Source organism: Sporichthya polymorpha DSM 43042 (genome assembly GCF_000384115.1).
Taxonomy (GTDB): Bacteria; Actinomycetota; Actinomycetes; order Sporichthyales; family Sporichthyaceae; genus Sporichthya; species Sporichthya polymorpha.
The window spans coordinates 4,840,298-4,897,968 of record NZ_KB913029.1 but is presented as its reverse complement, the minus strand read 5'-3'; the positions used below and the strand labels follow the sequence as shown (position 1 = coordinate 4,897,968).

The 57,671-nt window shown below is 73.5% G+C and carries 32 protein-coding genes, 1 tRNA gene and 1 pseudogene (2 of these 34 running past the window's edge); 23 read left to right on the top strand and 11 right to left on the bottom strand.

Going from position 1 to position 57,671, the window contains the following annotated elements; all coding sequences use genetic code 11:
- The 5 genes from SPOPO_RS31360 to SPOPO_RS0123635 all read right to left on the bottom strand — a co-directional run.
- Window positions 1-4: the start of an ABC transporter ATP-binding protein gene (locus tag SPOPO_RS31360; RefSeq protein WP_342672921.1), read on the bottom strand. Its footprint begins 905 nt before the window's first position; 4 of the gene's 909 nt are visible here — the first part of the coding sequence; its start codon is at window positions 2-4; its stop codon lies off the left edge, out of view.
- Window positions 5-135: 131 nt separating this feature from the next.
- The gene (locus tag SPOPO_RS0123650; RefSeq protein WP_019877629.1) at window positions 136-1,293 is read right to left on the bottom strand and encodes a FecCD family ABC transporter permease; all 1,158 of its coding nucleotides are present in this window, start codon (window positions 1,291-1,293) and stop codon (window positions 136-138) included.
- The gene (locus SPOPO_RS0123645) at window positions 1,290-2,357 is read right to left on the bottom strand and encodes a FecCD family ABC transporter permease (protein WP_156870185.1); all 1,068 of its coding nucleotides are present in this window, start codon (window positions 2,355-2,357) and stop codon (window positions 1,290-1,292) included. The genes SPOPO_RS0123650 and SPOPO_RS0123645 overlap by 4 nt, the downstream gene beginning before the upstream one ends.
- Window positions 2,358-2,452: 95 nt before the next feature.
- A complete protein-coding gene (locus tag SPOPO_RS0123640; RefSeq protein ID WP_019877627.1) occupies window positions 2,453-4,255 on the bottom strand; it encodes an ABC transporter ATP-binding protein in 1,803 nt (600 codons plus the stop codon).
- On the bottom strand, window positions 4,252-6,030 hold the full coding sequence (locus tag SPOPO_RS0123635) for an ABC transporter ATP-binding protein (RefSeq protein ID WP_019877626.1): 1,779 nt from the start codon (window positions 6,028-6,030) through the stop codon (window positions 4,252-4,254). The genes SPOPO_RS0123640 and SPOPO_RS0123635 overlap by 4 nt, the downstream gene beginning before the upstream one ends.
- A 323-nt stretch (window positions 6,031-6,353) precedes the next feature.
- On the opposite strand from SPOPO_RS0123635, the gene SPOPO_RS0123630 reads away from it, so the two are divergent.
- The 10 genes and pseudogenes from SPOPO_RS0123630 to hisF all read left to right on the top strand — a co-directional run bounded on the left by SPOPO_RS0123630 (window position 6,354) and on the right by hisF (window position 33,830).
- Window positions 6,354-7,658 carry a lysine N(6)-hydroxylase/L-ornithine N(5)-oxygenase family protein gene (locus SPOPO_RS0123630; protein WP_019877625.1) on the top strand — a complete coding sequence of 435 codons (1,305 nt, stop codon included), beginning with the start codon at window positions 6,354-6,356 and terminating at the stop codon, window positions 7,656-7,658.
- Between the two features lie 139 nt (window positions 7,659-7,797).
- Window positions 7,798-10,764, top strand: a pseudogene (locus SPOPO_RS36195) (amino acid adenylation domain-containing protein); the annotation flags it as partial.
- A gap of 69 nt (window positions 10,765-10,833) precedes the next feature.
- Window positions 10,834-12,294 (top strand): condensation domain-containing protein, encoded by a 1,461-nt coding sequence (locus SPOPO_RS36190; RefSeq protein WP_425424162.1) that lies wholly within the window; start codon window positions 10,834-10,836, stop codon window positions 12,292-12,294.
- A gap of 20 nt (window positions 12,295-12,314) precedes the next feature.
- A complete protein-coding gene (locus SPOPO_RS31350) occupies window positions 12,315-29,072 on the top strand; it encodes a non-ribosomal peptide synthetase (RefSeq protein ID WP_051098431.1) in 16,758 nt (5,585 codons plus the stop codon).
- Window positions 29,073-29,125: 53 nt separating this feature from the next.
- Complete coding sequence (locus SPOPO_RS0123615) at window positions 29,126-29,335, top strand: MbtH family protein (protein ID WP_019877624.1); 210 nt, start codon at window positions 29,126-29,128, stop codon at window positions 29,333-29,335.
- A gap of 20 nt (window positions 29,336-29,355) precedes the next feature.
- Complete coding sequence (locus SPOPO_RS0123610; protein ID WP_028985053.1) at window positions 29,356-30,303, top strand: formyltransferase family protein; 948 nt, start codon at window positions 29,356-29,358, stop codon at window positions 30,301-30,303.
- Window positions 30,300-31,043 carry a 4'-phosphopantetheinyl transferase family protein gene (locus SPOPO_RS31345; protein WP_019877620.1) on the top strand — a complete coding sequence of 248 codons (744 nt, stop codon included), beginning with the start codon at window positions 30,300-30,302 and terminating at the stop codon, window positions 31,041-31,043. Before SPOPO_RS0123610 ends, SPOPO_RS31345 begins: the two co-directional genes overlap by 4 nt.
- Window positions 31,044-31,095: 52 nt before the next feature.
- Window positions 31,096-32,247, top strand: a complete 1,152-nt coding sequence (locus SPOPO_RS31340) for a L,D-transpeptidase (RefSeq protein WP_019877618.1) — start codon at window positions 31,096-31,098, stop codon at window positions 32,245-32,247.
- Window positions 32,248-32,298: 51 nt separating this feature from the next.
- The gene (gene priA, locus SPOPO_RS0123595) at window positions 32,299-33,030 is read left to right on the top strand and encodes a bifunctional 1-(5-phosphoribosyl)-5-((5-phosphoribosylamino)methylideneamino)imidazole-4-carboxamide isomerase/phosphoribosylanthranilate isomerase PriA (RefSeq protein WP_019877617.1); all 732 of its coding nucleotides are present in this window, start codon (window positions 32,299-32,301) and stop codon (window positions 33,028-33,030) included.
- Between the two features lie 26 nt (window positions 33,031-33,056).
- Window positions 33,057-33,830 carry an imidazole glycerol phosphate synthase subunit HisF gene (hisF, locus tag SPOPO_RS0123590; protein ID WP_019877616.1) on the top strand — a complete coding sequence of 258 codons (774 nt, stop codon included), beginning with the start codon at window positions 33,057-33,059 and terminating at the stop codon, window positions 33,828-33,830.
- 48 nt (window positions 33,831-33,878) lie between these two features.
- Here the strand turns inward: hisF and SPOPO_RS31335 are convergent, their stop codons facing one another.
- Window positions 33,879-35,675, bottom strand: coding sequence for a nucleotide-binding protein (locus SPOPO_RS31335; protein ID WP_019877615.1), 1,797 nt, complete (start codon window positions 35,673-35,675; stop codon window positions 33,879-33,881).
- 362 nt (window positions 35,676-36,037) lie between these two features.
- On the opposite strand from SPOPO_RS31335, the gene hisI reads away from it, so the two are divergent.
- The 11 genes from hisI to pyk all read left to right on the top strand — a co-directional run bounded on the left by hisI (window position 36,038) and on the right by pyk (window position 51,118).
- Window positions 36,038-36,430, top strand: a complete 393-nt coding sequence (gene hisI / locus SPOPO_RS0123580) for a phosphoribosyl-AMP cyclohydrolase (protein WP_019877614.1) — start codon at window positions 36,038-36,040, stop codon at window positions 36,428-36,430.
- Window positions 36,427-37,983, top strand: coding sequence for an anthranilate synthase component I (locus SPOPO_RS0123575; protein WP_019877613.1), 1,557 nt, complete (start codon window positions 36,427-36,429; stop codon window positions 37,981-37,983). Before hisI ends, SPOPO_RS0123575 begins: the two co-directional genes overlap by 4 nt.
- 10 nt (window positions 37,984-37,993) lie before the next feature.
- The gene (locus tag SPOPO_RS31330) at window positions 37,994-38,611 is read left to right on the top strand and encodes a Trp biosynthesis-associated membrane protein (protein ID WP_019877612.1); all 618 of its coding nucleotides are present in this window, start codon (window positions 37,994-37,996) and stop codon (window positions 38,609-38,611) included.
- An 81-nt stretch (window positions 38,612-38,692) separates the two neighbouring features.
- The gene (trpC, locus tag SPOPO_RS0123565; protein WP_019877611.1) at window positions 38,693-39,508 is read left to right on the top strand and encodes an indole-3-glycerol phosphate synthase TrpC; all 816 of its coding nucleotides are present in this window, start codon (window positions 38,693-38,695) and stop codon (window positions 39,506-39,508) included.
- The gene (gene trpB / locus SPOPO_RS0123560; protein WP_028985052.1) at window positions 39,501-40,700 is read left to right on the top strand and encodes a tryptophan synthase subunit beta; all 1,200 of its coding nucleotides are present in this window, start codon (window positions 39,501-39,503) and stop codon (window positions 40,698-40,700) included. The genes trpC and trpB overlap by 8 nt, the downstream gene beginning before the upstream one ends.
- A 30-nt stretch (window positions 40,701-40,730) precedes the next feature.
- The gene (gene trpA / locus SPOPO_RS0123555; RefSeq protein ID WP_028985051.1) at window positions 40,731-41,546 is read left to right on the top strand and encodes a tryptophan synthase subunit alpha; all 816 of its coding nucleotides are present in this window, start codon (window positions 40,731-40,733) and stop codon (window positions 41,544-41,546) included.
- Window positions 41,527-42,447, top strand: a complete 921-nt coding sequence (gene lgt / locus SPOPO_RS31325) for a prolipoprotein diacylglyceryl transferase (protein WP_019877607.1) — start codon at window positions 41,527-41,529, stop codon at window positions 42,445-42,447. The genes trpA and lgt overlap by 20 nt, the downstream gene beginning before the upstream one ends.
- Window positions 42,444-43,286 (top strand): hypothetical protein, encoded by an 843-nt coding sequence (locus SPOPO_RS0123545; protein ID WP_019877606.1) that lies wholly within the window; start codon window positions 42,444-42,446, stop codon window positions 43,284-43,286. Before lgt ends, SPOPO_RS0123545 begins: the two co-directional genes overlap by 4 nt.
- 279 nt (window positions 43,287-43,565) lie before the next feature.
- The gene (gltB, locus tag SPOPO_RS0123540; protein ID WP_019877605.1) at window positions 43,566-48,140 is read left to right on the top strand and encodes a glutamate synthase large subunit; all 4,575 of its coding nucleotides are present in this window, start codon (window positions 43,566-43,568) and stop codon (window positions 48,138-48,140) included.
- A complete protein-coding gene (locus SPOPO_RS0123535) occupies window positions 48,133-49,602 on the top strand; it encodes a glutamate synthase subunit beta (protein ID WP_019877604.1) in 1,470 nt (489 codons plus the stop codon). Before gltB ends, SPOPO_RS0123535 begins: the two co-directional genes overlap by 8 nt.
- A 73-nt stretch (window positions 49,603-49,675) precedes the next feature.
- Window positions 49,676-51,118 carry a pyruvate kinase gene (gene pyk, locus SPOPO_RS0123530; RefSeq protein ID WP_019877603.1) on the top strand — a complete coding sequence of 481 codons (1,443 nt, stop codon included), beginning with the start codon at window positions 49,676-49,678 and terminating at the stop codon, window positions 51,116-51,118.
- Window position 51,119: 1 nt separating this feature from the next.
- On the opposite strand, the gene SPOPO_RS0123525 is transcribed toward pyk, so the two are convergent.
- A tRNA-Leu gene (locus tag SPOPO_RS0123525) sits at window positions 51,120-51,204 on the bottom strand.
- Window positions 51,205-51,598: 394 nt separating this feature from the next.
- On the opposite strand from SPOPO_RS0123525, the gene SPOPO_RS0123520 reads away from it, so the two are divergent.
- Together SPOPO_RS0123520 and SPOPO_RS0123515 are read left to right on the top strand one after the other, a co-directional pair.
- Window positions 51,599-52,228: an ANTAR domain-containing response regulator gene (locus SPOPO_RS0123520; protein ID WP_245541746.1), complete on the top strand. Its 630-nt coding sequence runs from the start codon at window positions 51,599-51,601 to the stop codon at window positions 52,226-52,228.
- Window positions 52,229-52,470: 242 nt separating this feature from the next.
- Entirely contained in the window at window positions 52,471-53,925 is a 1,455-nt protein-coding gene (locus SPOPO_RS0123515; protein WP_019877601.1) for an ABC transporter substrate-binding protein, read from the top strand.
- Window positions 53,926-54,041: 116 nt separating this feature from the next.
- On the opposite strand, the gene SPOPO_RS0123510 is transcribed toward SPOPO_RS0123515, so the two are convergent.
- From SPOPO_RS0123510 to SPOPO_RS0123495, 4 genes are all read right to left on the bottom strand, one after another.
- Complete coding sequence (locus SPOPO_RS0123510; RefSeq protein WP_342672920.1) at window positions 54,042-54,755, bottom strand: ABC transporter ATP-binding protein; 714 nt, start codon at window positions 54,753-54,755, stop codon at window positions 54,042-54,044.
- A gap of 80 nt (window positions 54,756-54,835) precedes the next feature.
- The gene (locus SPOPO_RS0123505) at window positions 54,836-55,918 is read right to left on the bottom strand and encodes an ABC transporter ATP-binding protein (protein ID WP_019877599.1); all 1,083 of its coding nucleotides are present in this window, start codon (window positions 55,916-55,918) and stop codon (window positions 54,836-54,838) included.
- A complete protein-coding gene (locus tag SPOPO_RS0123500; RefSeq protein ID WP_019877598.1) occupies window positions 55,908-56,903 on the bottom strand; it encodes a branched-chain amino acid ABC transporter permease in 996 nt (331 codons plus the stop codon). The genes SPOPO_RS0123505 and SPOPO_RS0123500 overlap by 11 nt, the downstream gene beginning before the upstream one ends.
- Before the next feature lies 1 nt (window position 56,904).
- Window positions 56,905-57,671, bottom strand: the 3' portion of a protein-coding gene (locus SPOPO_RS0123495) for a branched-chain amino acid ABC transporter permease (protein WP_211210951.1). The gene runs 505 nt beyond the window's last position; the window shows 767 of its 1,272 coding nt (coding positions 506-1,272); the start codon falls outside the window, past its right edge; the stop codon is at window positions 56,905-56,907.

Genomic DNA, 57,671 nt, shown 5'->3' with positions numbered 1-57,671 from the left:
CGATCGGGCGGGCGGCGTCGCCGTTCTGCGCCGCGGTGGCCGGTGCGGTGGCCGGTGCCGCGGCCGGCGTCGCCGCGGCGGGGGCACCCCCGGGCGGCGGGGCGGTGGGAAGAGGTCCCACGGGGAGCGTCGAGGTCACAGGCGCACCTTCCGCGTGTTGACGGCCAGCAGGTAGAGCAGGAAAGGCGCCCCGATGGCGGAGGTCACGATCCCGACGGGGAGCTCGAGGTCTCCGAGCATCGTGCGGGCGACGACGTCGGACGCGACCACCAGCGCCGCCCCGAACGTGGCGGACGCGAGCAGCGGTGGTCGCGAGCCGCCGGTGACGCGGATCGCCGCCTGCGGGGCGACGAATGCGACGAAGCCGATCGGGCCGGCGCACGCGGTGGCGACGGCCGCGAGGGCGACCGCGCAGAGCAGCAGTCCGGTCCGGGCGGCGTTGAGCCGGATGCCCAGACCCCGCACGGTGTCGTCGCTGTACTGCAGCGCACCGAGGACGAAGACGAGGATCAGCGCGATCGGGACGAGGATCGCCAGGGCCACCGCCACCGGGCGCACGTGCTCCCAGCCGCGGCCGTTCAGGCTGCCGGTCATCCAGACCTGCGCGCGCGCGGCGTCCTCGACCCGGGCCTTGATCAGCAGGTAGCTGGTGACCGACGCCAGCACCGCGTTGACGCCGATGCCGACGAGCACCAGTCGGTACCCGTCGATGCCTCGTCGATAGGCGAGCAGGTAGATCAACGTCGCGGTCGCGATGCCGCCGGCCAGCGCCGCGAGGGGGAGCCCGAGTTGGGTGCCGACGGTGCCGATGACGCCGCCGGAGCCGCCGAGCAGGATCACGGCGACGGCGGCCGCGCTCGCGCCCTGCGTGATGCCGAGGATGTCGGGCGTCGCGAGGGCGTTGCGCGCGATCGAGGCCGTGATGGCGCCGGAGAGGCCGAGCGCGGCGCCCACGAGCACCGCGGTGAGTGCCCGCGGCAGACGCAGGTCCATGACGATGAACCGCTGCGAGTCGTCGCCGCCACCGGCCAGCACCTGGAGGACGTCGAGGATGGAGATCGGGTAGTCGCCGCGGCCGACGTTGGCGGCCAGCGCGAACAGCGCCAGCACCGCCCCGAGCAGCGCCACGATCAGGAAGCGCGGCCGCCACACGCCCGAGACCAGCGGGCCGAGGCGGAACGGCCGGCGGCCGGGGACCGCGGGGCCGGCCGGGGTCGCGATCGTCTCCAGCGGTTGGCCGCCTTCGGTGCCGCTCGTGGTGGCGGCGACGGGAGTCTGCACGGTGTCGCTCACAGCGCCGCCAACCGACGACGGCGGACGAGCCAGATGAAGAACGGTGCACCGACCAGCGCCATGATGATGCCGACCTGCATCTCCCCGGGCCGCACGACGACGCGCCCGAGAGTGTCGGTGAGCAGCACGAGGGAGCCGCCGAGCAGGGCGGAGCACGGCAGCAGCCAGCGGTAGTCGGGTCCGGTGAAGATGCGCGCGACGTGCGGCACCACCAGCCCGACGAAGCCGATCGGGCCGGCGGCGGCGACGGCCGCGCCGGTGAGCAGGGTGATCGACGCGATGCCGATGGCGCGGGTCGTGAACACCGACTGGCCCAGGCTGCGCGCGACGTCCTCGCCGAGGGAGAGCAGGTTCAGCGCGGGTGCGTTGTACAGCGCGAGGAGCAGCCCGACGATCAGGAAGGGCAGGACCTCCCAGATCACGCGCGTCGGCCGGCCGGTCAGCGCACCGACCTGCCAGAACCGGAACACGTCGAGGGTCTGCCGATCCATCAGGATCAGCGCGGACGTGAAGGACCCGAGCAGGGCGGAGACGGCTGCGCCCGCCAGGGCGAGCGTCACCGGTGTCGCGGCGCCCTGGCCCAGCGAGCCGAGCGAGAACACCACCAACGAGGCGACCAGCGCCCCCGCGAACGCGAACCAGACGAAGCCGAGGGTGTCGGTGACGCCGAAGGAGTAGATCGCCAGGACGACGGCGAACGCGGCTCCGGCCTCGACCCCGAGCAGGCCCGGATCGGCGAGCGGGTTGCGCGTGTGCCCCTGCATGAGCGCCCCGGCGATGCCGAGCGCGGCTCCGACCAGCAGACCGAGGATCGTCCGCGGCACCCGGAGCGAGCGGATGATGACGTCGTTCTCGCTGTCCTCCGGGCTCACCAGCCCGGCCCAGACGTCGCCGATCGGGATCGGCTTCGCGCCGATGGCGATCGAGAGCACGATGCAGACACCGATCACGACGGTCAGGCCGAGCACGATCATCGGCCGGCGCCGCCGCTGCTTGGCCGGCACCGCCGACGCCGACGCCGGGGCCGACGCCGGAGCGTCGGGGCGGTCGTGCGTCACGGTCATGCGGTCGGGACCCATCCTCGGCGGAAACCGAATCGAACTCGTTCGAACCCGATTCTGGTTAGGCAAGGCTAGCCTGCGTCGGATTTTGCCGGGGGCTACCGCGAATCTGAACGTTCCGCCGACCACGCCGACCACAGCCGGGCGTACACGCCGCCCGCGGCGACGAGATCGTCGTGGGTGCCCACCTCGACGACCCGGCCGGCGTCCAGGACGACCACCCGATCGGCCGTGGCGGCCTGCGTCAGCCGGTGCGCGACGACCAGCGCCGTGCGCCCGGCCATCGCCTCGGTCGCGGCCGCCTCCAGCGCCCGGGCGCCCGCGCTGCCGGCCTCGGCGGTGGCCTCGTCCAGGATCGCCACCGGCGGGTCCACCAGCAGCAACCGCGCCAGGGCCAGCTGCTGGGCCTGCGCCACGGTCAGCTCGTGCCCGCCCTCGCCGACCTCGGTGGCCAGGCCCGCGGGGAGCAGATCCACCCACTCGGCCGCACCGACGGTGGTCAGCGCCCGGCGCAGGTCCTCGTCGGTCGCGTCCGGGCGGACCAGGCGCAGGTCGTCGGCCAGCGGGCCGGCGAACACGTGCACCTCCTGGGTCACCAGCGCGACCGTGCGGCGCACGCCGGCGGCGCCCAGGTCCGCCGCGTCGATGCCGTCGAGCCGGATCCGCCCCCGGGTCGGGGTGTGGACGCCCGCGACGAGTTTGGCCAGCGTCGTCTTGCCCGCGCCGCTGGTGCCGACGACCGCCACCCGTTCGCCCGCGGCGACGCTCAGGTCCACGCGGTCGAGGACGTCGTGACCGGGCACGTAGGCGTGCCCGACGCCCTCGACGTCGACGCGGGCGGGGTCGGTGGGCGGCGCGGCCGGGTCGGCCGGTTCGGGCTCGCCCGGGAGATCGAGGACACCCACGAGCCGGGCCAGGCTCGCGGCGGCCGACTGCGCCTCGTCGAGGGAGGCGAGCGCGACGTTGATCGGGTTGAACAGGTTCGCGAAGTACAGCGCGGCGGCACTCGCGGCTCCCACGGTCACGTCGCCGTTCTCGACCAGGACGTAGCCGGTGGCCAGCACCGCGGACAGCCCGACGAGCTCGGCCAGGTTCAGCCGCGCGAAGAAGCGCGTCTGCAGCCGGACGGCCGCGAGCGTCAGGTCGACCGAGTGCCGCGAGCGCGCGGTGACCTTCGCCAGGTGCGCGCGCCGCAGACCGAAGGCGCGCACCGTCGGGGCGCCGGAGATCGAGTCGAGCAGTTCCTGCTGCAGGTCGCCGACCGCCGCGCGCTGTTTCGCGTACAGCGGCGGCGCGTTGCGCAGGTACCAGCGGACGGTGATCACCTGAATCGGCGCCGCCAGGAGAGCGGCGAGCGCGAAGCGCCAGTCGAGCACCGCGAGGCCGACGACGGTCAGCGCGATCGTCAGCGCCGCGCGCGTGAACTCGGGCAGCGCCTGCCGGATGCCCTGGCTGATCACCGAGACGTCGTTGGTGACGCGGGAGGTCAGGTCGCCGGAGCCGGCGGCCTCGACCTGTTCCAGCGGCAGGGCGAGCGCACGCTCGACGAACTGCTCGCGCAGTCCGGCGAGGATCTGCTCGCCGAGGCGGGCGATCAGGACGATGCTCACCATCGCGAGCGCGGCGTAGCCGAACGCGATCGCGACGAGCAGCGTGATCGGGCCGGTCAGCGCCGAGGCCGGCCGGTCCTCGATGACCCGGTCGACGATGTTGCCGAGCACGGGTGCCGTCAGCAGGTAGACGGTCGTCGCGGCGACCGCGGTCAGCAGGGCCGTCACCGCCAGCGTCCGGTGCGGGCGCGCCAGGGTGCGCAGCGCGGCCCAGGTCCGGCGGCCGGGGGCGACCGGCAGGCGCCGGTTGGTCCCGCTCATCCCGGTCCCGCTCATCTCGGTCCCGCTCATCGGAGCACCAACTCCCGGTAGCCGGCCGAGCGGAGGACCAGATCGGCGTGGGTGCCGACCTCGTCGACCCGGCCCGCGCGGACGAGCGCCACGCGGTCGGTCACGGCGAGCAGCGCCGGGCTCGTGGTGAGCAGGACGGTGGTCCGGCCGCGCCGCAGGTCGCGGATCCCGGCGGCGAGGCGCGCCTCGGTCGCGGCGTCGACGGCCGTCGTCGGGTCGTGCAGGACGAGGACGGGGGAGTCGGCCGCCAGGGCGCGGGCCAGAGCGACCCGCTGCCGCTGCCCGCCCGACAGGCCGCGGCCGCGTTCGCCGACCGTGGTCGCGACGCCCTCCGGCAGTGCCTCGGCGACCTCGTCGGCGCCGCCCGCGGTCAGCGCCGCCCGGACCGCGGCGGGGTCGCGATCGGAGGCGCCGGTCCCGCGCCCGTCGAGGACGTTGTCGAGCAGGCTGCCCTCGAACAGGTGTGCGTCGTGGGCGGCGACCAGCAGGGTCCGGCGCAGCGGACCCGGGTCGAGGTCGGTGAGCGGGCGGCCGTCGAGCAGAACGGCGCCCCCGTCGGGATCGGTCTCCCGGGCCAGGCACCGCAGCAGCGCGCGAGCGTCGGCGGGATCGGCCGCGACGCCGACGAGCTCGCCGGAGCCGACCCGCAGGTCCAGCCCCGCCAGGGACCCGCTGCGGACGGCCCGCAGCTCGACCTCGCCGCGCACCGGTCGGTCGGGGCCGGCCGTGCCACCCGCGATCGCGGGCGCCGAGCTGAGCACCTCGGCGATCCGGCGGGAGGAGGCCCGGGCCGCCGCGAGCTCGGACCCGACCCACGCCATCGCCTGCATGGGGCCGATCAGGAACTGCGCGAGGCCGACGGCAGCGACGAGCTCGCCGACGGTGATGTCGTCCTTCGTCGCGAGGTAGCCGCCGAGGAGGGCGACGCCGGCGAGGAACAGGCCGGTCATCGCGATCATCGCGGCCTCGTAGGCGGCGTCGGCCCGGGCGGCCCGCAGCGTCGCCTGCAGCGAGTCCTGGCTGACCCGCCGGTACCGCGCGACCGCGGCGGGTTCGGCGCCGACGCCCTTGAGGACCCGCAGCCCGGCGACCAGATCGGCGGCGACGCCGAACGACGCCGCGGCGCGTTCCTGCTGCTCGGAGCTACGGGCCTCCAACGGCTTGCCGAGCAGGTTGACCAGCCAGAGCATCGGGGGAGCCCCGAGCAGGACGACCAGCCCGAGCGGCACCGACAGCCGCAGCAGGGCCGCGCCGCCGACCAGCAGGCCGGCCAGCGCCGCGATGCCGCCGGGGACCGCGAAGGCGAGGATGCCGACCTTGGCGGTGTCGGAGGTCGCGAGGCCGGCGAGGGCACCCGGGAGCCGCCCCGTCTCGGCCCCGCCGCGGTCGTCGAGGACCCGTTCGGCCAGACGGAGCCGCAGGTCGTGCGCGGCCTGCTCGGACGCGCGCTCCGCGCACCGGGCGCCCAGTCGGTAGCCGAACGAGAGGAACGCGAACACGGCGGCCAGTGCGCCGAGCCAGGCGAGCAGCCGGGACCCGTCCCCCGTGGCGACGGCCTCGTCGATGATCACGCCGATCAGCACGGGGACCAGCGCCTCGCCCGCCTGGTGGCAGATGAACAACGCGCCCGCGGCGCCCACCCAGCGACGCTGGCGGCCCAGCGCGCTCCGGAGGACGGACCGGCCGTCGGTCACCCCGTCGATCACCCCGTCGATCACCCGGTCGGGCTGCTCGTCGTTTCCCGGGTCGGTCGCCCCGTCGTCCTGCTGCTGCACGCGCTACGGCCCTTCGAAAGATCGTGAGGAACATCACTCCCACGCACAAATGTGGAACTTCCCCGTTTGCGCGCGGGCGTCCATGGTCATTAGCTTGCGGGCCGCAGGTAAGGCAAGGCTTACCAAACTCACTTGCCAACCTAGCGGGCTTTACCGGGGCGGCCGCCGCGGAAACCCACGATGCCGAACGAGGAGGCGCGATGCCCGTGCCGGACCCCACCGCGAGACCCGGCGCCCCAAGACCCGGCGCTCCGACCCTAGGACCACCGTCGCCCGGTCGCGGGGACCCGCCACGTCGGACCACCCGCCCGAACGTTCCGACTTTGGAGGACGGAACGTTCGACCTGATCGGGGTGGGGGCCGGCCCGTCCAACCTGGCGCTCGCGATCGCGGTGGAGGAGCGGGCTGCGGAACCGGCCGGGGTCCGGGCGAGATTTCTGGAGCGCTCGGCGCGGTTCGGGTGGCACCGCGACATGCTGCTCGACGACACGACGATGCAGGTCTCGTTCCTCAAGGACCTCGTGACGCTGCGGAACCCGACCAGCGACTTCAGCTTCCTGTCGTTCCTGCACGCCCGGGCCCGCCTCGTCGACTTCATCAATCACAAGACGCTGTTCCCGCTCCGCGAGGAGTTCCACGACTACCTCTCCTGGGTCGCGGCCCGGGTGGCCGACCAGATCCGCTACGACCACGAGGTGCTCGCGGTCCGGCCGGTGCGGTCGGGGCGCGGCGGCCCGGACGGTCGGGGCGCGATCACCGAGCTCGAGGTCCTCGCCCGGCGGGGTGACGCCACCGCGGTGTCGGCGCGGACGCGCAACCTCGTCCTCGGCACGGGGCTGGTCCCGCGGCTGCCGGACGGCGTCACCGCGTCGAACCGGATCTGGCACAACGCGCACATGCTCACCCGGCTGCAGGACCTCGACCCGGTGGCGCCGGGGCGATTCGTCGTTGTGGGCGCCGGACAGAGTGCGGCCGAGGTCACCGCGTACCTGCACGACCGCTACCCGGACACCGAGGTGTGCGCGGTCTTCTCGCGCTTCGGCTACAGCCCGGCCGACGACAGCCCCTTCGCGAACCGGGTCTTCGACCCCGAGGCCGTGGAGGAGTTCTACGCCGCGCCGGCGGACGTCAAGCGGATGATCCTCGACTACCACGGCAACACGAACTACTCGGTCGTGGACCTCGAGCTGATCCAGGACCTCTACCACCGGGCGTACCGCGAGAAGGTGCTCGGTCGGCACCGTCTGCACTGCTTCAACGTCTCGCGGGTCGCGGACGTCGTCGAGGGCCCCGACGGGCTGAGCGTCGACATCGTTTCCATGACGACGGGTCAGAAGACGCAGCTGACGGCTGACGCGATCGTCTTCTGCACGGGGTACGACCCGGTCGACCCGGCGGCCCTGCTCGGGAACCTCGTCGGGCACTGCCGACGTGACCTCGACGGCCGGTACCGCGTGCAACGGGACTACCGCCTGGAGACCTCGCCGGAACTGCAGGTGGGCATCTACCTCCAGGGCGGCACCGAGCACTCGCACGGGCTGACCTCGTCGCTGCTGTCGAACATCGCCATCCGCGCCGGCGAGATCCTCGACTCGGTCTCCCGGCGCACCCGTTCGCTCGTGGGCTGACTGTCCGGCCGGCGACGCCCCGCCGGCCGCGCTCCGTTGCCGCGCTCCGTTGCCGCGATCCGTTCGCACCGATTCGCCCGTCCCCATCCGACCTCGCCGAGGGAGAACCCTGCGCGTGTTTACCCCGGATTCCGACCGCACCTGGCCCGCGATCTTCGCCGCCCGGGTGGCGGAGACCCCGGACGCCGTCGCCGTCGTCGTCGAGGACGTCTGCCTCACCTACGCCGAGCTCGACGCGGCGGCGAACCGGCTCGCGCACCTGCTGCTCGCGGCGGGGGCGGGTCCGGAGCGGATCGTCGCCCTGGCGCTGCCGCGCACGGTGGACCTCGTGGTGGCGCACGTCGCGGTGCTCGCCACCGGTGCGGCCTACCTGCCGCTCGACGCCGACCACCCGGCGGATCGGCTGGAGTACATGCTCACCGACGCGGCCCCGGTCGCGGTGGTGACGACGGCCGCTCTCGCGCCGGAGATCCCGCACACGGGCACGCCGCGCGTGCTGCTCGACGACCCGGCGACGGTGGCGGCGCTCGCGGCGGCACCCACGCGCCAACCCACTCCCGCCGAACGCGGGGGACCCCTGCTGCTCGACTCCGCGGCGTACGTGATCTACACGTCCGGCTCGACGGGCCGGCCGAAGGGCGTCGTCCTCTCGCACCGCGGCGTCGACAAACTGATTGCCACTCAGGTCGAGCGGTTCGGCATCGGACCGGACGACCGGATCCTGCAGTTCGCGTCGCCGAGCTTCGACGTCGCGTTCTGGGACCTCTGCCTCGGGTTGCTCTCCGGCGGGCGGCTGATCGTCGTCCCGGCCGAACGGCGGGTGGCCGGCCCGGAACTGACCGAGTACGCGGCGAAGCACGGCGCGACCTTCATGATCCTGCCGCCGGCGCTGCTCGCCGTCCTCCCGCCGGACTGCTCGCTGCCGCCGGGCGCGACGCTGCTGGCCGGGACCGAGCGGGTCTCGCCCGAACTCGTCGCGCGCTACGGCCCGCACCAGCGCATGTTCAACGCCTACGGCCCGACCGAGGCGACCGTGAACTCGACACTGGGGGAGTCGCACCCGGACCGGATCCGCGGCCCGATCGTTCCGATCGGGGTCCCCGACCCGCAGACCACCGCGCACGTTCTCGACGACCGGCTCGCCCCGGTGCCCGCCGGGGAGCCCGGCGAGCTCTACCTCGGCGGGCCGGGGCTCGCCCGGGGTTACCTGAACCGTCCCGGCCTGACCGCGGGCCGGTTCGTCGCGGACCCGTTCGGGGCGCCCGGCGACCGGCTCTACCGGACCGGCGACCTGGTGCGGGTCAACGACGACGGCGCGCTGGAGTTCCTCGGCCGCACCGACGACCAGGTGAAGATCCGCGGGTACCGCATCGAGCCCGGCGAGATCGAGTCCGTCCTCGTCGCGCACGAGGGCGTCGAGACCGCGGCCGTGCTGGCCCGCGACGTGCCCGGGCCGGACGGGGCGAGCACGCGCCGGCTCGTCGCGTACGTCGTCCCGACGACCGGCGTGCGGAGCTCCGGGCGCGACGTCGAGGCCGAGAGCGCCCAGGTGCAGGCGTGGCAGGACGTGCACCGGCTGCTCTACACCGCCGCCGGCCCCGAGGCGCTCGACGAGGGCTTCGCCGGCTGGAACTCCAGCTACGACGGCACCCCGATCCCGCTGCCGGAGATGCGGGACTGGCGCGCCGAGACCGTCGCGCGGATTCGCGCCCTGCGGCCGCGGCGGGTGCTCGAACTCGGCGTCGGCAGTGGCCTGCTGCTGACCGAGCTCGCGCCGGACTGCGAGGCGTACTGGGGCACCGACCTCTCGCCGGAGGCGGTCGAGAGCCTGCGCGGGCGGGTCGCCGCGGACCCGACGCTGGCCGGGCGCGTCCAGCTGCGCGCCCAGCCCGCCGACGACCTGCACGGTCTGCCGGACGGGTTCTTCGACACCGTCGTGCTCAACTCCGTCGTCCAGTACTTCCCGAGCGCGGACTACCTGCTCGACGTGCTGCGCGGTGCGCTGGACCTGCTCGCGCCCGGCGGCACGGTGTTCGTGGGCGACGTGCGCAACCTGCGACTGCTGCGCGCGCTGCGGGCCGGCATCGAGGTCGGACGCCGGGGGCGGGTCCCGCCCGGCAGCATGAACGGCGTCGACGCCGACGACCTGCGCCGCGCGGTCGACGCCGCGGTCGCGTGGGAGGGCGAGCTGCTGCTCGACCCCGACTTCTTCCCGGCCCTGGCCCGGGCACTGCCGGCCGTCGCGGCCGTCGACCTGCGGGTCAAGGACGCCGACCACCCCAACGAGCTGAGCCGGTACCGCTACGACGTCGTGCTCCGCACCGGGCCCGACGCCGCGGCGCCCACCCGGCCCGAGGTGCCGTGGACCGGGCTCGCCGATCTGACGGTCCGTCTGGATCAGGCACCGGACGGGCTGCGCGTGACCGGCATCCCCAACGCGCGGCTCGGCCCCGACCTGGCCGCGCTCGCCGCCGCGGACGGCGGGAACGTGCCGGCCGGAGTCGAAGCGGGCGGAGACGTGCCGGTCGGAGTCGTGCCGGGCGAGATCGTCGCGGCCGCGCGCGCCCGCGGGTTCGCCGTCGCCCTGACCTGGTCGGCGACCGGTCGTGGCGGGGAGCTGGACGCCGTGCTCACCCGCGGGACCGAGCCGATCGGGGACTACCGACCCGGGCGGACCGGCGTCGAGCCGGCCGCGTGCGCGAACCGGCCGGCGCGGCACCGCGACCCGCACGCGCTGATGGGGGCGCTGCGCACGTACACCGCCGAGCGGCTGCCGGACTACATGGTCCCGTCGGCGTTCGTCGCCCTCGACCGGCTGCCGCTGCTCCCGAGCGGCAAGCTCGACCGGAACGCGCTGCCGCTCCCGGACTTCGCGGCGGTGGCGGGCGACCGGCCCCCGGCGACCGCCCACGAGCGGATCCTCTGCGGGGTCGTGGCCGAGGTGCTGCGCCTGCCGCGCGTCGGCGCCGACGACGACTTCTTCGCGCTCGGCGGCGACAGCATCGTCGCGATTCAGCTCGTCATCCGCGCCCGCGCGGCGGGGCTCCAGCTCACCCCGCGGTCGGTCTTCGAGCACCGCACGGTCGCTGCCCTCGCGCGGATCGCGACCCCGGTCGCCGCGGCCGCTCCGGTCGACCCCGACGCCGGGATCGGCACCTTCGGCCTGACCCCGATCATGCGCTGGCTCGACGAGTGCGCGGCCCTGGGTGCGGACGTCGACGGCTTCAGCCAGACGATGGTCGTCGCCACCCCGGCCGGACTTCCCCGCGACCGGCTCACCGCCGCGCTCCAGGCCCTGCTCGACCGGCACGACGTCCTGCGGGCCCGCATCGTGCGCTCCGGGCCGGACGGCGCCGGGTCGTTCGTGGTCCCGCCGCGCGGTTCGGTGGATGCCGCCTCGCTGCTGACGGTACGTCAGAGCATCGGTCTGTCCCCGGTCGCGCTGGACGAGCTCGCCGCCGCGGAGGGAGCGGCCGCCGCGCGCCGGCTCGACCCCGCGGCCGGCGTCCTGCTCGCCGCGACCTGGTTCGACGCCGGTGCCGACGGCCCCGGCCGCCTCCTGCTCGCAGTGCAGCACTGGGTCATGGACGGCGTCACCTGGCGCGTCCTGCTGCCCGAACTCGCCGCGGCGGCGGCGGGTGAGCCGGCCCCGGACCCGACCACGCCGTTCGGGCGCTGGTCGGACGTGCTCCACGCCGAGGCGATGCGGCCCGAGCGGGTCGCCGAGCTCGAGCGGTGGACGGCCGCCCTCGACGGGGCCGACCCGCAGCTCGGCGCCCGGGCGCTCGACCGGCTGGGCGACCTCGACACCGTCACTCGCCTGACGCTGACCCTGCCGCCGGACGTCACCGAGCCGCTGCTGTCGTCGGTGCCCGCGGTCTTCCACGGCGGCGTCAACGACGTCCTGCTCACCGGGTTCGCGCTCGCCGTCGCCGACTGGCGCGCCGGGCGCGGGACGGCGGACGCCTCCGACGTGCTCATCGCGCTGGAGGGGCACGGGCGTGAGGAACAGGTCGCCGAGGGCACCGGGACGACCGTCGACCTCTCCCGCACCGCGGGGTGGTTCACGACCGTGTTCCCGGTCCGGCTCGACCCCGGCGACGTCGACCGCGCGGACGCGCTCGCCGGCGGTCCGGCCGCGGGCGCGGCGGTGAAACGGGTGAAGGAGCAGCTGCGCGCGATCCCGGACGCCGGCATCGGCTACGGGCTGCTGCGTCACCTCAACCCGGAGACGGAGACGGTGCTCGCGCGCTACGCCGCACCGCAGATCAGCTTCAACTACCTCGGGCGGTTCGCCGTCGGCCGGGACCGGGAGCCGTGGGCCCCGGTCGCGGGCGCGGGCATGCTCGCCGGCGGCGCCGACGAGGCGATGCCCGTCGTGCCCTACGCGCTCGAGGTCAACGCGTTCACGGCGGACACCGCCGCGGGACCGGAGCTCGGCGTCAGCTGGGCGTTCCCCACCGCGCTGTTCGACCCGGCCGACGTGCGGGTCCTCGCCGAAGGCTGGTTCACGGCCCTGCGGGGCCTCGCGCGCCACGCCGAAGGACCCGGCGCGGGCGGGCACACGCCCTCGGACCTGTCGCTGGTGTCACTGAGTCAGGAAGAGATCGAGGAGTTCGAGGCGGAATGGCTGTGACCGGGGCTGTGACAGGGGCTGTGCCGGGTACCTCAGGTTCCGGACTCGCGGACATCCTGCCGCTGACCCCGCTGCAGGAGGGCCTGTTCTTCCACCGCCTCGCGGACGCGGGCGGGCTCGACCTGTACACGAGCCAGCTGACGCTCGATCTCGCCGGCCCGCTGGAGCCGGCGCGCCTGCGCGCCGCGGGCCAGGCCCTGCTCGACCGGCACCCGAATCTGCGGGCCGCGTTCCGCCAGCGCAAGGACGGCGCCCCGGTCGCCCTCATCCCGCGCTCCGTCGAGCTGCCCTGGCGCGAACTCGACCTCTCGGGCGACGACCCCGACAAGCGCGAGCACGAACTGGCGCGCTTCGCGGACGAGGAGCAGGGCGCGCCCTTCGACCCGGGCGTCCCGCCGCTGGTGCGCTTCGCCCTCGTGCGCCTCGACGCCGATCGTCACACGCTCGTGGTGACACACCATCACATCCTGCTCGACGGCTGGTCGATGCCGCTTCTCGTGCAGGAGCTCTGCGACCTCTACGCGGCCGGTGGGGACGCCGGCGCCCTCCCGGCGCCCGTGCCCTTCCGCGCCCACCTCGAATGGCTCGCCGGTCAGGACCGCACCGCTGCGGTGGAGGAGTGGCGGACGGTCCTGGCCGGCGTCCCGGGACCGACGCTCGTGCGCCCCGAGGGCCGGGGGCGGCCCGCCGACCGGTCGCCGCTCACCGTCACCCGTCGCCTCGACGCGGCGACGACCGCGCGCCTGACGGCGGTCGCCCGCGAGCACGGGGCGACCGTCAGCACCGTGATCCAGTTGGTGTGGGGGCTCACGGTCGCGACGCTGACCGGGCGCACCGACGTCGTGTTCGGCACCACGGTCGCGGGGCGTTCGCCGGAGGTCGAGGGCGTCGAACGGATCCTCGGCCTGTGCATCAACACCGTTCCGGTACGGGTCTCTCTCGACCCGGCGGGATCGCTGGGCGAGAACCTGACGGCGCTGCAGCGGACGCAGACCGCGCTGCTCGACCATCAGCACCTCGGCCTGCCCGAGATCGCGCGGGCGGCCGGCACCGGTGAGCTCTTCGACACCATGACCGTCGTCGAGAACTGGCCGGAGACCGCGCCGGCCACCGAGGTCGGCGGCGTTCGCCTGACCGGCATGACATGCCGCGACGCCACCCACTACCCGCTCGACCTCGTCGCCCGGCCCGACCGCGAGCTCGAACTGCGCGTCCACCACCGGCTCGACCTCGTCGACGCCGGGACCGCCGAGCGCGTCGCCGACTGGCTGGTCGCCGCGCTGCGGTCGCTGGCGATCGAACCGGACCGCACGCCGGCCGGGCTCGACCTGCTGGCCGCCGCCGAGCGCACGCGGGTGCTGACCGACTGGAACGACACCGCCGTCGCGCCGGCCGACCCGGACGCCACGCTGACCGGCCGACTCGCCGCCCAGGTCGTGCGAACCCCGGACGCGCTCGCCGTCGTCGCCGACTCCCGCCGCCTGACCTACCGTCAGCTGCACGACGAGGCCGGCCGCCTGGCGGGGTTGCTGGCCGAACGCGGCGTCGGCCCGGAGTCCGTCGTCGCCGTCTCGGTGCCGCGGTCCGCGGAGCTGATGATCGCCCTGCTCGCGGTCGAGCTCGCGGGCGCCGCGTACCTGCCCGTCGAGGTCGACCTGCCCGCCGCGCGGCGCCGGGACCTGGTGACCGACGCCCGGCCGGTCATCGGCCTCACCGTGCGCGCGGGTCTCGACGAGCCCGAGGCCCTCGGGGACCTCGACTGGATCGTGCTCGACGACCCCGCGACCGCGGCGGAGCTCGCGACCCGTGTCGTCGCCGCCCCGCGCGAGCCGCACCCCGACGGCGCGGCGTACCTGATCTACACCTCCGGCTCGACCGGCCGGCCGAAGGGCGTCGCGGTCTCGCACCGCGCGATCGTGAACCGGCTGGACTGGATGCAGTCGGCGATGCCGCTGACCGGCGACGACCGCGTCCTGCAGAAGACCCCGGCGGGCTTCGACGTCTCGGTGTGGGAGTTCTTCTGGGCGCTCTGCGAGGGCGCCGCGGTGGTGTTCGCCCGGCCCGGCGGTCACGCCGACCCCGCGTACCTGCGGGAGCTGATCGCCGCCGAGCGCGTCACGACCCTGCACTTCGTCCCGTCGATGCTGGCGGCGTTCCTCGCCTCCGACGACGGCGCGTCGGCGGCGGGCCCGGACTGGCCGGCGACGCTCCGGCGTTGTGTCTGCAGCGGCGAGGCGCTCTCCACCGAGCTCGCGCAGCGCTGGCTCGACCGCACCGGGGTCGAGCTGCACAACCTCTACGGTCCGACCGAAGCCGCGGTCGACGTGACCGCATGGACGTGCCGGCCGGGCGCCGAGCTCCCGACCGCGCCCGGCGTGCCGATCGGCCGGCCGGTGTGGAACACGCAGGTCCGCGTGCTCGACGCCTGGCTGCGGCCGGCGCCGGTCGGCGTCCCGGGAGAGCTCTACCTCGCGGGCGTGCAGCTGGCGCGCGGCTACGCGGGCCGGCCGGGGCTGACGTCCGAACGCTTCGTCGCCGACCCCTACGGGGCGCCGGGGGAGCGGCTCTACCGCACCGGCGACCTGGTCGCCTGGCGGCACGACGGCGCCCTGACCTACCTCGGCCGCACCGACCACCAGGTGAAGATCCGCGGTCAACGCGTCGAGCCCGGTGAGCTCGAGGCCGCGCTCCTCGCCCGCCCCGACGTCGCCGCCGCGGCGGCCGTGCCGCGCACCGACGGGCCGGGCGGGACGTACCTGTGCGCCTACGTCGTCCCGGCGACCGGGGCGGAACTCGACCCGGACGCGGTCACCGCCGAGCTGACGGCCACGCTCCCCGCCGGACTCGTGCCCGGCGCGGTCGTCGTCCTCGACGCCCTGCCGGTGACCGCAAACGGCAAGCTGGACCGGGCCGGGCTGCCGGCTCCCGAACGCGCGCGGGGGGAGCGGCGCGAACCACGGACGGCGGCCGAGCAGGCCCTGTGCGAGGTGTTCGCCGCCGTGCTGCGGCTCGACGAGGTCGGGGTCGACGACGACTTCTTCTTCCTCGGCGGCGACAGCATCATCTCGATCTCGCTGGTCGCGCAGGCCCGCCGCCGCGGCATCGACCTGACGCCCCGCCAGATCTTCGAGCTCCGCACCCCGGCCGCCCTGGCGGCGACCGTGCCGGCGCAGGCCGCGACCGACGGCACGCCCGACGGCGCCCCCGTAGCCCTGCCGGCCGGCGACCCCGACGGCGTCGGGAACGTGCCGTTGCTGCCGGTGGTCCACTGGCTGCGGGAACGGGGCGGGCCGATCGGCCGCTTCAGCCAGTCGGTGCTCGTGCACACGCCGGCCGGTGCCGACGCGGCCCGGCTCGAGACGGCCCTGCAGGTCCTGTTCGACCGGCATGACGCGCTCCGCCTGCGGCTGACCCGGCCGGTCCCGCAGCTGTGGTCGCTGGCGGCGGAGCCGACCGGCCGCGTCCGCGCCGCAGACGTGCTCCGCCGCGTCGACGCCCGCACGTTCGACGCCGACGCCCTGCGCGCGGCGGTCGCCGCCGAGACCTCCGCGGCCGCCGACCGGCTCGACCCGGAGGCCGGCGAGATGGTCGCCGCGGTCTGGTTCGACCGCGGGGCCGAGGCGGGCCGACTCCTGCTCGTGGTCCACCACCTCGCCGTCGACGGCGTCTCGTGGCGGATCCTGCTCCCCGACCTCGCCGCGGCGTGGGCCGGGGAACCGCTGGACGCCGTGCCCACCACCCTCCGTACGTGGGCACGGCGCCTGGCCGACGAGGCGGCGAGCCCCGCGCGGTTGGGCGAACTCGAGCACTGGACGGCCACGACCGCCCCGGGCGCACGCCTCGTTCCGGCGGAAAGCTCGGCCGCGGAGCTCCCGGCCGCGGCGGCGAACTGGACACAGGCGGACACCGCACGGACCATCACCCGGTTGCCGGTCGCGGACACCGCCGCTCTGCTCGGTGCCGTTCCCGCCGCCGCCCGGTCGGGGGTGGCGAACGTCCTGCTCGTCGCGTTCGGGCGGGCCGTGGACCGCTGGCGCGCCGAGGCCGGTCGCGCCACCGGTCCGGTGCTCGTCGACGTCGAGGGCCACGGCCGCGACGCCTCCGCGCTGGGCGCGGCGGAGCTCGACCTCTCGCGCACCGTCGGGTGGCTGACGACCGTCCACCCGCTGCGCATCGAGACCGGCGGCGACTCGCTCGAGGGCGCGGTGCGCCGGGTGAAGGAGACCGTCCGCGCCGTGCCGGCCGCCGGGCTCGGCCACGGCCTGCTGCGGTACGTCAACCCGCAGTCGGCGCCGCTGCTCGCAGCCGGCGAGCGCGCGCAGGTGCTGTTCAACTACCTCGGGCGGATGCCGGCGGCCGACAGAACGGCCACCCCGTGGACGCCCGCGCCGGAGGCGGGCGTGCTCGGCGCCGCGGCCGACCCGGAGCAGCCGGTCCCGTACGTCCTCACCCTCGACGCGTTGACCGAGGACGGCCCGGACGGGCCCCAGCTCGCGGTGACGTGGACCTTCGTGCCCGACGCCCTGAGCGCTGCGGACGTGGACGCCTTGAGTGCCCACTTCGCCGCCGCTGTCGCGGAGCTGCGCGAGTGGGCCGCCGCCGGGAACACCGCTCTCACCCCGGCCGACCTGCCAGCCGTGACGCTCCGTCAGGACGAGATCGACCGCGTCTGCGCGTTCCACCGCGCGCGGACCCCCGGCTCGACCGTCACGGACATCTGGCCGCTCTCGCCGCTGCAGGAGGGCCTGTTCTTCCTGGCGTCCTTCGACGCCGGCCGCCGGGACATCTACACCGTCCAGGACCACTTCGACCTCGACACGACCGTCGACGTCGAGCGCCTGCGCACGGCGCTGGCGGCGTTGCTCGCCCGCACCCCGGTCCTGCGCGCGGGCTTCACCAACGACGGGCTGGCCGCGCCCGTGCAGTTCCTCGCGTCCGTCGTCGAGCCGCCGCTCGACGTCGTGGACCTGCGTGGTCTGGAGCCGGACGTCGAGGCCGACCGGCTCGCTGCCGTGATGGCGGCGGACCGCGCCCGGCGCTTCGACGTCACGTCGCCGCCACTGCTCGCGGTGACGGTCGTGCTGCGCGACGGCAACCGCAGCCGCATCGTGCTCAGCCACCACCTGCTGCTCTGGGACGGCTGGTCGGCCGCGTTGCTGTTCGCGGACCTGTTCGAGCTGTACGCGTCCGGCGGCGACGCGGCCGGGCTGCCGCGCCGCGGCTCGTACCGCGACTACCTGAGCTGGCTGAGAGAGCAGGACGCCGAGGTCTCGGCCGCGGTGTGGCGCGACGCGCTCGCCGAGCTCGACTCCCCGACGCTCGTCCACCCCGGACTCGGTGAGGCGGAGCCGGTGCCCCCGGGCATCCGCCGCATCACGCTCGACGAGGCCGCGTCGGACGCGATCCGCGCCGCCGCGCGCGCCGCCGGGGTCACGCTGAACACCCTCGTCAGCGCGGCCTGGGGCCTGGTGCTCTCGGGGCTGACGGGCTCCGGCGACGTCGTGTTCGGCACGACGGTGTCGGGCCGCCCACCGGCGGTGCCCGACGTCGAGACCGTCATCGGGCTGTTCCTCAACACCGTGCCCGCGCGCGTGCGGATCGACCCGGCCGAGACCGTCACCGACCTGCTCGGCCGACTGCACCGCGAACGCTCCGCGGTGCTCGGCCACGACTGGCTGGGGCTCGCGCGCATCCAGCGCGAGTCCGGGCACCCGCAGCTGTTCGACACGCTCTCGGTGATGCAGAACTTCCTCGGCGACGACGCCGATGCGGAGGCGTTCCGGCGCCGGCACGGGATCACCGACGTCGGCTACGCGGACGCCACGCACTACCCGCTCACCCTCGTCGTCACCCCGACGACGGAGCTGGTGCTCGGGCTCTACCACCGGCCCGACGTCGTGACCGAGGCCGCGGCGCAGGCCGTTCTCGACCGGTTCGCGGCGGTGCTCGAGGTTCTCGTCGCGGACCCCGGCGTCCGCGTCGGCGAGCTCGACACCCTGACCGCGACCGAGCGGGCGCAGGTGCTCGTCGAGTGGAACGACACCGCCGCCGACGCCGGGACCGAGTCGATCTCCGAACTGCTCGCCGAGCGCGCCGCGCTCTGCCCCGACGCGGTCGCGCTCGTGACCGCCGACGGTTCCTGGACCTACGCCGAGCTCGAGGCGCGGGTCAACCGCATCGCGCGGGCTCTGCTGGCCCGCGGCGCCGGGCCCGAACGCGTCGTCGCGCTCGCGCTCCCGCGCGCCGCCGACATGGTGGCCGCGCTGTTCGCCGTGCTGCGCACCGGCGCGGCCTACCTGCCGATCGACGCCGACACCCCGGCCGACCGCGTCGCGTTCGTGCTCGCCGACGCCGAACCCGTCTGCGTCCTGACCACCGCGGCCCGCGACGGGCAGCTGCCCGCCGACGGCCCGGAGCAGGTTCGGCTCGACGACCCGGCGACCGCCGCCGCCCTGGGGGCGCTGTCCGCGGAGCCGCTGGCCGACGCCGAGCGGCCCGGTTTCGCCCCCGGGGTGCCGCACCGGCTGGAGCACCCGGCCTACGTCATCTACACGTCCGGCTCGACCGGCCTGCCCAAGGGCGTGATCACGCCCTACCGCGGTCTGACGAACATGCAGCTGAACCACCGTCAGCACATCTTCGACCCGGTGGTGGCGCAGGCGGGCGGGCGGCGACTGCGCATCGCGCACACGGTCTCGTTCTCCTTCGACATGTCGTGGGAGGAGTTGCTCTGGCTCGTCGAGGGGCACGAGGTCCACGTCTGCGACGAGGATCTGCGCCGCGACCCGGAGGCGCTGGTGGCGTACTGCGCCGCGCACGCCGTCGACGTCGTCAACGTGACGCCGACCTACGCCGCGCAGCTGTTCGAGCACGGGCTGCTCGACGGCCCGCACGTCCCGCCGCTCGTCCTGCTCGGCGGCGAGGCGGTGCCCGAGCACGTGTGGTCGCGGCTGCTCACGACGCCCGGTGTCACCGGCTACAACCTCTACGGCCCGACCGAGTACACGATCAACACCCTCGGCGGCGGGACCGACGACAGCACGACGCCGACGGTCGGCCGCCCGATCCGCAACACGGTCGCCTACGTCCTGGACTCCCGGTTGCGTCCCGTGCCGCCCGGTGTCGCCGGGGAGCTGTACATCACCGGCGTCGGTCTGGCCCGCGGCTACCTGAAGCGCGCCGGCCTGACGGCGGAGCGGTTCGTCGCCGACCCGTTCGGCGAGCCGGGTGCGCGCATGTACCGCACGGGTGACCTCGTCCGGTGGCGGTCCGACGGTCTGCTCGACTTCGTCGGCCGCGCCGACGACCAGGTGAAGATCCGCGGCTACCGCGTCGAACCCGGCGAGGTCGCCGCGGCGCTCGCCGCGCACCCCGAGGTCGTCGACGCGGCGGTGATCGCCGTCCCGGCCGGCGACGGCACCGGCTCGTCCCGGCTCGTCGGGTACGTCGTGCCCGCGCCGGCGGTCGGGGACTCGCGCGACGCCGCCGAGTCCGCGCACGTCGAGCAGTGGCAGCAGATCTACGACGCCGAGTACACCGAGATCCCGACGGCGGTCTTCACGACCGACTTCGCCGGCTGGGACTCCAGCTACACCGGCGCCCCGATCCCGTTCGACGAGATGAGCGAGTGGCGCGACGCGACGCTCGCGCGGATCCGCTCCCTCGGTGCCCGCCGCGTTCTGGAGGTCGGCGTCGGCAGCGGCCTCCTGCTGTCCGGGCTCGCCCGCGACGTCGACGAGTACTGGGCCACCGACTTCTCGGCGCCGGTGATCGCGAAGCTGACCGCGGACGTCGCCACCGACCCGGAGCTGGCCGCGCGGGTGCGTCTGGAGTGCCGTCCCGCCGAGCACACCGCCGGTCTGCCGCGGGGTCACTTCGACGCGGTCGTGATCAACTCCGTCGTGCAGTACTTCCCGAGCGCCGAGCACCTTGCCGAGGTGCTCACCGGGCTCGCGGAGCTGCTCGCCCCGGGCGGCACACTGTTCGTCGGCGACGTCCGCGACCTGCGCTCGCTGCGCGCGTTCCACGCCGCGATCGCGGTGGAGCAGACGGATCCGGGCGTCGGGCCCGCCCAGCTAGAGGCGCAGATCGACCGCCGGGTCGCGCTGGAGAAGGAACTGGTGCTCCACCCCGCGTGGTTCGCCGACCTGGCGGAGCGGACCCCGACGCTGGCCGGAGCCGACATCCGGCTGAAGGCGGGCCGAGGCCACAACGAACTCACCCGGCACCGTTACGACGTCCTGCTGCACGCGGCCGGTGGGCCCGAACCGGTGGCCGTCGACACCGTGCCCGGGGCGGTGCGGATCGCCGACCTGGAGAACCCACGTCTGTCGGGGGAACTCGCGGCCCTCGAGTCGCTGACATCGGGATCGACGGCCGCCCGTGCCGCGCTGCGGTCCGCCCCGACGGGCACCGAACCCGACGACGTCGTCCGCGCGGGGTACCGCACTCTCTGCGTACCGGGAAGCGAGCCGGACCGGTACGAGGCGGTGCTCGTGCCGACCGATGCTCCCGTTCGGCTGACCGGGACCTGCCGCGCCCGGCCGGTGGGGGAGCTCGCCAACGCCCCGGCCGCCGCCCGCGCGGCGGCGGACCTGCTCGTGCGCCTACGGGGATTCCTGAAGGAGTCGATGCCGGACTACATGGTCCCGTCGGCCCTTGTGCCCCTGCCGGCACTGCCGCTGACCGTCAACGGCAAGCTCGACCGCCGCGCCCTGCCGGCGCCGGAGCCGGTCGCGACGACGGCCGGCCGCCCACCGGCGACCCCGGTCGAGGAGACGCTGTGCGCGCTGTTCGCCGAGGTGCTCGGGCTGGAGCGCGTCGGCGCCACCGACGACTTCTTCGCGGCCGGTGGCCACTCGCTGCTCGCCACGCGGCTGATCAGCCGGGCGCGCAGCGAGCTCGGCACCGACCTCGCGATCCGCGACCTGTTCGAGGCCCCGACCGCGGAGGAACTCGCCCGGCGGGTCGAGGCGACCCGCGGCCCGGCCCGCGCGGCGCTCGTGCCCGGCCCCCGCCCGGAGCGGGTCCCGCTCTCGGCCGCCCAACGCCGCCTCTGGCTGGTGGACCGGCTCGCCGGCCCGTCCGCGGCCTACAACTTCCCGCTGGTGTTCCGCCTGACCGGCGCGCTCGACACCGACGCGCTGCGTGCCGCCGTCGTCGACGTGATGACCCGTCACGAATCGCTGCGCACGCTGTTCGCCGAGGATCGGGGCGAGCCGTACCAGGACGTGCTCGACGCGGCGGTCGCGGCGGCCGAGTTCACCCGCTCGTGCTTCGAGGTCGTCCCGGTCGCCGAGGAGGCGATCGAGGACGTCGTGGCCGAGCGCGTGCGGGCGCCGTTCCGGCTCGGGGCGGAGCTCCCGGTCCGGGTGTCGGTCCTGACCGTCGCACCGGACGACGCGGTCGTCGTGATCGTCCTGCACCACGTCACCACCGACGAGTGGTCGGACCGGCCTTTCCTCGCCGACCTCGACACGGCCTACCGCGCCCGGGTCGCGGGGCTCGACCCCCGCCTGCCCGCGCTGCCGGTCCAGTACGCGGACTACACGCTGTGGCAGGACCGTCTGCTCGGCGACGCGGCGGACCCCGATTCGCTGATGGCGCGTCAGCTCGAATACTGGACCGCGACGCTCGCCGGGTCGCCGGTCGAGCTCCGGCTGCCCACCGACCGACCCCGGCCGGCCGAACCCTCCGGCGCGGGCGGCCTGCTCCGCGCCGAGGTGCCGGCCGAGACCGCCGCCGGTCTCCGCCGCCTCGCCGCGGCGAGTGGCGCCAGCATGTTCATGACCCTGCACGCGGCGTTCGCCGCGCTGCTGACCCGCCTCGGGGCGGGCGAGGACCTCCCGATCGGCGTGCCGGTCGCGGGCCGCGCCGACGGGGCGCTCGACGACCTCGTCGGGTTCTTCGTCAACACCGTGGTGCTCCGCACGGACACGTCGGGGGACCCGTCGTTCGCCGACCTGCTCGGCCGGGTTCGCGAGACCGGACTCGCCGCCTTCGACGCGGCGGACGTCCCGTTCGAGCGCGTGGTCGAGGCCGTCAACCCGCCGCGCGTGCCGGGCCGCAACCCGCTGTTCGGAGTGCTGATCGGGTACCACGCCCGCAGCGGCGACGACGCCGACCTCCTCGGCCTGCCGACGCGGTGGCTGGACCCGGCACTGGGTACCGCCCAGTTCGACCTCGCTGTCGACGTCGTCGACCCGGGCACGGGCGCCGCCGACGCGCTGCTGCTGAAGTTCGAGTACAGCCGGGACCTGTTCGACGGCGCGACCGTCGCCGGGCTCGCCGACCGGATGCTGCGGCTGCTCGCCGCCGTGGCCGCGGACCCGGACCGGCCGCTGAGCCGGCTCGACCTGCTCGCTCCCGGCGAACCCGCCGAACTGCTCGCGGCCGGCGTCGGCCCGGAGCTCGCGGTCCCCGAGCTGACGGTAGCTCAGATCCTCGCCGTACAGGCGGAGCGCACCCCCGACCGGCTCGCGCTGGTGGCGGGCGCGGAGCGGCTCACGTTCGCCGAGCTCACCGGCCGCGCGGGCGGTGTCGCCGCCCTGCTCACCGAGCACGGCGTTCGGCCGGGTGACCTCGTCGCCCTCGCGCTGCCGCGCACGGCGACGGTGCCGGCGATCTTCGGCGTTCTCGCCGCGGGTGCGGCGTACCTGCCGGTGGACGCGAACCAGCCGCCGGCGCGCCTGGAGCAGATGTTCGCCGAGGCCGCGCCGGTGGTCGTGCTGACGACCGCGGAGCTGGCGGGCCGGCTGCCCGCGGGGGTGCGGTCCGTCGTCCTCCCGGCGGACGCCGCTGTCGACCGGTTCGCGCCGGTCGCACTACCGGCGGACGCTCCCGCCTACGTCATCTTCACCTCGGGGTCGACGGGCACGCCCAAGGGCGTGGTCGGCATCCACCGCGGGCTGACGAACCTCTTCACCGCCCAGCGGGCCACCGTGATGGACCCGGCCGCGCAGGCACTCGGCCGGGAGGTCCTGCGCGCGAGCTGCGTGACCTCGTTCTCCTTCGACGCGTCGTGGGACCCGCTGCTGTGGCTGGTCGCCGGACACGAACTGCACGTCCTCGACGACGAGAGCGCGCTCGACCCGGCCGCGGTCGTCGCGTACCTGGGCACCGAGCGCATCGACTACCTCGACCTGACGCCGACGTTCCTGCGCGAGCTGATGCGTGCGGGCCTCGGCCCGGAGGGTGTCCGGCCGGCGGTCCTCGTCGTCGGGGGCGAGGCGACCCCGCCGGACCTGTGGGACGAGCTGACCTCCTGGCCGCTGGTCGCGGTCCACGACCTCTACGGCCCGACCGAGTGCACCGTCGACGCGTGGGGCCGCAGCGCGGCCCGCACCGGTGACACGATCCACCGCCGGGCCGGCGCCGTCGCGAACCTCGCGATCCGGATCCTCGACGCCGGGCTCGCTCCGGTGCCCGACGGTGTCCCCGGCGAGCTCTACCTCGCCGGCCCCGGTCTCGCCCGTGGTTACCTGAACCGTCCCGGCCTGACCGCCGACCGCTTCGTCGCCGACCCGTTCGGTCGGCCCGGTGCGCGGATGTACCGCACCGGTGACCTCGTCCGCCGGCGTGGGAACTCCGAGCTCGACTTCCTCGGTCGCGTCGACGGCCAGGTCAAGCTCCGCGGCCTGCGCATCGAGACCGGGGAGATCGAGGCGGCCCTCCGCGCGGCCGGTGCGGCCGACGCGGCCGTCGTCGTCCGCGAGGACCGGCCGGGCGATCCGCGTCTGGTCGCGTACGTGGTCGGGCGAACCGACGCCCCGTCAGACACCCCGTCGGACATCCAGGCGCTCCGTGCCGCCGCCGCGGCGACGCTGCCCGCGGCGCTGGTGCCGTCGGCGTTCGTCGTGTTGCCGGCGCTACCGCGATCGGTCGCGGGCAAGGTCGACCGCGCCGCGCTGCCGGCGCCGGTCGACCACCCACGCAGCGCCCTCGGGCGGGCGCCGGCCACGGCGCTCGAGGCGCAGGTCTGCGCCCTGTTCGCCGAGGTGCTCGGGCTGCCCGGAGGGGAGCGGCCCGGGGCCGACGCGGACTTCTTCGCGCTCGGCGGGCACTCCCTGCTCGCCATGCGCCTGGTCGCGCGACTGCGGGCCGACCTCGGGGCCGACGTGTCCCTGCGGACGGTCTTCGACGCCCCGACCCCCGAGCGGCTGGCCGCGCGGCTCGCGACCGCGTCGTCCGCGACCGCGCTTTCCGCGACCGTGCGCCCCGCGCTGACGCCGGTGCCGGCGGGCGCCGAGGTCCCGCTCGCCCCGGCCCAGCACGGGCTCTGGGTCCTGGACCGCATCGCCGGCCCGAGCCCGACCTACAACATCCCGATCGCCTGGCGCCTGACCGGGGAGCTCGACGCCGCCGCGCTCTGCGCCGCGGTGCGCGACCTCGCCGAGCGCCACGAGCCCCTGCGCACCGTCGTCGTCGAACGGGACGGCTTGCCGTACCAGCGGCTCGTGCCGGCGGAGGCGATCCGCGTCGTTGAGAGTGCGATCGAGCCCGCCGACCTCCCGGCCCGACTGCGGGCGGCCGCGCTCCACACCTTCGACCTGGAGACGGAACCGCCGCTGCGCGCCGAGCTGCTCCGGCTCGGCCCGACGGACCACGTCCTCGCGCTGACGGTGCATCACATCGCGGCCGACGAGTGGTCCGACGCGCCGCTGGTCACCGACCTGGCCACGGCCTACGCCGCGCGGCGGGCGGGCCGGGCGCCGGAGTTCGCCTCGCTGCCCGCGCGCTACGCGGACTTCGCGGCGTGGCAGCACGCGCTGCTGGGCGAACGCGGGACGCCGACCGAGTTCGCGCGGGCGCAGACCGGGTTCTGGCGCAACGCGCTGATTGGTCTGCCCGTCGAGCTCGCGCTGCCGACCGACCGGCCGCGGCCGCCGGTGGCGACGGGCCGCGGCGGCACCGTGCCGGTGACGATCGACGCCGAGCTCGCGGCCGCGCTGCGGGCGCTCGGGCGCGCCCACGACGTCAGCACGTTCATGGTTCTGCAGGCGGCGGTCGCCGCGCTGCTGCACCGCAGCGGCGCCGGCGACGACATCCCGATCGGCAGCCCGATCACCGGCCGCGCGGACCTCGCGCTCGGCGACCTCGTCGGGTACTTCCTCAACACGATCGTCCTGCGCACCGACCTGTCCGGGCGGCCCAGCTTCGCCGACGTGCTGCGCCGGGTGCGCGAGACCGACCTCGCGGCCTACGAGCACCAGGACCTGCCGTTCGACCGCGTCGTCGAGGCCGTGAACCCGGCCCGCTCGCCGTCCCGGCACCCGCTGTTCCAGGTGATGGTGGTTCACCTGCCTGCGCCCGACGGCGATCCGGAACTTCCGGGCCTGCAGACGACGCGGGTCGACGCCGACGCCGCGGTGGCGAAGTTCGACCTGTCGTTCGACTTCGTCGACGAGCGCGCCACCGACGGTGGGGTCGGCGGGATCTCCGGCGTCGTCGAGTACGCGGCGGACCTGTTCGACGAGAGCACGGCGGCGGGTCTGGCCGACCGCCTGCTCCGGCTGCTGCGCGCCGTGGTCGCCGATCCCGACCGGCCCGTCGCCGGGATCGACGTCCTGGCCCGCGGCGAGCGCGACGCTGCGCTCGCCGCGGGTCGGGGTCGACCGGCCGGCGCTCTCCCGGCCGGCGCTCTTCCGGCCGGCGGCGCCGCGACCGTTCCGGCGCTGTTCGAGGCGCAGGTGCGCCGCGACCCGGCCGCTCCCGCGCTGGTCGTGGGGGAGCGACGGCTGACGTTCGGCGAGCTCAACGCCGAGGCCAACCGGCTCGCGCGGCTGCTCGTGGCCGCGGGCGCCGGGCCGGAGCGACCGGTCGGCCTCGTGCTGCCGCGGACGCACGCGATGACCGCGATCCTCGCCGCGGCCAAGGCCGGGGCGCCCTACGTCCCGGCCGAGCCCGACGCCCCGGCCACCCGCACCGCGGCGATGTTCGCCGACGCGGGCGCGGTGGTCGTCGTGACGTCGTCCGGAGTCGCGGGCGCGACCGGCGAGTGGGGTGAGGTCCCCGTCCTCGTCGTCGACGACCCGGCGACCGTCGCGCGTCTGGCGAGTGCGGACGACCGCGACCTCACCGACGCCGACCGGCTCGCGCCGCTCGCTCCGGCGCACCCGGCGTACGTGATCTACACCTCGGGCTCGACGGGGACGCCGAAGGGCGTCGTCGTCCCGCACGCGGCCGTGGCGAACCTGTACGCCAGTCACGCCGCCGACCTGCACGCGCGAGCGGTCGCGGCGGCGGGCCGCGACCGGCTGCGCGTCGGGCACGCGTGGTCGTTCTCGTTCGACGCCTCCTGGCAGCCGCAGCTCTGGCTGCTCGGCGGGCACGAGGTGCACGTCCTCGACGACGAGACCCGCCGCGACGCCGACCTGCTCGTCGCCGCGGTGTGGGAGCGCGACCTCGACTTCCTCGAGGTGACGCCGTCCTTCCTCGCGCAGCTGCTGGCCGCCGGTCTGGTCCGCAGCGACGCGACCGGCACGCCGCACTGCCCGCTCCACCTGCTCGGGTTCGGTGGTGAGGCGGTGCCGCCGGGCGTGTGGACGCAGCTGCGCGAGCTCGCGGGCACCGACGCGGTCAACCTCTACGGTCCGACCGAGGCGACCGTCGACTCGCTCGTCGCGTTCGTCGACGAGTCGCCGGCCCCGGTGGTGGGCCGGCCCGTCGCCGGGGCGCGCGCCTGCGTCCTCGACGCCGCGTTGCACCCGGTGCCGCCCGGCGTCACCGGTGAGCTGTACCTGTCCGGCGCCGGTCTCGCCCGCGGCTACCTGAACCGTGCCGGCTTGACCGCCGACCGCTTCGTCGCCGATCCGTTCGGCCGGCCCGGGACGCGGATGTACCGCACCGGCGACCTCGCGCGGTTCGACGCGGCGGGCCGGCTGGAGTACCGCGGCCGGTCGGACGACCAGGTGAAGCTCCGCGGCTACCGGATCGAGCCGGCGGAGATCGAGGCCGTGCTCGGCCGCCACGGCGACCTCGCCGCGGCGGTGGTCGTCGTGCGCCCCGGCCCGGGTGGGGTCGAGCGGTTGGTCGCCTACGTGGTCCCGCGCCCGGGCGCCGCGGCGCCGCCTGCGGCGGAGCTGCGCCGGCTCGCCGCCGACGCCCTGCCGGACCACATGGTCCCGACGGTCTTCGTTTCGCTGGACGCGCTCCCGGTGCTGCCCGGCGGCAAGCTGAACCGCGCCGCGCTGCCGGAGCCGCCGGAGGCCGAGCGCATCCCGTCCCGTCCGCCGGCCACGGCGGTCGAGGCGGCCGTCGTTCTGGTCGTCGGGGACTTGCTCGGCATCGACGCGGGGGTCGAGGACGACTTCTTCGCCCTCGGCGGAGACAGCATCCTCGCGATGCAGGTGGTCAGCCGGCTGCGCGCGCTGGACTGGAAGGTGACGCCTCGGCAGATTCTGGCGGGGCGGACGCTGGACGCGATTGCGGCCGCCGCGACTCCGAGCGACGGCTCCGACACCGCCGACGACGGAACCGGCACGGTTCCGCTGACGCCGACGATGGTCTGGATGTCCGAGGTCGACACCCCGGTCGCCGCGATCCAGCAGTCGAGCCTGGTGCTCACCCCGGTCGGCACGACCAAGGACGGTCTGCGGCAGGCCCTCGCCGCGGTGGTCCTGCATCACGACCTCCTGCGGGCCCGGCTCGTCCGGGGCACGCCGTGGACGCTCGAGGTTCCGCCCGCGGAGCAGGCGGCGGTCCGCCTCGAGCGGGTCGATGCCAAGGGCGGAAGCGACCTGGAGACCCTCGTCGCCGAGCACGCCCGCGCGGCCCGGGACCGCGTCGACCCCGACGCCGGCGTGATGTGGGCCGCGGTGTGGTTCGACGGCGGACCCGGTGAACGCGGCCGGCTCCTGCTGACCGTGCACCACCTCGTGATGGACGCCATGTCGTGGCGCATCCTGCTCGAGGACCTCGCGGCCGCCGCTGCGGGTCGGGACCTGCCGCCGGTGACCACGTCGTTCCGCCGGCACGCGCAGTTGCTGACCGCCCAGGTTCCGCACCAGCGTGGCGGGCTCCCGGTCGCGGAGACCGTCCGGGCCGGTGGGGACCCGCTGCCGCTGAGGCGCCCGCTCGACCCGGCGCGCGACGTGGTCGGGACCGAGCGCACCCATTGCGAGACACTCCCGACCGGCCTCACCACGGCCCTGCTGGGCCCGGTGCCCGCGGCGTACGGGGCGCGCGTCGACGACGTGCTGCTCGCGGCGCTCGCGCTCGCCGTCGCCGACTGGCGGGACCGGCGCGGCGGCGTCGCGAGCTCTGGCGATGAAGCGGGCGGGACGACGCTCGTCGACGTCAAGGGCCACGGGCGCGCGGGCGACCTCGACGTCTCCCGCACGCTGGGCCGGTTCGCGACCGGCGTCCCGGTTCTGCTCGACCCGGGTCCGGTCCGGCTGGCTGACGTGGAGTCAGTCCCGGCGGCCGCGGCCGCCGTGCTGGACCGGGTGCGGGTGAGCGCCCAAGCCGCGTCCGCCGTCGGCGCGTCCGCGCCGCCACCGCTGGAGTTCAACTACCTCGGCCGGGTGGACGGTGCGGAGGACGCCGACTGGGCGAGCGCTCCGGAGGAGGCGGCCGCCGACCTCGGACTCGACCCCTCCCTCCCGCTCGCGCACGCGCTGTCCCTCGGCGCGGTGGCCGAGGAGGGGCCGGACGGCGTCGTCCTGCTCGCGACCTGGTCGTGGCCGGACGGCGTCCTCGACGCCGACGCCGTCGTCGACCTCGCCCAGACCTGGTTCCGCGCGCTCGCCGCGCTGGCCGCCGCGGCCCCGCGGGACTGACCCCGCACCCACGCACCGCGCCCGACAGACCCCTGCACAGAAGGAGAACCGCGATGACCAACCCCTTCGACAACCCGGACGGCACGTTCCTCGTCCTGGTCAACGACGAGGGCCAGCACAGCCTGTGGCCGGACTTCGTCGACGTCCCCGCCGGCTGGGAGACCCGCTTCGGCCCGGACACCCGCGCGGCGTGTCTCGACTACGTCGAGCGGTCGTGGACGGACATGCGTCCGGCGAGCCTCGTCCGTGCGATGGGTGGCTGAGCGTGGCGGCTTCCACCGGTCTGCGCGTCGCCTTCTTCGGTTTCGGCACCTGGGGTTCCCGCACCCTGCAGGCGCTGCTCGACTCGCACCACGAGGTCGTGCTCGTCGTCACGCACCCGCCGAGTGACGGAGCGTGGGAACGGATCTGGAACGACTCGGTCGAGGACCTCGCGCGGTCGGTCGACGTGCCGGTCCTGCTCCGCAACCGGCCCGACGACGCCGACCTGCAGGTGCGCCTGAAGGAGGCGGACCCCGACGTCATGGTCGCGGTCAACTGGCGGACGCTGATCCCGGCCGAGGTCGTCTCGCTGCCGCGGCTCGGGACGCTGAACGTCCACGACTCGCTGCTGCCGCGCTACGCCGGGTTCGCACCGCTGAACTGGGCGCTGATCAACGGCGAGACGCAGGTCGGCGTGACGGCCCATCTGATGGACGCCGAGCTCGACGCCGGCCCGATCGTGCTGCAGTGGGCGGTGCCGGTCGGTGCGCAGGACACCGCCGTCGACCTGTTCCACGCGACGCTGAAGCTGTTCGGCCCGATCACCGTGCAGGGGCTGGATCTGATGGCGAGCGGTCGCACCGACTTCCCGGCGCAGGACCGGAGCCAGGCGACGTTCTTCCACAAGCGGGCCGACGAGGACAACCGCATCGACTGGACGTGGCCGGCGCGGGACATCGTCAACCTGGTCCGCGCGCAGCCCGACCCGTACCCGAACGCGTGGACCTACCACCGCGGGGAGCGGCTCTCGGTGCTGAAGGCGTCCGTGTCGGAGAAGCGCTACGGCGGGACGCCGGGCCGCATCTTCTTCCGGGAGGGCCCCGGCGTGGCGATCGTCGCCGGTCCCGAGGCCCGGCGGGGGCAGAACGCCGCCGTGGTGATCGAGACCGTCCGCACCGCGGCGGGGGAGACGCTGCCCGCGCTCGAGTACTTCACCGCGATGGGCGGCTACCTCACCGACCGGCCGTGACGACGGTCTCGATCGTCTGGGCCGACCCGGCCGCGGTCCCGGCGTCGCTGCTGGGCCTGCTCGACGCCGGGGAACGGGCCCGGCACGACGCCCTGCTCCGGCCCGCGGACCGGCAGCGGTTCCTCGCCGCGCACGCGCTCACGCGGCTCGTGCTCGGCGAGGTCCTCGACACCGACCCCGCGGCGCTGGCCTTCGTCCACCGCTGCGCCACCTGCGGCGGCCCCCACGGCAAGCCCGCCCTCCGTCAAAAAGGGGTGACACCCTTTCTTGACAGCGGTCGGCCGGAGTTCTCCGTCAGCCACGCGGGGGACCGGGTGGTGGTCGCGGTCGCGGGGGCGCCGGTCGGGGTCGACGTCGAGACGGCGGGGGCCGCGCTCGAACCCGCCGAGTTCGCGGCGGTCACCCTCGCCCCGACCGAGCGGCGGGCCCTCGGCGAGCTCCCGCCGGGGGAGCAGCCCGCCGCGCTCCTGCGGACCTGGGTCCGGAAGGAGGCCGTCCTCAAGGCCACCGGACGCGGGCTCGCGGTCCCGCCCGACCGGGTCGAACTCGCCCCGCCCGGAGCACCGCCGGCGCTGGTGGCCTGGGGGGCGGAGGACGACCCCGGACCCGTCGCGCTGGCCGACGTCGACCTCGGGCCGGGACGGATCGCGGCGGTCGCCGTCCTCGCGCCGACCACGCCGAACGTCGAGATCAGGGCGTGGTCCGGCCGCCCGACGTTCGCGGGCGCGCCGGCGGGGTAGAGCCGGTCCAGGTGCGGCGACGGGGCGCCGCGACGGAACACGGGGGTGAACGGTGCGACGGGTTATCGCCCTGGTCGCGAGTCCGGTGCTGGCGATCGGGTTGCTCGCCGGGTGCGGCGGCGACGAGGCGTCGTCCGGGTCGTCGGGCCCGATGTCGATCGCGGTCACGCCGGCCGCCGACGCCCGCAACGTCGGCGCCGGCGCCACGGTGAAGGTGACCGGCTCGAACGGCCGGCTCACCGAGGTCCGCGTCACCGACGGGAAAAGCGACCAGCTCGACGGCAGGTACGCCCCCGACCGGACGGCCTGGAACTCCACCGTGCCGGTGAAGGTCGGCACGCGCTACACCGTCCACGCGTGGGGCGAGGGCGCCGACGGCGCCCCGGTCGAGAAGATCACCCGCTTCTCCACGACCGACGTGAAGCGCTCGGACACCCTGGAGATCGCGTCGGTCCAGCCGGAGAACGGCGCCAAGGTCGGCGTCGGGCACCCGTTGATGGTCACGTTCAACCAGCCCGTCGAGGACCGCAAGATCGTCCAGAAGGCACTGCAGGTCCGCACCACCCCGCGGGTCGAGGGCGCCTGGTACTGGATCGACGACGTCACCGTCGACTACCGCCCGGAGAAGTTCTGGCCGGCCGGGACGAAGGTGACGCTCGCCGCGAAGCTGAAGGACATTCAGGCGGGCGACGGCGTCCTCGGCGGCGCCAACCGCAGGTCGACGTTCACCGTCGACCGGGCGCAGATCATCACCGTCGACGTCGACAAGCACAAGCTGACGGTCGAGCGCGACGGCAAGCCGCTGAAGACCTACGACGTCACCACGGGCAAGAAGGGCTGGGAAACCCGCACCGGCACGAAGATCGTCATGGACAAGGAACGCAACAAGAAGTGGACCGACGAGGCGATCGACGCCCCGGAGGACTACGAGTACAGGTCCAAGTACGCCATGCGGATCACCAACAGCGGCGAGTTTCTCCACGACGCCCCCTGGAACCGGGGGACCATCGGCGAGGCGAACACCTCGCACGGGTGCATCGGACTGCTGCCCGAGGCCGCGGAGTGGCTGTACCAGAACACGATCGTCGGTGACCCGGTCGTGGTCGTGGGCTCCTCCCGGCCGTTCGACGACCTGCTCAACCGCGTGGCGGACTGGACCGTGCCCTGGGAGAAGTGGAAGGCCGGGAACGCCGACCAGACCTGACGGGCCGCACCGTGATCCGGGCCACACCCGCTGCGCCATTACGCTTCCGGCATGCCGGATCGCCTCGAACTGCTGCCCGCCGTCGACGTCGCCGACGGCCAGGCCGTCCGTCTGGTCCAGGGTGAGGCCGGGTCGGAGACCTCCTACGGCGACCCCCTCGCCGCCGCGCTGGCCTGGCAGTCCGCCGGCGCGGAGTGGATCCACCTGGTCGACCTCGACGCCGCGTTCGGCCGCGGCTCGAACCGCGAACTGCTGCACGAGGTGGTCGCCAAGCTCGACGTGAAGGTCGAGATGAGCGGCGGCATCCGCGACGACGAGTCCCTCGAGGCGGCCATGGCCACCGGGTGCGCCCGGGTGAACATCGGCACCGCCGCGCTGGAGAACCCGCAGTGGTGCGCCCGCGCGATCGCGCGGTGGGGCGACCGGGTCGCGGTCGGCCTCGACGTGCGTGGCACCACCCTCGCCGCCCGCGGCTGGACGAAGGAGGGCGGCGACATCTGGGAGGTGCTCGCCCGCCTCGACTCCGAGGGCTGCGCCCGCTACGTCGTCACCGACGTCACCAAGGACGGGACGCTGAAGGGCCCGAACCTCGACCTGCTCCGCGAGGTGTGCGCCCGCACCGACAAGCCGGTGGTCGCCTCCGGCGGTGTCTCCAGCCTGGACGACCTGCGCGCGATCGCCTCGTTGGTGCCGCTGGGCGTCGAGGGCGCGATCGTCGGCAAGGCGCTCTACGCGCAGGCGTTCACCCTCGAAGAGGCGCTCGCCGCCGTGGCCGCGGTCTGACCCTCCCAGAGCTGAAGGAGCGTCAGATGGGAGTCGCGGTTCGGGTCATCCCGTGTCTGGACGTCGACGCCGGCCGCGTGGTCAAGGGCGTCAACTTCCAGAATCTGCGCGACGCCGGTGACCCCGTCGAGCTCGCAAAGCGATACGACGCCGAGGGCGCCGACGAGCTGACGTTCCTCGACATCACCGCGTCCTCCAGCGACCGGTCGACGACGTACGAGATCGTGTCCCGCACCGCGGAGCAGGTCTTCATCCCGCTGACCGTCGGCGGCGGTGTCCGTACGGCGGCGGACGTCGACAAGCTCCTGCGCGCCGGCGCCGACAAGATCGGCGTCAACACCGCCGCCATCGCGCGCCCCGCGCTGATCGCCGAGATCGCCGACCGTTTTGGCAACCAGGTGCTCGTGCTCTCGATCGACGCGCGCCGTTGCCTCCCCGGCGACCCTCCGACGCCCTCGGGCTTCGAGGTCACCACCCACGGGGGCCGGAAGGGCACGGGCATCGACGCGATCGAGTGGTGCCGCCGCGGCGCCGAGCTCGGCGCCGGCGAGATCCTGCTGAACTCCATGGACGCCGACGGCACCAAGGACGGCTACGACCTCGAGATGCTCCGTCAGGTCCGCGAGATCGTGACCGTCCCGGTCATCGCCAGTGGGGGAGCCGGCAAGATCGAGGACTTCGCCCCCGCCGTCGGCGCCGGCGCCGACGCCGTCCTCGCCGCCAGTGTGTTCCACTTCGGCGACCTCCGGATCGGCGAGGTCAAGGACGCCCTTCGCTCCGCCGGCCACCCGGTGCGCTGACCGCACCGGGCGCCGGAACGCCGTCAGGTCAACGAGACTGACGTCTCGTCAGAACGTGCGCTCGCCGTTCTTCGCGATGCCGAGGCGGGGGAACTGGTCCGCGATCTCGGCGGCGAGCTCGAGGTAGGCCTGGTACGCGCCCTTGCCGAGCTGGGAGAGGTCGATCTGGCCACCCTCGGCCAGGTGCGGGTCGTACGGGACCGCGACGACGGCCCGGGTCCGCTTGGCGAAGTGGCTGATGATCTCGTCCAGGTGCACGGTCGCCGCCTGCGGCCGCACCGAGGTGACGACCGTGACGGACTCGCGCGCGAGCTCGGCGTAGTTGTGCGCCTCCAGCCAGTCCAGGGTCGCCGACGCGCTGCGCGCACCGTCGAGCGACGCGGAGGAGACGATGACGACCTGGTCGGCCTTGGCGAGCACGCCGACCATCGCCGAGTGCAGCAGACCGGTGCCGCAGTCGGTGAGGATCAGGTTGTAGAAGCGCTCGAGGATGTCGCTGATGATCCGGTAGTCGTTCTCCGAGAACGCCAGCGAGGCGAGGGGGTCCGACTCCGAGACGAGCACCTCGAGGCGCGAGTCGGCCTGGGCGGTGAACTCGCGGACCGCGGAGTACCGGTCGAGCTGCGCGCTGCGGGCCACGAAGTCACGGACGGTCGTGCGCGCCTGGCCCGGCACGATCTTGTCGCCGAGGGTGCCGCGGTCCGGGTTCGCGTCGATCGCGATGACGCGGTCCCGGCGCAGCGAGGCGAACATCGAGCCGAGCGCGGCGGCGGTCGTCGTCTTGCCGACGCCGCCCTTGAGCGAGATGACCGCGAGCCGGTGGCAGCCCGGGATCTCGGTGCGAACGCGCTCCTCGAACTCCATCTGCTCGCGTTCCTTGGACCCCGGCCCGAGGTTGACCAGGCCACCGGTCGCGGCGAGCACACCCTTGCGCCAGCCCTTGCCCGGCGGCTTCTTGCGCTGCTTGAGGACCTTGTCCGCGGTGAGGCTGTCGGCGGTCAGCTTCTCCGTGCTCACCGGCAGGTTGCGCGCCGGGGGCCGGTTCGCGGACGCGGCGGGAGCCGCCGTGCGCGTCGCGGGCCGCGGCGGGTTGTGCACCGGCAGCTGGATGTCGCCGGTCGCCTGCTTGGCGTCGTAGTCCTTGAACGGCTCGCCCGTCGGCTGCGCGCTGCGCCCCGGACGGTTCGGCCGCGCGCCCTTGACCGGCGCCTTCGGCAGGGGAGCCGCCGCGGCCGGGGACTGCGCCGGGGATGCCGGTGCGGGAGCCGGAGCCGGTGCCGGTGCCGGCGGCTGGACCGCGGCCGGGGAGGTGGCGGCGAGCGGGGTCGGCGGGGCCGGGGTGGCGGGGGCCTCGGCCTGGCTCGGCAGGCCGGAGCCCGGAGCCGGGAAGCCTTCGAACTTGCGGGTCGGCGGGTCGATGCCGCCGCCCCCGAGCGAACCGGGCGGGAACGGGGACGCGTTCGGGTCGCCGGGACGCAGGGCGTCGTAGTCCAGGTTGAGCGCGGCCGCGCGGCGGCGCAGCTCCGCGCTGCTCGGCAGACCGGTGGCGTCGGGGGCCGGGTCGCCCTTGTACTCCTCGGGCGAGAGCCCGAGCTGGTCGTAGATCCAGGTGCTGTCGTTGGGGTCCCGCTCACCGCCCGGGGCCGGGAGGTCCGTGGTCGAGGTGCGCGGCGCACCCGCCGCCGCACCGCTGCCCTTGCCGGTGTTCGAGCCCGTGCCCGAACTCGCCCCCGCCGGTCCGCCGGAGTTCGACGGCGCCGCAGCGGAGGCCGGGGGCGCGCTCTTGCTCGCGCCCTCGTTCCTGGCCGTGTTCTGCTGCGCCGGGTTCTCGCTCGGCGTGGTCATCGCGGCACCGCCCTCCGTGGGATCGTCCCCACCCCTGCCTCGGGTCTGGTCACTGAGCGCGACCGAGACCGAAGCATGATCCCACGCAATGTCCCACTCTGTGGGCGGCTCCAAGCGATGCCTGGCCATGATTCGAGCGCCTCCGCGGGAGGTTCGGGGCGATATGTACGGGCGTGGGCGAATCGCGCGTGCGGCGGCGGACGCCGGATGAGGACCATGCTCACATCTCGGACAGCCCGAATCGGGCTAAGCCGCGGGGTGTGTCTCCCGGTCGCAGAATCGCCCCGGTGATGACCGGTCCACGGAGCGTGACGGGAAACCGGAACGACGGCGAAACGAGCGGCGGGGCAGAATTCGGTCCCATGCCCTCGAAGTCCGCTCTCGATCCCGCGGTCGCCGCCGTGCTGCGCCGCGACGCCGCCGGCCTGTTCCCCGCCGTGGCCCAGCAGTGGGACACCGGGGAGGTGCTCATGGTCGGCTGGATGGACGACGAGGCACTGCACCGCACGCTCACCACCGGCCGCGTCACCTACTTCAGCCGCAGCCGGCAGGAGTACTGGACGAAGGGCGAGACGTCCGGCCACCGGCAGTGGGTGCACTCCGTCGCGCTCGACTGCGACGGCGACACCGTGCTCGTCCGCGTCGATCAGGAGGGGCCGGCGTGCCACACCGGCACCCGGACCTGCTTCGACGACTCGCGGGCCCTCGCCGCGGTGACGATCCCCGTCGACGAGCGCCCGAAGGTCGCCTCGTGACGCGCCTGACCGGCGAGATCGTGCCCGACCTCGACACGTTCCGCGCGCTCGCCGCCGACCGGAAGGTCATCCCGGTCTCGCGCCGGTTGCTCGCCGACGGCGAGACGCCGGTCGGGCTGTACCGCAAGCTCGCGGCCGAACGCCCGGGCACGTTCCTGCTCGAGTCGGCCGAGCACGGTCGCGTGTGGGGCCGGTACTCCTTCGTCGGGGTACAGGCGCCCGCGATGCTGACCGAGTCCGACGGCGTCGCGCGCTGGGTCGGCGGTCCGCCGGCGGGCGTCCCCACCGAGGGCGACCCGCTGCAGGTCCTGCGCGGCACGGTCGAGGCGTTGCGAACGCGTTCCACCACAGCGTTCACCGGGTCCGGGCCCGACCTCCCGCCGCTGACCGGCGGACTCGTCGGGTTCATCGGTTACGACGCCGTACGGCGGTTGGAACGCCTGCCGGAGAAGGCGGTCGACGACCTGCACCTGCCCGAGCTCGCGATGCTGCTTGCGACCGATCTCGCCGTCCTCGACCACGAGGACGGCTCGGTGGTGCTCATCGCGAACGCCGTCAACTGGGACGGCAGCGACTCCGGGGTCGACGCGGCCTACTCCTCCGCGTGCGAGCGGCTGGCGGCGATGACCGCGGACCTCGCCCGTCCCGTCGGCTCCAGCGCCGCGCACCTCGACTGGGACGGCACGGTCGACTACACGTCGAACACGACCCGCGAGGACTACATGGCCGCGGTCGAGCGCGCGGTCGAGGAGATCCACGCCGGCGAGGCGTTCCAGATCGTCGTCAGCCAGCGGTTCTCGATGCCGACGTCGGCGAGCGCGCTCGACATCTACCGCGTGCTGCGCCTGACGAACCCGAGCCCGTACCTGTACCTGCTGCGCTTCCCGGGCCCGGACGGCGGGGCCGAGGGCGGCTTCGACGTGGTCGGGTCCAGCCCCGAGGCGCTGGTCAAGGTGCAGGAGGGCCGGGCGATGATGCACCCGATCGCCGGCAGTCGCCCGCGCGGGTCGACGCCCGAGCACGACGTCGAGCTCGGCGTCGAACTGCTGGCCGACCCGAAGGAACGCGCCGAGCACCTGATGCTCGTCGACCTCGGCCGCAACGACCTGGGCCGGGTGTGCGCGCCCGGCAGTGTCGAGGTCGTCGACTTCATGTCGGTCGAGCGCTACTCGCACATCATGCACATCGTCTCGACGGTGGTCGGGCGGCCGAGCGAGGACCAGACCGCCTTCGACGTGCTGGCCGCGTGCTTCCCGGCGGGCACCCTCTCGGGCGCCCCGAAGCCGCGCGCGATGGAGATCATCGAGGAGCTCGAGCCGACCCGGCGCGCGCTCTACGGCGGCGTCGTCGGCTATCTGGACTTCGCCGGTGACCTCGACACCGCGATCGCGATCCGCACCGCGCTGCTCCGCGACGGCGTCGCGTACGTGCAGGCGGGCGCGGGCATCGTCGCCGACTCCGACCCGGCGACCGAGGACCAGGAGTGCCGGAACAAGGCGGCCGCGGTGCTGCGGGCGGTCGCGGCGGCGGAGACGCTGCGACCGGTCACCTGAGGGCGGCGCCGTGAACTCACGCCGGGAGGCCGTGCTCGCCCTGCTCGGCGGCATCGGCGGCGCCGTGCTGACGCTGTTCGCCGCCAGCCGCCCCTGGGCCGACGGACAGGCCGTGCAGGGCACGCTGCGCGCCCCCCTGGAGGTCAGCGGCGGCTCGCTGGTGCCGGTCGTCCCCGCGCTCGGGCTCGCCGCGCTCGCCGGCGTCCTCGCCGTCCTCGCGACGCGCGGCTGGGCGCGCACGGTCGTCGGCGCGGTCGTCGCGCTCTGTGGCCTCGTCGTCGCCGGATCCGCGCTGACACAACGGGATCCGGACTCCGACGAGCTCGCGCGCCGGGCCGGCGACGCGCTCGGCACCGCGACCGCGACGGCCGCCGGCGGCGGCACCGCGTGGCCCTGGCTCGCGCTCGTCGGCGGGTTGCTGATCGCCGCCGCCGGCCTCGCCACCGCGGCGCGCGGGCGCGCGTGGCCGGCGATGTCGTCGCGGTACGAGCGTCCCGTGGCGGACGAGGAATCGAGCGCTCGGACGCAGCCGCGAGCGAACCGGACGGCGGACACCGCGCTCGATCAGTGGCGTGCGATCGACCGCGGTCATGACCCGACCGATGGGCCGGTCCAGAGCGCCGAGTGACGCGGACTACGATCCTGCTCAACGTCGCCGCCGCTTTTCCGGCGACCGGCGGAAGCCGATCTGGAGAGGGGAACCGTCCTGGTGTCCGTGCTCGAAGAGATCCTCAGCGGCGTTCGCGAGGATCTGGCACAGCGCCAGGAGGTCGTCACCCTCGACGCGCTCAAGGAACGCGTTGCGCGCATGGCCGAACCGCGCGACGGGCTGGCGGCTCTGCAGGTGCCGGGCGTCGGTGTCATCGCCGAGGTCAAGCGCTCCAGCCCGTCGAAGGGCGCGCTGGCCGCGATCGCCGACCCGGCCCGTCTGGCCGCGGACTACGAGGCCGGCGGCGCCGCCGTGATCAGTGTCCTCACCGAGAAGCGTCGCTTCGGTGGCGAGCTCGCCGACCTCACCGCGGTGCGGGCTCGCGTCGACGTGCCCATCCTGCGCAAGGACTTCATCTTCTCCAGCTACCAGCTGTGGGAGGCCCGCGCGCACGGCGCGGACCTGGTGCTGCTGATCGTCGCCGCGCTCGAGCAGAACGCGTTGATCTCGCTCATCGAGCGCACCGAGTCCCTCGGCATGACGCCGCTGGTCGAGGTGCACACCGAGGAGGAGACGCACCGCGCGGTCGACGCCGGAGCGAAGCTCATCGGCGTCAACGCGCGCAACCTCAAGACGCTCGAGGTCGACCGCGACACGTTCGGTCGCCTCGCCCCCCTGATCCCGGACTCCATCGTCACCATCGCCGAGTCCGGCGTGCGCGGTCCGCACGACGTCATCGAGTACGGCCGGCAGGGCGCGGACGCGGTGCTGGTCGGCGAGAGCCTCGTGACCGGACAGGACCCGCAGGCCGCGGTGCGTGACCTCGTCGCAGCGGGTGCGCATCCCGCGTTGAAGAAGGGCCGGCACTGTGGCTGACGCCGCAGTGGTGCCGGACGAACACGGCCTCTTCGGCGACTACGGCGGACGGTTCGTCCCCGAGGCGCTGATGGCGGCGCTGGACCAGCTGACCGCGGAGTTCACGGCGGCGCAGGCCGACCCGAACTTCCGCGCCGAGCTGTCGGGGCTGCTCGGCAGTTACACCGGCCGGCCGTCGCCGATCACCGAGGTGCCGCGGTTCGCCGAGCACGCCGGTGGCGCGCGGATGATCCTCAAGCGCGAGGACCTGAACCACACGGGCTCGCACAAGATCAACAACGTCCTCGGCCAGGCCCTGCTCACCCGACGCATGGGCAAGACGCGCGTCATCGCCGAGACCGGCGCGGGCCAGCACGGCGTCGCGACCGCCACCGCGTGCGCGCTGCTCGGCCTCGACTGCGTCGTGTACATGGGCGAGGAGGACACCCGGCGGCAGGCGCTCAACGTCGCTCGCATGAAGCTGCTCGGCGCCGAGGTTCGTCCGGTGTCCACCGGCAGCCGCACGCTGAAGGACGCGATCAACGAGGCGCTGCGCGACTGGGTCGCGAACGTCGACAACACGCACTACCTGCTCGGCACCGTCGCCGGTCCGCACCCGTTCCCGTACCTGGTCCGCGAGTTCCACCGCGTCATCGGGCAGGAGGCCCGCGCGCAGGTGCTCGAGCTGACCGGCGGTCTGCCCGACGCCGTCTGCGCGTGCGTGGGCGGCGGATCCAACGCGATCGGCATCTTCTACGACTTCATCCCCGACGCCGACGTGAAGCTGTTCGGTTTCGAGGCCGCCGGTGACGGCGTCGAGACCGGCCGCCACGCGGCGACGATCACCGGTGGTGCCCCGGGCGTCCTGCACGGCGCGCGCTCGTACCTGTTGCAGGACGAGGAGGGGCAGACGCGAGAGAGCCACTCCATCTCCGCCGGCCTCGACTACCCGGGCGTCGGGCCCGAGCACGCGTGGCTCGCCGACACCGGCCGCGCGACCTACCGTGCGATCACCGACGCCGAGGCGATGGACGCGTTCCAGTTGCTCTGCCGTACCGAGGGCATTATCCCGGCGATCGAGAGCTCGCACGCCCTCGCCGGCGCGCTCGTCGTCGGACGCGAACTCGGTCCCGACGCCACCGTCCTCGTCAACCTCTCCGGGCGTGGGGACAAGGACGTTGACACCGCCGCCACGTGGTTCGGGCTGGTGTGAGTTGAGCGTCGCAGTTCCGAGCAGGCCGTCATGAGCAGAGTGGCGGAGGCGTTCGCGAAGGCGGCCGCGGAGAACCGCGCCGCGCTCGTCGGGTACCTGCCCGCGGGCTTCCCGACGCAGCAGGGCGGCATCGACGCGTTTACCGCGATGGTGGCCGCCGGCGTGGACGTCGTCGAGGTCGGGCTGCCCTACAGCGACCCGGTGCTCGACGGTCCGACGATCCAGCAGGCCGCGGACCGCGCGCTGGCGGGCGGGACGCGCATCAAGGACGTGCTCGCGACCGTCGAGGCCGTCGCGGCCACCGGGGCGGCCACCGTCGTCATGACCTACTGGAACCCGGTGCTGCGCTACGGGGTGGAGCGGTTCGCCGCGGACCTCGCCGCCGCCGGGGGAGCGGGCCTGATCACCCCGGACCTGACGCCGGACTCGGGCACCGACTGGCTCGCCGCCTCCGACGCTTGCAACCTCGACCGGATCTTCCTCGTCGCGCCCTCGTCCTCGCCCGAGCGCATCGCGATGACGGTGAAGGCCTGCCGCGGTTTCGTCTACGCCACCGCGGTCATGGGCGTCACCGGCGCCCGCGAGCAGACCTCGGACGCGGCCCCGCCGCTGGTCGCGCGGATCCAGACGGTCATGGAGGAGAACGGCGTCGAGCTTCCCGTCGGCGTCGGGCTCGGGGTCTCCAACGGCGCGCAGGCCGCCGAGGTCGCGAGCTACGCCGACGGCGTCATCGTCGGCTCGGCGTTCGTGCGCCGCCTGCTCGACGCGCCCGACGTCGCCACCGGCGTGGCCGGCTGCGCGGACCTGGCCGCCGACCTCGCCGCGGGTGTCCGCGCCGGGCGGTGAGCCGGTGATCCTCGCCTCGATCCCCAGTCCGTCCGAGGGCGTGTGGCACGTCGGTGGGTTCCCGATCCGCGGCTACGCGCTCTGCATCGTCGTCGGGATCCTGATCGCGATCGTCGTCGGCGACAAGCGCTTCGTGGCGCGCGGCGGGAAGCCCGGCCAGATCGCGGACGTCGCCATGTGGGCCGTGCCGTTCGGCATCGTCGGCGGCCGGATCTACCACGTGATCACGACGCCCGACGACTACTTCGGCGACGGCGGGAAGCCCCTCGACGCCGTCAAGATCTGGGAGGGCGGCCTCGGCATCTGGGGCGCGATCGCCCTCGGCGGCGTCGGCGCCTGGATCGGCGCCCGGCAGGCCGGTCTGGCCTGGCCGCCGATCGCCGACGCCGTCGTCCCCGGCATCGCCCTCGCGCAGGCCGCCGGCCGGTGGGGCAACTGGTTCAACCAGGAGCTCTACGGCAAGCCCACCGACCTGCCCTGGGCCCTCGAGATCGACCCCGAGCACCGGCCCTCCGCGACCCCCGACGCCGCGACCTACCACCCGACGTTCCTCTACGAGTCGCTGTGGTGCATCGGCGTCGCGGCGCTGCTGATCTGGGCCGACCGGCGCTTCAACCTCGGCCGCGGCCAGGTGTTCGCGCTCTACGTCGCGGTCTACTGCACGGGCCGGTTCTGGATCGAGGCGCTCCGCGTCGACACCGCGCACGAGTTCGCCGGGATGCGCCTGAACAACTGGACCTCGATCCTCCTCTTCGCCGCCGCGGTCGCGTTCCTGGTGATCTCCCGCCGCCGCGGCGACCGCCGCGAACCCACCCCGTACCGGGTCGGGCGTGAAGCGGCGAGCGAGACCCCCGCCGCCGAGATTCCGGCCCCGGAGAGTCCGGCGGCGGACGAGCGGTGACCCCGCGGCTCGGAGCAGCCGTCCTGACCGCACTCCTGCTGGCCGGGTGCGGGGGCGGCGGCGCGGGCGGGGAGGCCGAGGAGATCGGCGAGCTCGCGCGCACCGTGGTCACGGCCGCCCCCGGCGCGGCCCGGTGCGAGGCGTGGTTCACGCCGGAGTTCGTCACGACCGTCTACGGGGACGCCGAGACCTGCGCCCGGGTCGGTGCCGCCGCCGACCCGGCGGACACGGCGACCGGGGTGTCGGTGGCCGACCTCACCGTGGACGGCGACAGCGCCACCGCGGCGGTGACCGCGCAGGGCGGGTCCGCGGACGGAGCCCGGGGAATCTGGGTCTTCGCCCGCAGCGAGGGGGAGTGGCGGGTCGCCGAGTGGCGGACCGACTACCTGCGCTCGATCTTCCGCGCCCAGTTCGGGCCCGCGTACACGGTCGCGGGGGACGACGACCCCTTCCGGGACCCGGAGGTCCGGGCCTGCATCAGCGCCGCCTTCCAGTCCCTCGCCGACCCCGAGTTCCGCGCCACCGCCCACGAGATCCTCCGCGACTCCCGGGCGGCGGACGACGCCGTGCGGCGCTGGTACTTCGGGTGCGTCGACGGCGAGGGCCGGACCGAGGAGGGCGGCGTCTCCGAGTTGCGGCGGATCTTCGAGGAGGGCCTGCGCGGGGCGGACGTCCCCCGCGAGGTCGTGGACTGCGCCATCCGCAGGCTGCGGACGACGGTGACCGACGACGAGATCCGGCGGATGGGGGCCGACGGCGCCCCGGCGCCCCCGCCCGGGGTCCAGCAGCGGGTCAACGCGGCGACGACGGTCTGCGTCGAGCAGTTGACCGAGCGCTGACCCGTGGTTGCCCGGTGCCAGGTGGGGCAGGCCCCGTGCACAATTGCACATAGGGCGCTCGCACCAGGTGAGGTAGGCTTTCTCATCGCCGCTGGGCCAGTGCCGTCCCGACAGAGTGGTTGCGCCCTCGGCTTCCTCTCGGCCGTGTGCGCGCCACAGATGCGCCGACCAAAGCGCGCCGACCCGGCGTGCGGACCGAAGCGCGCCGACCACAGCAGCGCCGACGAGCCGTCCGCCCGACGCTCGCCCCTCGTCCGGACTCGATATCAGGAGTGGCTCATGCCTGCGGCCGCACCCGGGAGCCCGTTCCGCTCCGGACCGGTTCCCCAAGGCCTCTACACCGGCCGCCACGAGCACGACGCCTGCGGCGTCGCGTTCGTCGCCACCATGACCGGGGTCCCCTCCTACGACATCGTCGCCAAGGCGCTGGTCGCCCTCCGCAACCTGGAGCACCGGGGTGCGGCGGGGTCCGACCCCGACTCGGGTGACGGCGCCGGCATCCTCACGCAGATCCCCGACGCCTTCTTCCGGGAGGTCGTCGACTTCGAGCTGCCCGAGCCCGGCACGTACGCGGTCGGCATGGCGTTCCTGCCCCACGACAAGGTCGCGCGGGCGCAGGCCGAGACCGCCATCGAGGCGATGGCCCCGGAGGAGGGCCTGGTCGTCCTCGGGTGGCGCGACGTGCCCGTCACCCCGGCCCTGCTCGGCGCCGGCTCCCGCGCCACCGTGCCGGTCTTCCGCCAGCTGTTCGTGGCCTCGGCGCAGGACTGGGCCGCGTCCGCGTGGCTCGGCGGCGACGACGGCCTCGCCCTGGAGCGGCAGGCGTTCGTGCTGCGCAAGCGCGCCGAGCGCGAGGCGGGGGTCTACTTCCCGAGCCTGAGCTCCCGCACGACCGTCTACAAGGGCATGCTGACCACCGGCCAGCTCGAGCCCTTCTTCCCGGACCTGTCCGACCGGCGCTTCACCACGGCGATCGCGCTCGTGCACTCCCGGTTCTCGACGAACACGTTCCCGTCCTGGGAGCTCTCGCACCCGTACCGCTACATCGCGCACAACGGCGAGATCAACACCGTCCAGGGGAACCGGAACTGGATGCGGGCGCGCGAGTCGCAGCTCGTCACCGACCTGATCCCCGGCGACCTGGAGCGGATCTTCCCGATCTGCACCGCCGGCGCGAGCGACTCCGCGAGTTTCGACGAGGTGCTCGAGCTGCTGCACCTCGGTGGCCGGTCGCTGCCGCACGCGGTGCTGATGATGATCCCGGAGGCCTGGGAGAACAACGCGGGCATGGAGTCCGCGCGACGCGCGTTCTACGAGTTCCACTCCACGGTCATGGAGCCCTGGGACGGCCCGGCCTGCGTCACCTTCACCGACGGCAAGCTCGTCGGCGCGGTGCTCGACCGCAACGGTCTGCGCCCCTCGCGCTTCTGGGTCACCGACGACGGTCTCGTCGTCCTCGCCTCCGAGGTCGGCGTCCTCGACATCGACCCGGACAAGGTGGTCCGCAAGGGCCGCCTGCAGCCGGGCCGCATGTTCCTCGTCGACACCGAGGAGCACCGCATCGTCGAGGACTCCGAGATCAAGGCCGGCCTCGCGTCGGAACACCCGTACGACGAGTGGCTGCACGCCGGCCTGATCCGGCTCGACCAGCTCCCCGAGCGCGAGCACATCGTGCACACCCACTCCTCGGTGACGCGGCGTCAGCAGACGTTCGGCTACACCGAGGAGGAGCTGCGCGTCCTGCTCGTGCCGATGGCGCGCGCCGGGATGGAGCCGATCGGCTCCATGGGTACGGACACCCCGATCGCGGTGCTGTCCTCCCGGCCGCGGCTGCTGTTCGACTACTTCACCCAGCTGTTCGCGCAGGTCACCAACCCGCCGCTGGACGCGATCCGCGAGGAGCTCGTCACCTCGCTCTCGACGTCGATCGGTCCCGAGGTCAACCTGCTGTCCTCGACGCCGAGCCACTGCCGCCAGGTGGTGCTCCCGTTCCCGGTCATCGACAACGACGAGCTGGCCAAGCTCGTCCACATCAACGCCGACGGCGACAAGCCCGGCCTGAAGTCGGTGAACATCTCCGGCCTCTACGAGGTCGACGGCGGCGGCGCCGCGCTCGAGGCGCGCCTCGACGCGATCTGCGCCGAGGTCTCGGCCGCGATCGCGGACGGCGCCCGGATTCTCGTGCTCTCGGACCGGCACTCGGACGCCGAGCACGCCCCGATCCCGTCGCTGCTCCTCACCGGCGCCGTGCACCACCACCTGATCCGCGAGAAGACCCGCACCCGCGTCGGCCTCGTCGTCGAGACCGGCGACGTGCGCGAGGTCCACCATGTCGCGCTCCTGATCGGCTTCGGCGCCTCCGCGGTCAACCCGTACCTGGCGATGGAGACGGTCGAGGACCTCGCCAACGCCGAGGTGCTGCTGCAGATCGAGCCCGAGAAGGCGGTCCGCAACCTCGTCAAGGCGCTCGGCAAGGGCGTCCTCAAGGTCATGTCGAAGATGGGCGTCTCGACCGTGGGCTCGTACCACGGCGCGCAGATCTTCGAGGCGATCGGCCTCTCGCAGGAGCTGATCGACAAGTACTTCACCGGCTGCACCAGCCAGCTCGGCGGCGTCGGTCTCGACGTCCTCGCCGAGGAGGTCCGGCGTCGGCACCGCGTCGCGTACCCGCCGAACGGGATCGCGCCGACGCACCGCACGCTCGAGATCGGCGGCGAGTACCAGTGGCGCCGCGAGGGCGAGCCGCACCTGTTCGACCCGGAGACGGTCTTCCGCCTGCAGCACTCCACGCGCGCGCGGCGGTACGACATCTTCAAGCAGTACTCGAACCGCGTCGACGAGCAGTCGAAGCGGCTCATGACGCTGCGCGGTCTGTTCGCGCTCAAGGAGGGCGTCCGCCCGCCGGTGCCGATCGACGAGGTCGAGCCGGTCAGCGAGATCGTGAAGCGCTTCAACACCGGCGCGATGAGCTACGGCTCGATCTCGCAGGAGGCGCACGAGACCCTCGCGATCGCGATGAACCGCCTCGGCGGTCGCTCCAACACCGGTGAGGGTGGCGAGGACGTCGAGCGCCTCCACGATCCCGAGCGCCGCTCCGCGGTCAAGCAGGTCGCGTCCGGTCGCTTCGGCGTCACGGCCGAGTACCTGACGAACTCGGACGACATCCAGATCAAGATGGCGCAGGGCGCTAAGCCCGGCGAGGGTGGCCAGCTGCCCGGTCCGAAGGTCTACCCGTGGATCGCGAAGACGCGGCACTCGACGCCCGGCGTCGGCCTGATCTCGCCGCCCCCGCACCACGACATCTACTCGATCGAGGACCTCGCCCAGCTCATCCACGACCTGAAGAACTCGAACCCGGCCGCGCGCATCCACGTGAAGCTCGTCGCCGAGATCGGGGTCGGCACGGTCGCGGCGGGTGTGTCCAAGGCCCACGCCGACGTCGTCCTGATCTCCGGTCACGACGGCGGCACCGGCGCCTCGCCGCTGACGTCGCTCAAGCACGCCGGCGGTCCGTGGGAGCTCGGCCTCGCCGAGACCCAGCAGACGCTGCTGCTCAACGGCCTGCGCGACCGGATCGTGGTCCAGACCGACGGTCAGCTCAAGACCGGCCGGGACGTCGTCGTCGCCGCGCTGCTCGGTGCGGAGGAGTACGGCTTCGCGACCGCGCCGCTCGTGGTCTCGGGCTGCATCATGATGCGCGTCTGTCACCTGGACACCTGCCCGGTCGGCATCGCGACCCAGAACCCCGTCCTGCGTGAGCGCTACTCGGGCAAGGCCGACTTCGTCGTGAACTACTTCGAGTTCGTGGCGCAGGAGGTGCGCGAGTACCTCGCCGCCCTTGGCTTCCGCAGCCTCGACGAGGCGATCGGCCACGCCGAGTTCCTCGACACCTCGGCCGCGGTAGACCACTGGAAGGCCAGCGGTCTCGACCTGAGCCCGATCCTGCACGTGCCGGACCTGCCCGAGGGCACCCCCCGGTACTGCGTCACCGCGCAGGACCACGGCCTGGACAAGGCACTGGACAACCAGCTGATCCAGATCTGCCGGGACGCGATCGAGAGCTCGGTGCCGGTCCGCGCGCAGGTCCCGATCCGCAACGTCAACCGCACCGTCGGCACGATGCTCGGCCACGAAGTGACCAAGCGTCACGGCGGTGCCGGTCTGCCCGACGGGACGATCGACATCACCTTCACCGGTTCGGCCGGTCAGTCGTTCGGCGCGTTCGTGCCCGCCGGCATCACGCTGCGGCTCGAGGGCGACGCGAACGACTACCTCGGCAAGGGCCTGTCCGGCGGCCGCCTGGTCGTCCGCCCGGACCGGAACGCGCCGTTCGTGGCCGAGGAGAACGTGATCGCCGGCAACGTCATCGCCTACGGCGCGACGGCCGGGGAGATCTACCTGCGCGGCGTGGTCGGCGAGCGGTTCTGCGTCCGCAACTCCGGCGTGACCGCGGTCGTCGAGGGCGTGGGTGACCACGCCTGCGAGTACATGACCGGTGGTCGCGTCGTGATCCTCGGTGCGACCGGTCGCAACGTCGGCGCCGGCATGTCCGGCGGCATCGCGTACATCCTCGACCTCGACCCGAGCGACGTGAACGGCGAGATGGTCGACCTCGACCCGCTCGACGACGCCGACCGCGAGTTCCTGCGAACGACGATCGCCCGGCACGCCGAGGAGACGGGTTCCGCCGTCGCCCAGGCCCTGCTCGCCGACGGGGACGCCGTGTTCGCGCGGTTCAGCAAGGTCATGCCGCGGGACTACAAGCGGGTTCTCGCCGCCGCGGCGGCGGCCGAGGCCGAAGGACTGACCGGCGACGACGTCGTCAAGCGTGTGATGGAGGCGTCCCATGGCTGACCCCCGCGGCTTTCTCACCACGGGCCGGGAGGTCGCGAAGCGGCGTCCGGTCGACGAGCGGCTGAACGACTGGCACGAGGTCTACCCCGAGGAGGGGCTGGGCCGCGCGCTGCTGCCGATCATCACCAAGCAGGCCGGGCGCTGCATGGACTGCGGCATCCCGTTCTGCCACTCCGGCTGCCCGCTGGGCAACCTGATCCCGGAGTGGAACGACCTGGTGTGGCGCGGTGACTGGCGCGAGGCCATCGAGCGGCTGCACGCGACCAACAACTTCCCGGAGTTCACCGGTCGCCTCTGCCCGGCTCCGTGCGAGCCGGCCTGCGTGCTCGGCATCAACTCCGAGCCGGTGACGATCAAGAACGTCGAGGTCTCGATCATCGACCGCGCCTGGTCGGACGGCCTCGTCACGCCGCAGCCGCCGGACCGCCTGTCGGCCAAGACCGTCGCGGTCATCGGCTCCGGCCCGGCCGGCCTCGCCGCTGCGCAGCAGCTCACCCGCGTCGGCCACACCGTGGCGGTGTACGAGCGCGCCGACCGCATCGGCGGCCTGCTGCGCTACGGCATCCCCGAGTTCAAGATGGAGAAGCGGTACCTGGACCGCCGCCTGCGCCAGATGAAGCAGGAGGGCACCAAGTTCCGGCCCGGCGTGAACGTCGGCGTGGACATCACGGCGGAGCAGCTGCAGGCGAAGTACGACGCGGTCGTGATCGCCGTCGGCGCGACGGCCTGGCGCGACCTTCCGGTGCCCGGGCGCGAGCTGAACGGCATCCACCAGGCGATGGAGTACCTGCCCTGGGGGAACCGCTTCGCCGAGGGGGACATCACCGAGTTCCCGATCACCGCCGAGGGCAAGCACGTCGTCATCATCGGTGGCGGTGACACCGGCGCGGACTGCCTCGGCACCGCGCACCGGCAGAAGGCGCTCTCGGTCACGCAGCTGGAGATCCTGCCCACGCCGCCGGAGGACCGGCCCGCGAACCAGCCCTGGCCGACGTACCCGATGATCCTGCGCACCGCCTCCGCCCACGAGGAGGGTGGCGAGCGCGTGTACTCGGTCTCGACCAAGCGCTTCGTCGACGACGGCAACGGCAACGTTCAGGCGCTCGTGCTCTCCGAGGTCCAGTTCGTCGACGGCAAGCTCGAAGAGGTGCCCGGCACCGAGCGCGAGATCCCGGCCGACATCGTGTTCCTCGCGATGGGCTTCGTCGGCCCCGAGAAGAGCGAGCTGCTCACCGGTCTCGGAGTCGAGTACGACGAGCGCGGCAACGTCCGTCGCGACGAGGACTACATGTCCTCCGTCGAGGGCGTGTTCGTCGCGGGCGACGCCGGCCGCGGCCAGTCGCTCATCGTCTGGGCGATCGCGGAGGGCCGCGCCTGCGCGGCCGCCGTCGACCGTTTCCTCACCGGCAGCACCAATCTGCCGGCCCCGATCCCGCCCTCGGCGCGCCCGCTCGTCGTGTGATCTCCGTTGCGTCCGGCCGCCGGTGGCGTATCGAGCACCGTCGGCCGGACGCGCGGGCTCTAGGGTCGGATTCATGCGCCGCGCGAAGATCATCTGCACCCTGGGGCCGGCCACCGAGTCCGCGGAGCAGATCCGGGCCCTCGTCGACGCCGGGATGGACATCGCCCGGCTGAACCTCAGTCACGGTTCCTATGAGGAGCACGAGGCGCGGTACCACCGCGTGCGCGCGGCCTCGGACGCCGCGGGTCGCGCGGTCGGCATCCTCGTCGACCTGCAGGGGCCGAAGATCCGCCTCGGTCGCTTCGCCGACGGGCCGGTGGAGTTGGTCGCGGGCGCCCCGTTCACGATCACCACCCGCGACGTCCCCGGCGACGCGAACGTCGTCTCGACGACCTACCCGGGGCTGCCGCGCGACTGCGAGCCCGGTGATTCGATCCTCGTCGACGACGGGCGCATCAGCCTGCAGGTGCTGTCGACGACCGGCACCGACGTGCACACCGTCGTGGTCGACGGAGGCACCGTCAGCAACTCCAAGGGCCTGAACCTGCCGGGCGTCGCCGTCGGTGTGCCGGCGCTGTCGGAGAAGGATGTCGCCGACCTGCGCTGGGCCCTGCAGCTGCGCGCGGACCTCATCGCGCTGTCCTTCGTGCGCGACGCGAAGGACGTCGAGCAGGTGCACGCGATCATGGACGAGGTCGGCGTCCGGCTGCCGGTCATCGCGAAGCTCGAGAAGCCGCAGGCCGTCGAGAACCTCGAGGAGATCATCGCGGCCTTCGACGGCGTCATGGTCGCCCGCGGTGACCTCGGCGTGGAGCTGCCGCTCGAGGACGTCCCGCTCGTGCAGAAGCACGCGATCCTGTCCACCCGCATCAAGGCCAAGCCGGTCATCGTCGCGACGCAGATGCTCGACTCGATGATCGAGGATCCCCGGCCCACCCGCGCCGAGACGTCCGACGTCGCGAACGCCGTGCTCGACGGCGCCGACGCGCTGATGCTCTCCGGCGAGACGAGCGTCGGGAAGCACGCGCTGACGGCGGTCCGCACGATGGCGCGGATCATCGAGGCCGTCGAGGAGGACACCCTCGCCCTCGGCCCGCCGCTGGGCCCGCCGATCACCCTCGGGGGAGCGATCGCACGCGCCGCGACCGAGGTGGGCGAGGCCGCCGAGGCCAAGTACCTCGTCGCGTTCACCCAGTCCGGTCAGAGCGCGCGCCGCCTGGCCCGGTACCGCTCACCGATCCCCGTGCTCGCGTTCACCCCCGTGCCGGAGGTGCGCAACCAGCTGGCCCTGACGTGGGGTGTGGAGACGTTCCTCGTCCCCGAGGTCCGCCACACGGACGAGATGGTCAAGCAGGTCGACGCCACGCTCCTGCAGCTGGGCCGCGTCGAGATCGGCGATCGCATCGTCATCATCGCCGGCTCCCCGCCCGGGATCCCGGGCTCCACCAACGCCATGCGGGTCCACCGCATGGGCGACGCCGTGAACCTCATCGTGCCGGCGTACGGCGACGACTGAGTGCCGGGAGCGGGATTCGAACCCGCACGTCCTTGTGGGGACAGATGGGTTTGAGCCATCCGCGTCTGCCATTCCGCCACCCCGGCCGGTGCGGAGCCAAGCCTAGAGGGCGGCCGCACCGCCGGACGGCGGGTCCTGCGCATCGAGCGGCCGTCCCCTCCACGGTCACCGAGCACGCGGCCTCACCCCTCGGGTGTCGCGAGCGAAACCGGGCCGGGGCCGCCGCATCGGCGGACCCCGGCCGCAGTGCGGCGACGAACTCCCGGGTGGCGGCGCCGGCCGCGGGGCGAGGTGTGCTCATCAGGACGACTCCCGTGACGCAGGGCTATCAGTGACGACGTGTGCGTACCGGTGTGGCGGAACGGTCCGAGGTTTTCTCGGGATAGGGTCCGTCGCAATCGGATGCGTCCATTCGGGGCGATTCGGGACAGGTCCGGCGCACTCGGCGGTGGGGTGGGCGGCGGGCACTAGGCTCGCCCTGTGACCGATCCCAGCGCCGCGCCCCCCGTGGACAACAGCCGTCGCGTGGTCATCGCCGAGGACGAGGCCCTGATCCGCATGGACCTGGCGGAGATGCTCCAGGAGGAGGGCTTCGACGTCGTCGCCGAGGCCACGAACGGCCAGGAGGCCGTCGACCTCGTCGCGAAGCACGCGCCCGGCCTGGTCATCCTCGATGTCAAGATGCCCGTGATCGACGGCATCACCGCGGCCGAGCAGATCGTGGCCGCCCGCGGTGCCGCCGTGGTCATGCTGACCGCCTTCTCGCAGAAGGAGCTCGTCGCCCGGGCCCGCGACGCCGGTGTGATGGCCTACGTCGTCAAGCCGTTCACGAAGAACGACCTGCTGCCGGCCATCGAGATGGCGGTCTCCCGGCACGCCGAGATCGTCGCGCTCGAGCAGGAGGTCTCCGGCCTCACCGAGCGGCTGGAGATCCGCAAGCTCGTGGACCGCGCGAAGGGCGCCCTGCAGACCAAGTACGGGCTGAGCGAGCCCGAGGCGTTCCGCTGGATCCAGAAGGCGTCGATGGACCGTCGGATGACCATGAAAGAGGTCGCCGAGGTGATCATCGAGGACTTCGCGTCCCAGCCCATCGTGACCCCCGAGGGCTGATCACCCCGCCGTCGGAGTGCGGGCCCGACGTGGTGCTCGCCACGGTCGTTCCGCCCAAAACGGGCGAATGTCGCAGTTCAAGATCACGAACCGGACACGGCTTGATCTGACCTGCCGCAAGTCACCCGAGGTGCTGCCCTCACTCCACTAAGTTCCGAGCCACAACGCCGTGCCTCACCAACGCGAAGGACGCTCGTCTTCGTGGTCGGAGCGGCGAACTGGTTGAGAAGGAGAAGTTCCTCATGGCACGTGCCTTCCCCGCCGCCAAGGCGCTTGCGCTGGTGGCCGCGGCCGCTCTCGCGCTGTCCGCCTGCGGTGACGATGACGACGACGAGGCGAACGCGGACGCGACCGCCAGCGCCTCGACCAAGGTCAACACCGGCAACGGCGTGCTGAAGATCGGCACGCTCCTGCCCGAGACCGGCAACCTGCAGATCCTGGGCCCGCCGGAGATCGCGGCCGTGAAGCTCGCGGTCCAGGACATCAACGCCGCCGGCGGCGTGCTCGGCAAGAACGTCGAGCTGGAGCAGGCGGACTCCGGCGACACCTCGACCGACATCGCGTCGCAGTCGGTGAACCGTCTGCTCGACGCGGGTGTCGACTCGATCATCGGTGCCGCGTCCTCGTCGGTGACGCTGAAGGTCATCGACCGCATCACCGGCAGCGGCGTGCTCCAGATCTCGCCGGCCAACACCTCGACGACCCTGACGGACTACCCGGACAAGGGTCTGTACTTCCGCACCGCGCCCTCGGACATCTACCAGGGCCGCGTCGTGGGCCAGACCGCGCTGGACGACGGTGCCGAGACCCTCGGCATCCTCGCGCTGCAGGACGCGTACGGCACCAGCCTCGCGGACCAGGCCGAGAAGGCGTTCACGGACGGCGGCGGCGAGGTCGTCTCCAAGAAGATCTACGACCCGAAGGCCAGTGAGTTCGCGGCCGAGGTCGGCCAGCTGAAGTCGGCGGACCCCGACGCGATCGCGCTGATCGGCTTCGAGGAGTCCAGCAAGATCATCGATGAGATGGTCAAGCAGGGCATCCTGCCGCTGAAGTCCGGCAAGACCATGTACATGGTCGACGGCAACATGTCGAACGCCAGCTACGCGAAGATGACCGCGGGCACGATGGAGGGTGTCAAGGGCACCATCCCGGGCTCGAAGCCGCAGGACGACTTCGTCGCCAAGCTGAAGGGCTTCGACTCCAGCCTGAAGGACTACAGCTACGCCGGTGAGGCCTACGACGCCGTCGTCCTCGTCGCGCTCGCGGCCGAGGCGGCCAACAGCGACGCGGGTGTCGACATCGCCAAGAAGATGGTCGAGGTCTCCTCGGGCGGCGAGAAGTGCGGCACGTTCGCCGAGTGCGTGAAGCTCCTGCAGGAGGACAAGGACATCGACTACGACGGCCAGTCCGGCCGCGTCGAGTTCGACTCGAACGGCAACCCGACCGTTGCCTCGATGGGTATCTACCAGTACGGCAACGACAACCAGTACAAGGCGCTGAAGTTCGTGACCGGCCCGATCTCCGGTGGCGCGTCCACCACGGAGTCGGCCGACAACGACACCAAGCCGGGTGCCACGGCGTCGCCGTCCGCGACCGCGACCAGCGGCAGCGAGAGCGCCAGCGGCTCGGCCTCCGAGGCCGAGGAGGAGGAGGAGGAGTCGGCGTCGCCCAGCGCCACCGCCACCTCGACCCCGTAACACCGACGAGGAAGGGCCCCACCGTCAGGTGGGGCCCTTTCTCTTTTGCGTAACGTCAGCGAGAACGAGCGCTATGGCGCGCGATCTCGCTGACGCTACGGGGGAGTGACGTGGTGTCAGGCCTTGGCGAGGGTGCCGAGGTAGAGCTCGATGACCTTCGGGTCGTTGATCAGGGCCTTGCCGGTGCCCGTGTAGGCGTTGCGGCCCTGGTCGAGGACGTAGCCGCGGTGGCAGATCTGCAGGCAACGGCGGGCGTTCTGCTCGACCATCACGACGGTGACGCCGGTGCGGTTGATCTGCTTGGTCCGGATGAAGACCTCGTCCTGCAGGGCGGGGGAGAGGCCGGCCGACGGCTCGTCGAGCAGCAGGACCGACGGCTCGAGCATCAGCGCCCGGCCCATCGCGACCATCTGCCGCTCACCGCCGGACAACGAGCCCGCCCGCTGGTTCTTGCGGGCGCCGAGGGTGGGGAACAGGTCGCACACGTAGGCGAAGCGCTCCTTGAAGCGCTTGGGCTGCTGGAAGACCCCCATCTGGAGGTTCTCCTCGATGGTCAGGTTCCCGAAGACGTTGTTCGTCTGCGGCACGAACCCGACTCCGCGGGAGACGAGCTTGTTGGCCTTGAAGCCGGTGATGTCCTCCCCGCGCAGCGTCACGTTGCCCGAGCGCACCGGCACGAGGCCGAAGAGCGCCTTGAGCAGCGTGGACTTGCCGGCGCCGTTCGGGCCGATGATCGCGACGAGCTCCCCGGGCGCGGCGTGGAGGTCGCAGCCGTTGAGGATGTCGACCCCCGGCACGTACCCGGCGACGAGGTTCGACGCCCGCAACAGGGCCTCGGGGGCGGGCGGCGGGACGCCCGGCGGAGTGGTGGGCGGCGGAGTGGTGGGCGGCGTGGGCGGAGTCTGCTCGGTCACGGCGCAGCGCCTCCTTCGGTGGACGGGTCCGCGGCGCTCAGGTGGGAGATCTCCTCGGCGAGTTCGGCCTCGGCCTCGACGAGGCGGGCCTCTTCCTCCTCCTCGGACAGCGGTGCGTCGTGGTGGGAGCCGAGGTAGGCGTCGATGACGCGGTCGTCGGACATGACCGATGCGGGCGGGCCCTCCGCGATGACCTGACCCTGCGCCAGAACGACGACCCAGTCCGCGATGTGGCGGACCACGTCCATGTCGTGCTCGACGAACACGACCGTCATGCCGTCGTCGCGCAGGCTCTGCACGTGGCCGAGCAGCGACTGGGTCAGGGCCGGGTTCACACCGGCCATCGGCTCGTCGAGCATGACCAGCCGCGGCGAACTCATCAGCGCGCGGGCCATCTCGAGCAGCTTGCGCTGACCGCCGGAGAGGCTGCCCGCGAAGTCGCCGGCCTTGTCGGCGAGCTTGAAACGCTCGAGCAGCTCCATGGCGCGGGCGGTGACGGCCGCCTCCTGCCGCTTCCACAGCGGCGGGACGACGGCGGCCCAGAGGGCCTCCCCGCGCTGCTGGGGCGCGCCGAGGCGCATGTTGTCGAGCACGGTGAGCTTCGACAGGGCCTTGGTGAGCTGGAACGTGCGGACCATGCCGCGCCGCGCCACCCGGTGCGGCGGCAGGCCGCTGACGACGCGGCCCTCGAAGGTCCACGCGCCGGCCTCGGGCCGGTCGAACCCGGTGAGCAGGTTGAAGAACGTCGTCTTCCCGGCGCCGTTCGGCCCGATCAGCGCGGTGATCGAGTGCCGCTGGATCTCGACGTGATGAACGTCGACCGCCACCAGACCGCCGAACCGGCGGACGACGGCGTCCGCGACGAGGATCGGGTCCGGCTTCGCGGCCCCGGGCTCGGCTGCCGTCCCCGACAGCGCGTCGAGCGCGACCGCGTGATGCTCCGACTTCACCGCGGGCGCGGCGTCCGGCATCACGGGCACGGGCGGTGCCCCGGGCACCGGCGCCGCGATGGGGTCGGGGTCGCGGAGGAAGTCCCACTCGGGACCGGAGGGCGGGAAGTCCTGGGCGTCATCGGGCATCGAGCGCGATCTCCTTCCGGTCGCCGAAGATGCCCTGCGGGCGGAAGCACAGCATCAGGACCAGACCCAGGCCGACGAGCATGAAGCGGACCTGCCCGACCTGGTTGGGGTTCATCACCGACTCGGAGATGTGGTCGTTCGCGATGGCCTCGCGGAGGAAGTTGTCGGTGAACGAGAGCAGCGACCAGAAGATCACCGCTCCGACGACCGGGCCGAACACGCGCGCGGCACCGCCGAGGATCAGCGCGGTGTAGAGGAAGAACGTCGTCTCCGAGCCGTAGAGGTCCGGGGCGACCGAGCCCTGGCCGAGCGCCGCGATGAAGCCACCGAGCGCGCCGATCACTCCGCCGAGGACGAGCGCCTGCATCTTGTAGGCGTAGACGTTCTTGCCGAGGCTGCGCACGGCGTCCTCGTCCTCGCGGATGGCCTTGAGCACACGACCCCAGGGGCTGCGCATCAGCGTCCAGACCAGGAGGCAGCACAGCACGACGAGGACCCAGCCGACGGTGAGGACCCAGGTGTCGCGGGCGCTGAACTCGATGCCCAGCAGGCCGTACTGCTTGCCGTCCGTGTAGGGGTTGAGGTCGAAGAAGCCGGCCGAGTACTGCTGCAGACCGTCGGTGCCGCCGAGCTTGTCCTCGAGCGAGACCGAGCGGACGATCAACCGGATGATCTCCGCCGCGGCGATCGTCACGATCGCCAGATAGTCCGCGCGCAGTCGGAGTGTGGGTATGCCGAGCAGGATCGCGAGGACGACGGAGAGCCCGAGCCCGATCGCGATGCCGACCCAGAAGTTCAGGCCGTAGCTGGCGACCGAGACCGCCAGCCCGTAGGCGCCCATGGCCATGAACGCGGACTGGCCGAAGTTGAGCAGTCCGGCGTAGCCGAAGTGGATGTTGAGCCCGATCGCGGCGAGCGCGAAGTACACGCCGTCGATGCCGAGCCCGGACTCGATGGCGTTGGAGAAGATGCGGCCCCAGTCCATCTCAACCGATCCTTTCCCGGCGGCCGAGGATGCCTTGTGGGCGCACGAGCAGGATCACGATCAGGACGCCGAGAGCGCCGACGTTCTTCAGCTCCGGGGACACCCAGATCGTCGACAGCTGGATGAACAACCCGATGATCAGACTGCCGAGCACCGCGCCGGTCGCCGACCCGAGACCGCCGAGGGTCACCGCGGCGAACATCAGCAGCAGGATGTTGAACCCGAGCGCGAAGTTCACCTGCTGGGCCAGACCGAGCAGGATGCCGGCCAGGGCGGCCAGGGCCGCGCCGACGGCCCACACCACGCGGATGACGCGGTCGACGTCGATGCCGGACGCCGCCGCGAGCGACGGGTTGTCGGCGACGGCGCGGGTGGCCTTGCCGAGGCGCGTGCCCACCAGCGCCCACAGCACGAGGACCAGGGCGACCGCCGCGATGCCCATGCTCCAGTAGTCGCGGGGCGCGAGGGCGAAACCGAGGTTGAGCGGCTCGCGCGCGGGCTGGGTCCGGTAGTCCTCGTAGGAGGAGAAGCCGCCGCCGAACAGGTACTGGTAGACGTACCGGACCAGCAGCGCGAGACCGATCGAGACGATCATCATCGCGAGCAGACCGGTCTTGCGTTTGCGGAGCTGTCCCCAGAACAGGGCGTCCTGGGCCCCGCCGGCCACGCCGCACACGAGCACCGTCAGCGCCCCGGCGAGGAGCAGCTGTATCCCGAGTTCGACGTTGAACCAGTACGCGACCATCGCGCCGAGCGTCACGAGCTCGC

Bases quoted from the DNA above. Each gene is read 5' to 3' on its own strand.
- SPOPO_RS31335 (WP_019877615.1), bottom strand. From the start codon at position 35,675: ATGACCACGCCGAGCGAGAACCCGGCGCAGCAGAACACGGCCAGGAAC.
- hisI (WP_019877614.1), top strand. From the start codon at position 36,038: ATGCCCTCGAAGTCCGCTCTCGATCCCGCGGTCGCCGCCGTGCTGCGC.
- SPOPO_RS0123640 (WP_019877627.1), bottom strand. From the start codon at position 4,255: ATGAGCGGGACCGAGATGAGCGGGACCGGGATGAGCGGGACCAACCGG.
- trpA (WP_028985051.1), top strand. From the start codon at position 40,731: ATGAGCAGAGTGGCGGAGGCGTTCGCGAAGGCGGCCGCGGAGAACCGC.
- SPOPO_RS36190 (WP_425424162.1), top strand. From the start codon at position 10,834: ATGCGCTGGCTCGACGAGTGCGCGGCCCTGGGTGCGGACGTCGACGGC.
- priA (WP_019877617.1), top strand. From the start codon at position 32,299: ATGCCGGATCGCCTCGAACTGCTGCCCGCCGTCGACGTCGCCGACGGC.
- SPOPO_RS0123645 (WP_156870185.1), bottom strand. From the start codon at position 2,357: ATGACCGTGACGCACGACCGCCCCGACGCTCCGGCGTCGGCCCCGGCG.
- SPOPO_RS0123500 (WP_019877598.1), bottom strand. From the start codon at position 56,903: ATGGACTGGGGCCGCATCTTCTCCAACGCCATCGAGTCCGGGCTCGGC.
- hisF (WP_019877616.1), top strand. From the start codon at position 33,057: ATGGGAGTCGCGGTTCGGGTCATCCCGTGTCTGGACGTCGACGCCGGC.
- SPOPO_RS0123505 (WP_019877599.1), bottom strand. From the start codon at position 55,918: ATGCCCGATGACGCCCAGGACTTCCCGCCCTCCGGTCCCGAGTGGGAC.
- SPOPO_RS0123615 (WP_019877624.1), top strand. From the start codon at position 29,126: ATGACCAACCCCTTCGACAACCCGGACGGCACGTTCCTCGTCCTGGTC.
- gltB (WP_019877605.1), top strand. From the start codon at position 43,566: ATGCCTGCGGCCGCACCCGGGAGCCCGTTCCGCTCCGGACCGGTTCCC.
- SPOPO_RS0123515 (WP_019877601.1), top strand. From the start codon at position 52,471: ATGGCACGTGCCTTCCCCGCCGCCAAGGCGCTTGCGCTGGTGGCCGCG.
- pyk (WP_019877603.1), top strand. From the start codon at position 49,676: ATGCGCCGCGCGAAGATCATCTGCACCCTGGGGCCGGCCACCGAGTCC.
- SPOPO_RS0123535 (WP_019877604.1), top strand. From the start codon at position 48,133: ATGGCTGACCCCCGCGGCTTTCTCACCACGGGCCGGGAGGTCGCGAAG.